Source organism: Burkholderia sp. AcTa6-5 (assembly GCF_017815075.1).
GTDB lineage: Bacteria > Pseudomonadota > Gammaproteobacteria > Burkholderiales > Burkholderiaceae > Burkholderia > Burkholderia sola.
In genome coordinates, this window is record NZ_JAGIQE010000010.1 from 1 (window position 1) to 56,928 (window position 56,928).

The following is a 56,928-nucleotide window of genomic DNA, read 5'->3' on the forward strand; positions in this document are numbered from 1 at the left end:
GCCGCAATCTTCGCGAGCGAGCCGCCGAATTTGCCGACCGCGGTCCGCGCGGCCGATACGATCACTACATCCGTCATTTCCCTTTCCTCCAGGCCCGCACGACACGGCGCATCGTTACCGGCCCTGTTAAAAAAACTGCGGTGCGCCGGACAGCGTGCGCCGCTGTCCGGTTTTCGTCAATCGCGCTGCAATACGTAGCGCCCGGGCGCCGGCTCGATCACCGGGAATTGCGCGGAACCCGGCTGGGCCGGCGGCGCGACCTTGCGGCCGCCGTACGCGTCGAGCCACTCGACCCACGTCGTCCACCAGCTTCCCGGCTGCTCGGTCGCCGCGGCAAACCAGTCGTCCGCGGATTCGGGCAGGTCGCCATCGTTGACCCAGTAGCTGCGCTTCTTCTTCGCCGGCGGATTGATCACGCCCGCGATGTGTCCCGACGCGCCGAGCACGAACTTCAGCGGCCCCGACAGGATCGACGTCGACGCGTAGGCCGTCTGCCACGGCACGATGTGATCCTCGCGCGAACCGTAGATGAAGGTCGGCACGTCGATCAGCGACAGGTCGACCGATTCGCCGCATACGGTCAGCGCGCCCGGTTCGCGCAGCTTGTTTTCGAGATAGGTATGGCGCAGGTACCACGCGTACATCGGGCCCGGCAGGCTCGTCGAGTCGCTGTTCCAATACAGCAGGTCGAACGGCGCGGGCGTGCGGCCCTTCAGGTAGTTGTCGACGACATAGTTCCACACGAGATCGTTCGGCCGCAGGAACGAGAACGTGTTCGCGAACTCGACGCCGCGCATCAGCCCCGGTTGCGCCCCGTTCTTGCCGCCGATGGTCTGCTCGCGCATCTGCACGTGCGCCTCGTCGACGAACACGTCGAGGATGCCCGTATCGGTGAAGTCGAGCATCGCGGTGAGCAGCGTCATCGACGCAGCCGGATGTTCGCCGCGCGCGGCGAGCACCGCGAGCGCGGTCGCGAGCATCGTGCCGCCGACGCAGAAGCCGAGCGTGTTGATCTGCTCGCGCCCGCTGACCTGCTGCACCGCGTCGATCGCCGCGAGCAGCCCTTCGTTCATGTAGTCGTCCCACGTCTTGTGCGCGACCGATGCGTCCGCGTTGCGCCACGACACGAGGAATACCTGATGGCCATTCGACAGCGCGTGCGCGACGAGCGAATTCTCGGGTTGCAGGTCAAGGATGTAGAACTTGTTGATACACGGCGGGACGATCAGCAGCGGCCGCTCGAACACCTTGTCCGTCTTCGGCGTGTACTGGATCAGCTGGATCAGGTCGTTCTCGTACACGACCGCGCCTTCGGTACACCCGAGGTTCTTGCCGACCACGAACTGCGATTCGTCGGTCTGCGAAATCTTGCCGCGCTGCAGGTCGCCGAGCAGGTTCATCATCCCCTGCCGCAGGCTTTCGCCCTGCGTTTCGAGGATCGATTTCTGTGCGTCGGGATTGAGCGCGAGGAAGTTGCTCGGCGCGGCGGCGGCCGTCCATTGCTGGACCGTGAAACGGATGCGCTCGCGCGTCTTCGGATCGGTCTGCAGCGCGTCGGCCAGTTCTTGCAGATAGCGCGCGTTGAGCAGATACCAGGCGGCCGCGAACGCATGCGCGGGCGACGCCTTCCACGCGTCGCCGCTGAAGCGGCGGTCTTTCAATTCCGGCGACTCGAGCTTCGCGGCGGCCGCCTGCTGCATCAGCGTCATGCAGTCGCGCGCGTAATCGGCCTGCAATGCCTGGAGCCGTTCGGGCGGAATCGCGGCCACCGGCAGCTTCAGCCCCGCGAACGGCGACGCCATCGCGCCAAGGTTGGGCATCGACGGCATCTGGAACGGAAACGACGTCGGGAACTGGAATGTCGCGAACGGATTGACGGAGGCCGATGCCGTCGCGGCGCGCGCCGGATCGGCAAAACCACGCCACGCGTTCAACCACGACTCGAACATCTGCTGCATCGGCTGGGCGGCCGGATCGAAACCGGTGCTGCCCGCGGAAGTGCCCGCATGCGCGGACGTCGACGAATTTTTCGATGCTGTCATTACCTGCCTTACCGGTGATTCGTGAGCGTCAATCGTGAAATCCTGCTCGCGCGCGGCGTGCCGGCTGCGAGCCGGGCCGTCATGCTCTGGAGAGGCGTCTCCAGATTCTGCCGCAGTGCGGTATTTTTATCATTATCGTTTTCCCCATGTGAAGCGCGAGATCAAACCACTGAACATTTCTGCACGGAGATAATCCACGCGCAACAGACGGGACAAGGGTTCCGGCGAAACATAAAACATTTTTTCCGGCTTGACCTCGGGATTTTTCATTCAGTCGCGCATGCAACGCCGCATTGCCGCCTCAATATCGAGATAACCCGATTTCGCGGCGCAACAAAACCACGCGCGCATACGCATGCCGTCAATCGGCCAGCCAGATTGCCGCGGCCATGCGGCCCGTCACGCGGTCGCGCCGGTACGAATAGAAGCGCGCGCGTTCGGCGACCGTGCACGCCGTCCCGCCGCTCACGTGCGCCACGCCCGCACGCGCGAGGCGCAGGCGCGCAAGCGCGTAGAGGTCGGCCAGAAACTTGCCGGGCGCGCCGTCGATCGCGACGAACGCACGACGGGTTTCATCATGCTCCGACTGCGGAGCCGTGTCGAGAAACGCGTCGCGCACGTCGGCGCCGACCTCGAACGCCTGCGGGCCGATCGCCGGACCGAGATACGCATGCAGCGCGTCGATCGCGCCGCCCGCGAGCGCCGCGACGCGCGCGGCCGTCTGCTCAACGATGCCCGCCGCAAGCCCGCGCCAGCCTGCATGCGCGGCGCCGACCGCGCGGCCCTGCGCGTCGCACAGCAGCACGGGCAGGCAATCGGCCACCATCACCACGCAGACGGCGCCTGGTCGGTTCGTGACGCTCGCGTCGGCCCGCACCGGCGCCGTTGCAGCGGGCGCCGCGGCGATCACCTCGTCCGCCTGCACGATCTGCGCACCGTGAACCTGCTCGAGCCACGCGGCCCTCGGCTGGCCGGCGAGGGCAAGCACGCGCGCACGATTGACGGCGACATGGTCGGGATCGTCACCGGTATGCAGGCCGAGATTCATTCCGCCCGGCAGCGCGGCACCGTCCCGCCAACGCCCGTACGGGCCTTCGCTCACACCGCCGTCGCGCGTCGTGATCAGCGCGCGCACGCGCGGCGATACCCGCCAGTCGGGCCGCACGCAGTCCTGCCACGTCAACGGCCCCAGGTTCGTCATCGACACTCACTCCTCCTCATCGTCCAGGTACGGCTCGTCGTCGTGATACTCGCCGCCGAAATCGTCATCGTCGTAGACACCGTCGTCGTCGTCGAATTCCTCGTCGCCCTGCCCGAAGCCGAGCGCCGCGACCAGTGCGTTCATGTCGTCCGGCAGCGGGCAGCGCCACTGCATCGCCTTGCCCGTGACCGGATGCACGAGGCCGAGCCGCCACGCATGCAGCGCCTGTCGCGCGAACCCGTCCGGCAGCGGCGCGACCGAGCGCTTGCCGCGCGCGCGCCCGTAGACGGGATCGCCGAGCAGCGGGTGCCCGGCGTGCGCGCAGTGCACGCGGATCTGGTGCGTGCGGCCGGTCTCGAGATCGCACTGAATCGCCGATACCGGCTGACGTTGCCACAGGCATGTGTCAACCGTTCGGAAATGCGTACGCGCGGGCTTGCCCGACGCGCCGGTGACGACAGCCATGCGCGTGCGCTCGCGCGGGTCGCGGCCGATCGGCGCGTCGATCGTGCCCTCCTCGGGCATCGTGCCCCACACCAGCGCGAAATAACGGCGCTTCACCGTGCGGGCCTGCAGTTGGCGCACGAGATCCGTCTGCGCGGCCAGCGTGCGGGCGACCACCATCAGGCCGGAGGTTTCCTTGTCGAGCCGGTGGACGATCCCCGCGCGCGGCAGGCCGGCCGCCGCGTCGCCGTAACGATGCAGCAGACCGTTGAGGATCGTGCCGCTCCAGTTGCCGGCGGCCGGATGGACGACGAGGCCGGCCGGCTTGTTGATGACGACGAGCGCGTCGTCCTCGTAGATCACGTCGAGCGGCACCGGCTCCGGCGTGAACGCGAGCTGCTCGGGCAGCAGATCGGGCACGAGCTGGATCTTCGCGCCCAGCGGCACCGGCTGGCGGATCTTCGCCGGCGCGCCGTCGACGAGCACGCGCTGCGCCTCGATCCAGCTCTGCAGGCGGCTGCGCGAGAATTCGGGGAACAGTTGGGCAAGCGCCTTGTCGAGGCGTTCGCCCGCGAGCGACAGCGGCACTTCGACGATACGCGGCGCGTCGTCGCGCGCCGCGGACGGCACCACGGGCGGCGGCAATGCGTCGCCGGCCAGATCGTCATCGAGGGAATCCCCCGACGCAGCGTCGGCGGGCCGATCGCTTGGGCTATAATCTTCGCGATTTGGTGTGCCCGGCTGGGCATTCTGCGAACTTGAACGGGTCATTTAGACTGGGTCACCGAGACTTGAAGCTAGGACATGCGAGCATGATGAATTCGACCAAACGCACGGCCAGAACCGTCGCCGCCCGGGCTGCGGCGGTAGCGGCCGCGGCCCTCATCGCCGGCTGCCACGGCTTGCCGCAGAAGCAGGACGAGACGGCTACCTGGTCGAACAACAAATTATACTCAGAGGCCCAGGACGCACTGTCCGGCGGCGACTGGGGCAAGTGCGCGAAATATTTCGAATCGCTGCAAGGCCGCGATCCGTTCGGCCATTTCGCGCAACAGGCGCAGATCAACGTTGCCTACTGCAACTGGAAGGACAACGAAGCGGCAGCCGCCGACCAGGCCGTCGATCGCTTCATCCAGCTCCACCCCGATCATCCGGACATCCCGTACGCGTACTACCTGAAGGGGATGATCCACTTCAACGACGATCTCGGCCTGTTCGGGCGCTTCTCCGGCCAGGACATGAGCGAGCGCGATCCGCAGGCGCTGCGCGAATCGTACGATGCGTTCAAGGTCGTCGTCGACCGCTTCCCGAAGAGCAAGTACGCGCCCGACGCGGCTGCACGGATGCGCTACATCGTCAACGCGCTCGCATCGCACGAAGTGCACGCGGCCGACTACTACTACCGGCGTGGCGCGTATGTCGCGGCCATCAACCGCGCGCAGCTCGCGATCAAGGACTACAAGGGCGCGCCGGCGATCGAGGATGCGCTGCACATCATGATCCTGTCGTACGGCAAGCTGAACCAGCCGGAACTCGCCGAGGACACCAAGCGCGTGCTCGCCGGCACGTTCCCCGACAGCCCGTACGTGACCGGCCATTCGCGCCCCGGTACGAAGAAGTCGTGGTGGCAGTTCTGACGCACGGCGCGATGTAACATCCGTTGCGCACGCAAATGCGCACGCAAAAAACCCGGCCATCGAGCCGGGTTTTTTATTGGCGCCGCATTCGGGCGGCGCCGGGGCGTTCACGCGGCATGCGCCGCGCGTGCGGTCACGCGCCCTTGTCGGAGCGGCGCTCGTCGAAAAAATCCTGCACGACCGCGATCTCGCGCGTGCGCTTGAACGGCGGCAGGCTTTGCCAGATCCGGCGCCCGTAAGGCTTGTCGACGAGCCGCGTGTCGCAGATCATCAGTACGCCGCGATCCGTCTCCGCACGAATCAGCCGGCCCGCGCCCTGCTTCAGCGTGATCACGGCCTGCGGCAACTGGTGCACGGCGAACGGGCTCAGCCCCTTCTTCGTCAATGCATCGAGCCGCGCGGCCAGCACCGGATCGTCCGGCGGCGCGAACGGCAGCTTGTCGATCACGACCAGCGACAACGCATCGCCGCGCACGTCGACGCCTTCCCAGAAACTCTGACTGCCGACCAGGATCGCATTGCCGTACGCGCGAAAGCGGTCGAGCAGCTCGGTGCGGCTGGCGTCGCCCTGCACGAGCAGCGGCGTGTTCCAGCCGCGCGATTCGATCACGTCGCGCAGCTTCGACGCGATCCGGTCGACCGCGCGCAGTGTCGTGCACAGCATGAACACGCCGCCGCCGGATGCCTCGATCGCCGGCAGCGCGGCATCGAAGACGGCATCGGTAAACGCCGGCGACGACGGCTGCGGCAGGTTGCGCGGCACATACAGCAGCCCCTGCGACTGGTAATCGAACGGGCTGGCGAGCGTCATCGAACGACGCGAACTGAGGCCCATCTGCGCCGCGTAGTGCGTGAAATCGCCGCGCACCGACAACGTGGCCGACGTAAACACCCATGCGCGCGGCACGCCCGCCCGCTGCTTCGCGAAAATCGGCGCGACCGACAGCGGCGTTTCGTGCAGCTGCACGGTATGCGCGAACACCTCGACCCAGCGCACCTTCTCGTTCGGATCGCCCTCGGCAGCCGCCTTGTCGCCGGCTGCCGCCGCATCGGCCTGCGCGGCTGCTTCCGTCGCGCCGGGCGCGACCCAGCCGGCCAGCAGGTCCTGCAGCTCGCGCGCGCGCCGCAGGCACGCACCGAGCGATTCCGCGCGCTCGGCCTGGCCCGCGAGCGCCGATGCGAGCGCATCGAGCGCAGCGTCGAGCGCGTCGAGCGCGCCGAACATCGGGTGATCGTCGCCGAGCTGCGCGAGCGACATGCGAACGATCTGGTCGTTCGCGAACGCGAGGCGCAAGTCGCGCGCCGCGCGCTCGAGATCGCCGCCGAGCTTCACCCATTCGACCGCGTCGCGCGCATGGCTCAGGCCTTCGGCCACCGTGTCGCGCGCAAGCTCGAGGATCTGCGTCGTCGACAGCGTCTCGCCGAAGAACAGCGTCGCCGTCTCCGGCAACTGGTGCGCTTCGTCGAAGATGATCGTGTTCGCGTTCGGCAGCAGTTCGGCCATCCCCGTGTCGCGCAGCATGATGTCCGCGAAGAACAGGTGATGGTTGACGACGACGACGTCGGCCTGCTGGGCCTCGCGCCGCGCCTGCATCACGAAGCATTCCTTGTAGTGCGGGCATTCCTGGCCAAGGCAGTTGTCGCGCGTCGACGTGACCATCGACCACACGGGCGCGTTTTCCGGCACGCTCGCGAGCTCGGCCTTGTCGCCGCTCTTCGTGATTTTCGCGAAGCGGACGATTTCCTGCAGATAAGCGGTGTCCTGCCGCGACGGCAGCCGGCCGTTGTCGGCCGTGCGCTGCAGGTAGTAGTGACACAGGTAGTTGGCGCGGCCCTTGAGCATCGCGACCGTCACCGGCACCGCGAGCGCGTTGCGCACGGTGGGGATATCGCGCTGGAACAGCTGGTCCTGCAGGTGCTTCGTGCCGGTCGACACGATCACCTTGCCGCCCCACAGCATCGCGGGCACCAGATACGCATAGGTCTTGCCGGTACCCGTGCCGGCCTCGACGATCAGCGTGTTGTCGCCGGCGTCGCTGTCGGATTCGGTTGCCGCGGCATCCTCCGCGGCCGGCCCGCCCGGCTTGTCGGCGTCGCCCAGGCGGCGCGCCGGCCGCTTGCGGGTTTCGAAGATCTCGGGCTCGGGCATCCGGCGCGCCGACGCTTCCATCGCGGACGCGACCGCGCGCGCCATCTCGATCTGCGACGTACGCGGCCGATAGCCGTCGAGCGCGCGCGCCAGCAACCCGCCAACGCCAAAGATCGTGTCGAGTTCGTCGACGCGTTTGCGGCTCAGCTCGAAGGTGCCTTCGGGCGCACGAGCGCGCCCGGCGGACGTCGTGTCACGCCGGGCATCGGGGGTGGCTTCAAGCGGTGAATTCAAGGCAAGCGTTCCTGTGTCCAGCGCCCGGGCGGCGCCGGCGCTTGCCAGGCCGCGCTCAGGCGCGCTTATCCGGTTCGAGCTGCGATTGCAGCAAAATGATTTTGTCCTTGGCCGCCAGCTTTTCCTTCTTCAGCCGGTGCAGCGTGATGTCGTCGATGTCGGAGTGTCCTTCCTTCAGCTCGATCTCCCGAGCGAGCTGCTGGTGCTGCTCCTGCAATGCAGCCAAACGGTTGTGCAATTCCTGCTGCTGTTCCGTGTGACGGTTTTGCATACTTGCCTCCTCATCGAAGCAGCGCGACGACTGGCGTGCCGACGCGCCCGAGACTGATCCCGATCAATTCAACACGTTACTGCCCCTGCTGTTGCTGCTGCTTGGCCTTCTGGGCCGCTTCCTGCTGACGCCGCTCGACATCGGCCTTGTGCTGCGCGGCTTCCTTCTGCTTCTGCTCGTAACGCGTGGCGTTGTCCGCCCGCTCCTGCGCCTTCTGCGCGGCCTGCTGGTGCGCCTGGTCGAGCTTGCGCTGGAAATCCGCCTGCTTCTGGTCGTACGCCTGCTTGCTCGCCGCGCGTTGCGGCCCTTCCGCGCCGCGCTGCGCCTGCTTCAGTGCATTCTGCTCCTGCTTGTCGCGGAATGCAGCCGCGTTGGCCGCGTCGTTCGCCGCCCGCTGCGGCGCTTCCGCCGCGTTCTGGGCCTGCTTCAGCGCCTGCTGCTGGTCGCGCTGCTGCGCCCGCACCGCGCGCTGCTCGTCGTTGAGCGCGAGCTGCTCCTGGCGGATGCTCGCGCGCTCCTCGCGCATCTGGTCACGCGCCTTGCCCAGACAGTGATTGACGAAGAATTTGTTGTAGCAATCGTGCTCCGCCACCGCATAACGATAATCGTTTTCCGCGGAGCGTTGATTGAGCACTTTTTGACGGGCGTCGAAATCCGGGGCGGCGGAGGCGGCAACGGACGCGGACGCGGCGGCGTCCGAGGCCTGCGCGAATGCGCCGGAAGGCCCGGCAGACAAAGCCGCGGCGAGCGCTGCGCCGAGCGCGACGAGAGAAATACGGGAAGTTGGCAACGTCGTAGGAAAGCTGCGGGACATGTGTCAAATTCTATCACCCCCGGCTGGACGCTCCGCCATTTATGGCAAAATGCCCCGCTTCATTCACCCGCGGCCTCTGGCCCGCCGGGCAGCCCGCCGCTTCGGGCCTGCCGGCCCGCGCCGCGATTTCAGCAGGCAGACAGACCATCCACGACATGACGGAAACCGTAGCACTCAAGATCGTACAGCGCATCGCCACCGAACTGTCCGTCCAGCCGCGCCAGGTCGCGGCGGCCGTGCAACTCCTCGACGAAGGCTCGACCGTTCCGTTCATTGCCCGGTACCGCAAGGAAGTGACCGGCAACCTGGACGACACGCAGCTGCGCAACCTCGAGGAACGCCTCCTGTACCTGCGCGAACTCGAGGATCGCCGCGCCGCGATCCTGTCGAGCATCGACGAACAGGGCAAGCTGACCGACGAACTGCGCGCCGCGATCGACGCGGCCGACAGCAAGCAGGTGCTCGAGGACCTTTATCTGCCGTACAAGCCGAAGCGCCGCACGCGTGCACAGATCGCCCGCGAGGCCGGCCTCGAGCCGCTCGCGCACGCGCTGCTCGCGAACCCGCTGCTCGACCCGCAGGCCGAGGCGGCCGCGTATGTCGACGCCGACAAGGGCGTCGCCGACGTGAAGGCCGCGCTCGACGGCGCGCGCGACATCCTGTCCGAGCAGTTCGGCGAGACGGCGGAGCTGCTCGGCAAGCTGCGCGACTACCTGCACAGCCAGGGCGTCGTGTCGTCGGCCGTCGTCGAGGGCAAGGAAAACGAGGAAGGCGAGAAATTCCGCGACTATTACGACTACGCGGAAACGATCAAGACCGTGCCGTCGCACCGCGCGCTCGCGCTGTTCCGCGGCCGCAACGCGGGCGTGCTGACGATCAAGCTCGGCCTCGGCGAGGAACTCGACGCGCAGGTGCCGCATCCGGGCGAGGCGATGATCGCGCGCCATTTCGGCATCGCGAACCAGAACCGTCCGGCCGACAAATGGCTGTCCGACGTCTGCCGCTGGTGCTGGCGCGTGAAGGTGCAGCCGCATATCGAAAACGAACTGCTCACGCAGCTGCGCGAGACGGCCGAAACCGAAGCGATCCGCGTGTTCGCACGCAACCTGAACGACCTGCTGCTGGCCGCGCCGGCCGGCCCGAAGGCCGTGATCGGCCTCGACCCGGGCCTGCGCACGGGCGTGAAGGTCGCGGTCGTCGACCGCACCGGGAAGGTGCTCGCGACCGATACGATCTACCCGCACGAGCCGCGCCGCGACTGGGACGGCTCGATCGCGAAACTCGCGCGCATCGCCGCGCAGACGCAGGCCGAACTGATCAGCATCGGCAACGGCACCGCATCGCGCGAAACCGACAAGCTCGCGAGCGAACTGATCGCGAAACACCCGGAGCTGCGGCTGCAGAAGATCGTCGTGTCAGAAGCCGGCGCGTCGGTCTACTCGGCGTCCGAGCTCGCCGCGAAGGAATTCCCGGACCTCGACGTGTCGCTGCGCGGCGCGGTGTCGATCGCCCGCCGCCTGCAGGACCCGCTCGCCGAGCTCGTGAAGATCGAACCGAAGGCGATCGGCGTCGGCCAGTACCAGCACGACGTGAACCAGCGCGAACTCGCCCGCTCGCTCGACGCGGTCGTCGAGGATTGCGTGAACGCGGTCGGCGTCGACGCGAACACCGCGTCGGCCCCGCTGCTCGCCCGCGTGTCGGGCCTGAACGCGACGCTCGCGCGCAACATCGTCGACTACCGCGATGCGAACGGCCCGTTCCCGTCGCGCGAGCATCTGCGCAAGGTGCCGCGCCTCGGCGACAAGACCTTCGAGCAGGCCGCCGGCTTCCTGCGCATCAACGGCGGCGAGAATCCGCTCGACCGCTCGTCGGTGCACCCGGAAGCGTATCCGGTCGTCGAACGGATGCTCGCGAAGATCAACAAGCGCATCGACGACGTGCTCGGCAACCGCGAAGCGCTGTCGGGCCTGTCCCCGACGGAATTTGTTGACGAACGTTTCGGCCTGCCGACCGTGCGCGACATCCTGGCCGAACTGGAGAAGCCGGGCCGCGATCCGCGCCCGGAATTCAAGACGGCCACGTTCCGCGAAGGCGTCGAGAAGGTATCGGATCTCGTGCCGGGCATGACGCTCGAAGGCGTCGTGACGAACGTCGCCGCGTTCGGCGCGTTCGTGGATATCGGCGTGCACCAGGACGGCCTCGTCCACGTGTCCGCGATGTCGACGAAGTTCGTCAAGGACCCGCACGAAGTCGTGAAGGCCGGCCAGGTCGTCAAGGTGAAGGTGATCGACGTCGACGTGAAGCGCCAGCGCATTGCGCTGACGATGCGCCTCGACGACGACGCGGCAGCGCCCGGCATGACGTCGCGCGGCGGCCAGGATCGCGGCAACGCGGGCCGCGGCGCCGCCCGCCCGCAGCGTTCGCGCGAGCCGGAACCGGCCGGCGCGATGGCCGCTGCATTCGCGAAGCTGAAGCGCTGAGCACGCGAAGCGTCGACGCACAAAAAACCCGCCGAAAGGCGGGTTTTTTATTGCTTCGGCGACACGCGCCGCCTGCTCGGCATGGTCCGCCGCATGGACGGCCCCATCGCGCCCGTCAGATCTCGATCTTGGTGCCGAGCTCGACGACGCGGTTCGCCGGAATCGAGAAGAAGTCGGTCGGCTTCGCCGCGTTCTGATGCATCCACGCGAACACGCGCTCGCGCCAGATCGACATCCCCGGCAGATGCGTCGGCACCACCGTTTCGCGCGCGAGGAAGAACGACGTGTCCATCAGTTCGAACGTCATGTCGTGCGTGCGGCCGAATTCCTCGAGCACGGCCTTCACGTCCGGCGTCTCGTTGAAGCCGTACTCGGCCTTGACGATGTACAGCCCGCCGCTCGCATCGCGCGAACTCAGGCGCTTGTCGTCGCGCACGTACGGAATGTCGCGCGTGACGAACGTCAGGAAAATGGTCCGCTCGTGCAGCACCTTGTTGTGCTTCAGGTTGTGCAGCAGGCTGACGGGCACGAGCTTGTCGTTGCCGGTCAGGTAGATCGCGGTGCCCGACACGCGGTGCGGCGGATGCGCGAGCAGCCCCTGCAGGAACGGCTCGAGCGGGATACCGTCGGCCGCCGTGCGTTCCTTGACGATGTGACGCCCTTTGTACCAGGTCATCAACAGGAAGAACAGCAAGGCGCCGATGCCGAGCGGCAGCCAGCCGCCCTGCGCGACCTTCAGCAGGTTCGCGCCGAAAAAGCCGAGGTCGATCGCGAGGAACACGGTGATGATCGCACCGACCAGCAGCCGGTTCCAGTTCCACACCTTGACCATCACGACGCACGCGAGCACGGTCGTGATCACCATCGTCGCCGTCACCGCGATGCCGTACGCGGCCGCGAGGTTGTCGGAGCTCTTGAAGCCGACGACGATACAGAGGATCACGGCCAGCAGCAGCCAGTTCACGACCGGCACGTAGATCTGGCCGATCGCGAGCTCGGACGTATGCAGTACCTTCATGCGCGGCACGTAGCCGAGCTGGATCGCCTGCGACGTCAGCGAATACGCGCCCGAGATCACCGCTTGCGACGCGATCACGGTCGCGACCGTCGACAGCACGACGAGCGGCAGCAGCCCCCATTCGGGCGCCAGCAGGAAGAACGGGTTTTCGATCGCCTTCGGATTCTGGATCAGCAGCGCGCCCTGGCCGAAGTAGTTCAGCACGAGCGACGGCATCACGAGCCCGTACGCGGCGTACCGGATCGGCTTTGCGCCGAAGTGCCCCATGTCCGCGTAGAGCGCTTCCGCGCCGGTCAGCACCAGCACGACCGAGCCGAGCACGACGTACGCCTGCAGCAGGTGGTCGGCCATGAACGACGCCGCGTAATACGGATTGATTGCCGCGATGATGCCCGGCACGCGCACGATGTGGTACACGCCGAGCGCCGCGATCACGACGAACCACAGCACCATGATCGGGCCGAACAGCTTGCCGACCAGCGCGGTGCCGTGCCGCTGGATCCAGAACAGCGCGATCAGGATCACGATCGTGATCGGCAGCACGAGATGGGACAGGTGCGGCGTCGCGATCTCCAGACCTTCGACGGCCGACATCACCGAGATCGCCGGCGTGATCACCGCGTCCCCGTAGAACATGCACGCGCCGAATATCCCGAGCGCCATCAGCGCGCCCGCGACCCGGGTTTTGGAATCGAGCGGCCGCAGCGACAGCGCCATCAGCGCGAGCACGCCACCTTCGCCGTTGTTGTCCGCCCGCATCACGAATAGCAGGTACTTGACGCCGACCACCAGCACGATCGCCCAGAACAGCAGCGAGATCACGCCGAGAATCGACCCTTCGGTCAGCGGGATGCCGTGCGCGGGGCTGAACGCCTCCTTGAGCGAATACAACGGGCTGGTGCCGATGTCGCCGAACACGACGCCGATAGCTGCTATCGCTAGCGCCCGCATCGAGTGTTGTTGCGTCGAATGCGGCGCGTGTGCGGCGTCGGTCGCGTGAGTCGTGTCGTTCATATGAAGCGTAATAATCGGGTCCGGGTCGGACAAAACGAGCGCTATTCTACTCGCGCCCCCGTGAAACACCGCCCTGCCGTGTTGCCGTGGAACCACGCGATCCACGCTGCGCATGCAATCCGGCGCGAGCTGTGGCAGGGCTGCCATCATAGCCGGGGCCGCGCCGCCTGCCTATCGGGTACGCAACGCGCACCGCGTGACGCACCGCGCGCGCCAACGAAAAAACGGCGCCGCAAGCGGCGCCGTACAAGGCTTTCCTTCGATCGGCCGGCCGCTTACGCGCCCGAACCGTCGCGCTGCGCGCGACCGCGCTTGATCCACGCCTCGAGGTTGTGCGGACGCACCGTGTCCCACTCCTCGAACGGCTGATGAATCCACGGATTCGTCGGCAGGAACTGCGTGTGATAGTCCGGCTTGACCTTCGAGCAACCCTTGTACCAGAGCACAGCCGAACGCACGGCCGTGACCGCCGGATAGCGCTCCTTCAGGTGCTCCTGCACGCGCGCGAGCGTGACGCCCGAATCGACGAGGTCGTCGACCAGCAGCACGTTGCCCGCGAGATGGCCGCGCGTCATCGTGATGTACTGCGCGATGTCGAGCTCGCCCTGCTCGGTGCCGGCCGCTTCCCGGTACGAGCTCGTCGCGAGGATCGCGAGCGGCACGTCATAGATACGCGACAGCTGGTCGCCGACGCGCAGGCCGCCGCGCGCGAGGCACAGGATCTGGTCGAACTTCCAGCCCGACGCATGCACCTGGAGCGCGAGCAGCTCGATCAGACGGTGATACTCGTCCCAGCCTACCCACAGATTCTTGTCGTCGTTGCGCGGATCGGTCATCAAGTCTGCCGCCGTCATCGTGATTTGCTGCGTCATCTGGCAATTACACCTTGAACGGATGGCGGAGCAGGATCGTTTCGTCGCGGTCCGGACCCGTCGACACCATGTCGACCGGCACGCCAGCCACTTCCTGGACGCGGGCGAGGTAGGCCTGCGCATTCGCCGGGAGCGCGTCCCACGTATTGATCCCGACGGTGCTTTCCTTCCAGCCGGGGAACGTCTCGTACACCGGCTCGCAACGCGCGACGTCAACCGCGCCGCGCGGCAGGATGTCCACGTCCTTGCCGTCGACCCGGTAGCCGACGCACAGCTTCACTTCGTCGAGGCCGTCGAGCACGTCGAGCTTCGTCATGCACAGGCCCGACACGCCGTTGATCTGGATCGAGCGACGCAGCGCAGCCGCATCGAGCCAGCCGGTGCGGCGCGGACGGCCGGTGACCGACCCGAATTCCTTGCCGACGTTCGCGAGCGTGACGCCGATCTGGTCCTGACGCTGCGGGTTGTCCGCATCGTACAGCTCGCTCGGGAACGGGCCCGAGCCGACGCGCGTGCAATACGCCTTCGTGATGCCGAGGATGTAGTTGAGCTTCTGCGGACCGACGCCCGCGCCGGCCGACGCCGCACCCGCGACGCAGTTGCTCGACGTGACGAACGGATAGGTGCCGTGGTCGATGTCGAGCAGCGTGCCTTGCGCGCCTTCGAACAGCAGGTTCTGGCCCGCGTTGTTCGCGTCGTACAGACGGCGCGACACATCGGCCACCATCGGCTTCAGGCGGTCGGCATAGCCGAGCATCGTGTCGAGCGTGGCCTGAAAATCGACGGCCGCACCGCCCAGATACTGGGTCAGCACGAAATTGTGGAAATCGAGATTTTCGCGCAGGCGATCGGCGAACGTCTTCGCGTCGAACAGGTCCTGCACGCGCAGTGCGCGGCGGCCGACCTTGTCTTCGTACGCGGGGCCGATGCCGCGGCCAGTCGTGCCGATCTTGCCCGCGCCCTTGCGCGCTTCGCGCGCCTGGTCGATCGCGATGTGGTACGGCAGGATCAGCGTCGTGGCTTCGGAGATGAACAGACGGTCGCGCACGTTCACGCCGGCTTCTTCAAGCTCGCCGATTTCCTTGAACAGTGCTTCGGGGGACAGCACGACGCCGTTGCCGATGTAGCAGGCGACGCCTTCACGCATGATGCCCGACGGAATGAGGCGCAAGATCGTTTTCTTGCCGCCGATGATGAGGGTGTGGCCGGCGTTGTGACCGCCCTGGAAACGCACGACGCCCTGAGCGTGGTCCGTCAGCCAGTCGACGATCTTGCCCTTGCCTTCATCACCCCATTGCGTTCCCACGACGACGACATTGCGCCCGGGAGTCACGTTCACTGCGCTGGCAGACATGTTGATTCGTTAGCTGGTTAAAAACGTATTCTACCTATGTTCGCGGGCGTTTCCGAATTTTTCCGTTTCGCTTCAACGATATGCACGCCGAAGCACGGCCCGCGAACACCTCTTTATCGGGGTTCGACCACCCATGCGCCGTTACGCTCGACGAGCGAGCGATCGCACGCGAACTCGTCGAGTACGTGGTCATGGCCCGGCAGCGCCTGGATCACGACCTCGCCCGCATCGCGCAGCGCCGCGACGGCCGCGCCCAGTGCGTCGTCCTGCGCCCACGGCGCGAGAATCGCGGTGCCGCGCGCCTCGACCGGCGAGATCCGCGCGAGCTCGCGCAGGTCCAGCGAGAAGCCGGTCGCCGGACGGGCACGACCATAGGCCTGCCCCACGTGGTCGTAACGGCCGCCGCGCGCGATCGCGTTCGGCACGCCGTCGACGTAGGCGCTGAACATCGCGCCGCTGTGGTACGCGTAGCCGCGCAGGTCGGCGAGATCGATCGCGACTTCGACGCCCTTCGCCTGCGACGCAAGCTGCGCGAGATCGTCGAGCGCCCGCGTGATTTCGGGCAGCACCGGCAGGCGCGTGCGCGCCTCGGCGAGCACGCTCGCGTCGCCGTACAGATTCGGCAGCGCGCGCAGCGCGGCGCGCGTATCGGCGCCGAGATCGTCGGTGAGTTCGTTCAGCAGCGGCACGTCCTTGCCCGACAGCGCGTCGTACAGCGACTCGCCGCGCTCGGCAGCCTGCGCGTCGCGCGCCAGCAGCGCCGCGAGCACGCCCGCGTGACCGAGGTCGAGACGGATGCGCGACAGGCCCGCCAGATGCAGCGCATCGAGCATCAGTTGCTGGATCTCGAGATCGGCTTCGAGCCCGGCGTGCCCGTAGATTTCGGCGCCGATCTGGATCTGCTCGCGCGTCGCGTGCAGGCCGCGCGGACGCGTATGCATCACGTGGCCCGCGTAGCAGAGGCGCGTCACGCCCTGACGGTTCAACAGGTGCGCGTCGATCCGCGCGACCTGCGGCGTGATGTCCGCGCGCAGGCCGAGCGTGCGGCCCGACAGCTGATCGACCAGCTTGAAGGTGCGCAGGCGCAGATCGGCGCCGCCGCTCGTCAGCAGCGACTCGAGATATTCGAGCAGCGGCGGCATCACCATTTCGTAGCCGTACGAACGGAAGCGGTCGAGCAGCCTGCGGCGCAGCTCCTCGATCTTGCGCGCTTCCGACGGCAGTACGTCGGCGATATTCTCGGGAAGTAACCAGGTCGACATCGGTACGGTCCTACGACGGGAAACGGTGCGCGTCACGCGCGCCGCGAGTTGAATCGGAACTTCGAAATCGGGCGGAACGAACGGTGGATGCGCCGTCCGGATCAGGGTGCCGGTCAGGTCGCGAGCAACAGCAGCACGAGCCCGAGCACCATCACGATCAGCCCGCCGATCCGGATATGATGCGGCGGTCGCTCCGCTATTCTACGAAACGTGTCGCGCCATGCGGACGGAAACACGAAGGGGAATGCACCCTCGATAATCAGCATCAGCGCTACTGCGAGCAACAACGAGCCAGCCAGGTCCATGCGAGCGACGGCGCCGCTCGACGCGGCGCCCCAAGGTCAATGTTTGCGGGGAGCAGGCGCCGCCGGTGCGGCACCGCCCGTCGGGCTGCGCATGAAGCGGAAGAACTCGCTGTCGGGATCGACGACGATGATGTCGTTGCGCTTGAACGTGTTCCGGTACGCCTGCAGGCTCGCGTAGAACTGATAGAACTGCGGATCGCGGCCGAACGCGTCGGCGGCGATCGTCGCGGCCTTCGCATCGCCCTCGCCCTTGATCGTCTGCGCGGACTTGTACGCGTTCGCGAGCACGGCCTGCTGCTCGCGTTCGGCGTCGGCCTTGATCTGCTCGACGTCGGCCGCGCCTTGCGCACGCACCTGGGCCGCCTGATCGCGCAACGCGCCGATCATCCGCTGATAGACGGCGTCCGTCTGCGCGGCCGGCAGGTCGACACGTGTCAGCTGCACATCGACCACGTCGACGCCGAAACCGGACGCTTGCGCCTTCGCCGCATCGCGCGCCGCATCGGCGATCGCGCGCTGACCGCCGAGGGCGTCGTCGAGCGCGCGCTTGCCGAATGCGTCGCCGAGCGCGCCCTTCAGCGCGCCGGACAGCCGGTCGGCCGCCGCCGCCGGATCGCCGCCCGTCGCGGTGAAATATTTCATCGGATCGCTGATCCGGTACTTCACCGCATACGCGACGAGCAGGTCGTGCTTGTCCTCGGTCGCCAGCTGCAGCGGATCGGACGACTCGAGCGACTGCACGCGCGTGTCGATCAGCGTGGCCGTCTGCAACGGCGGCGGCAGCTTGAAATGGACGCCGGGGCCCGCGAGCTCGGGCTGCGCGCCGTCGCGACCCGACAGCACGGCCGCATGGCGCGGATCGACGGTGAGGACCGTCGACGACGCCGCGAAGGCAACGATCACGATCGCGACGACGAGCGCAATGATTCGGTTCATGTTCTGCGCTCCCCGTTACTTCGTATCGTCTTCACGCGACCGGCTGCGAAACGCTTCACGCGATCGCAGCACGTCGACACCCGACGCCGTGGCGGCCGGTGCGGCGCTCGCCGGCGCGGCTGCGGCCGGCGCCGTGGCCGCCGGTGCCGGCGCCGCATCGGGCGCGGACGCGCCGGTCGACGCCGCGGCGTTTTGCCGCCCCTGCTCGACGAGCTTGTCGAGCGGCAGGTACACGACGCTGTTGCCGCCCTTGTTGCCGACGAACACCTTCGTCGCGTTCGAATAGATTTCCTGCATCGTCTCGAGGTACATCCGCTCGCGGATGACCGCGGGCGCCTTCGAGTACTGCGCATAGACCTGCTTGAAGCGGTCCGCATCGCCCTCGGCTTCCGTGACCACGCGATCGGCATACGCCTTCGCTTCGTCGACGAGCTTCGCCGCATCGCCCTGCGCCTTCGGCAGCAGGTCGCTCGCATACGCCTGCGCGGCGCGCTTCGCGGCCTCGCGCTCGTCGCGCGCCTTCGCGACTTCGGCGTACGCGGCCTGGGTCTGCTCGGGCGCCGCGACGCTCTGCATCGTGACGGCCGTCACCTCGAGCCCCGACTGGTAGCGGTCGAGATCGCGCTGGATCGCGGTGGAAAGCTGCTCGCGCAGCGCATCGCGATCCTGATTCAGCATGTCGGCCGCGCTGCGCGTGCCGACGATCGCGCGCACCGCGGCCTGCGCGGCCTGCGACACGCTGCGCTCGGGATCGACGCTGCGGAACAGGTAATCGGTGGCGGAACGGATCCGGTACTGGACGATGAAGCGCACGTCGACGATATCGGCATCGCGCGTCAGCATCGCGGCTTCCTTCACGTTCGCGAGGCGCACGACGTTGTTGCGGCCGATCTCGATCGAGCGGACCTGCGACGTGTCGACGATCTCATGCGACGCGAACGGATACGGCGCGCGCCAGTGCACGCCCTGGCCGACCGTGCCCGACAGCTTGCCGAACTGCAGCACGACGCCCGTCTGGCCGTCCTGCACGACGAACAGCCCGCTGCCCGCATACACCGCGACCAGCACGCCGATCACGATGCCGACGCCGACCCGGGCGGCCCGGCCGTTGTCGGGACGGAAGCCGTTGCCGCCCTTGCCGCCGAACAAGCCGCTCAGGCGCCGGTTGAAGTTGCGCCACATCTCGTCGAGATCGGGCGGACCGTCGCCGTCGCCGCCTTGCGGACGCTTCGATTCGTTCGCGCGGGGGCGGGATCCGTCCTTGCCATTGCCTTCGCCGCGTCCCCAGCGGGGATCGTTGATCGACAGCAAGGCGCGCATCCGCCGCCAGGTACTCCGCTCGTTGTATTCGTTCACCAGAGTTTGTTCACCAGATTGGACGCCGGCGAACCGGCCGGGACCGGTTAGCGCCCGTGTTCGGAAATCGTGTGGTCTTCGTGCGGTTCAGCGGACGTGCCATCGAGCGCGTCGGACAACGTCGCGCTGGAGAGATGTTCCGCGGAGGCGATTTCGGCGATGGCGGCACGCAACGTATCGAGACCCTGACCGGTGCGCGCGCTCAAAAAGACGCGCGAAATATTACCATACTCGTCCCGCTCGACCGCGTCGCCGCGGGCCGCCAGCTCGGGCACGGCGTCGATCTTGTTGAACACCAGCACCTGGCGGATCGTGTCCGCGCCGATCTCGTGCAGCACGCCGTTGACCTGCTCGATCTGCTCGAGCCGGACCGCGCTCGACGCATCGACCACATGCAGCAGCAGATCCGCGTGGATCGTTTCCTCGAGGGTCGCGCGGAACGCCGCGACGAGCTGGTGAGGCAGCTCACGAATGAACCCGACCGTATCGGACACGACGATCTGGCCGACCTCGTCGCCGAGGTACACGCGCCGCGACGTCGTATCGAGCGTCGCGAACAGCTGGTCGGCCGCGTACGCCTGCGCTTTCGTCAGCGCATTGAACAGCGTCGACTTGCCCGCGTTCGTATAGCCGACGAGCGACACCGACATCGTGCCGCTGCGCGCGCGCTGCCGGCGCTGCGTGCTGTGCTGGCGACGCAGCCGGTCGAGCCGCGACTTCAGCATCTTGATGCGTTCGCCGATCAGCCGGCGGTCGGTTTCGAGCTGGGTTTCGCCGGGGCCGCGCAGGCCGATACCGCCCTTTTGCCGCTCGAGGTGGGTCCACGCGCGAATGAGCCGGGTCGACAGGTATTGAAGCTGCGCGAGCTCGACCTGCAGCTTGCCTTCGTGGCTGCGGGCGCGCTGCGCGAAGATGTCGAGGATGAGGCTCGTGCGATCGACCACGCGCCTGTTAAGTGCCTGCTCCAGATTACGTTGCTGGGCGGGCGCCAACGCGTGGTTGAAGATGACGATTTCGACGTTGTGCGCGTCGCAGGCAAGCCGCAGTTCTTCGGCTTTGCCGCTGCCGATGAACATCTTGGCATCGGGACTGGCGCGACGACCGGTGAGGGTGACGGCGGGACGGGCCCCCGCACTGGAGGCGAGAAGACTGAGTTCTTCGAGACTGGCTTCGAAATCGGTCTTGCCGAAATCGATGCCGACGAGCGCTGCGTTGATCAAATTATCGGGTGTCAAGATAAGGCGGCTGGCATCGGTCGCTCGCGGCGACCGGATGCCGGCCGCTGCGATAGGTTAGGACGAGGCTTCCGCGTCCGGGTGGAAATTCACCGGGCGCGCCGGCACGACCGTCGAGATGGCGTGCTTGTAAACCATCTGGGTCACCGTATTACGGAGCAACACGACGTACTGGTCGAACGATTCAATGTTCCCTTGAAGCTTGATGCCGTTGACGAGGTAGATCGAAACGGGAACGTGCTCTTTGCGCAGTGCGTTCAAAAACGGGTCTTGTAACAATTGCCCTTTGTTGCTCATGGCGTACTCCATCTTTTTTTGCAGGTTGATCTGGATTGGCGGCGAAGAAAAAGAGATCCGGCGCCAATCGCTACACTATAGCTGATTTTGCCTGCCCCGCCCGGCCACTGGCCATGCGGCCGATGCCTTGCGCGGCGTGCTTCAGCCCTTGTCCGCGTACGGGTTGTTCGACGAACGGAACTCTATGCGCAATGGAGTCCCGGTCAGCGAGAAAGTTTCGCGGAATCGGTTTTCGAGGTAACGCTTGTAGGTTTCCGTCACCGCGTCGAGCGCGTTGCCGTGGATCACGATGATCGGCGGATTCTGGCCGCCCTGGTGCGCATAGCGCAGCTTCGGACGCACCGGGCCGCGACGGCGCGGCTGCTGGAATTCGACGGCGTCGATCAGCGCGCGCGTGAGCTTCGGCGTCGGCAGCTTCGCCATCGCCGCCGCGTACGCGTCGTCGACCGAGCGCATCAGCGTGCCGATACCCGTTTTCTTCGCGGCCGAAATGAAGTGCGATTTCGCGAAGTCGAGGAATTTCAGCTTGCGGGTCAAATCCGCTTTCGCACGGTCGCGCGCGTGATCGTCGAGGCCGTCCCACTTGTTGACGCCGATCACGAGCGCGCGGCCCTGCTCGACGACGAAGCCGGCGATGTGCGCGTCCTGGTCGGAAATGTCCTGCTGCGCATCCAGCAGAAGAATGACGACGTTCGCGTCGGAGATCGACTGCAGCGTCTTCACGACCGAGAACTTCTCGATCGCCTCGAACACCTTGCCGCGGCGTCGCAGGCCGGCCGTGTCGATCAGCGTGTATTTCTTGCCGTTACGCTCGAAGTCGACGTAGATCGAGTCGCGCGTCGTGCCCGGCATGTCGAACGCGATCACGCGGTCCTCGCCGATCAGCGCGTTGACGAGCGTCGACTTGCCGACGTTCGGGCGGCCGACAATCGCGATCTTGATGCCGCGCGACGGATCGTCCTCGTCCGCTTCCTCGGGCTGGCCCGCATACGCGACTTCCAGCGCCTCGTTGATCATGTCGGTCACGCCGTCGCCGTGCGCGGCCGAGATCGCGCGCGGGTCGCCGAGCCCGAGCTCGTAGAAATCCGTCGCGACCGCGGTGTACTTCATCCCCTCGGCCTTGTTGACGACGAGGAAGATCGGCCGGCCGGTCTTGCGCAGGTAGTCGGCGATCGACTTGTCCTGCGGCGCGAGTCCGTTACGGCCGTCGACGATGAACACGACGACGTCGGCTTCCTCGACGGCCTGCCGCGTCTGGCGCGCCATTTCGTGCAGGATGCCGTCCTTCGCGACGGGCTCGAAGCCGCCGGTATCGACGACCAGGTACGGTCGTTCGCCGACGCGCCCTTCGCCGTAATGGCGATCGCGCGTGAGGCCCGGCAAGTCGGCGACCAGCGCATCGCGCGAGCGCGTGAGCCGGTTGAACAGCGTGGATTTCCCCACATTGGGGCGCCCAACGAGGGCAATGACCGGTTTCATCTGTGTTTTCTACGGTGATGCGCAGCAGCGGGAGGCCCGCTGCTGCGGGCGGCTGCGCTGAATGAAAATATCACGAATTCGCGCCGCGCCGGATGCGCGCGCCTGGCGCGCGTTGCGCGCCGTCGTCTTTCGTCTCGAACTGCCTTTCAAATACCGAGCGGCCGGGAACGCCGGCCGCCTTCAAGTCGCGCGGCCGCGGCGCGCGGGACCTGCCCGCCGCGCCACGGCCGCACCGGTTTCCTGCGTGTCAGCGCGGGCGGAACCCGTACAGGCCGCCGTCCTTCGTCTGCACGACGAGCGTATTGCCCGCGAGGACCGGCGCCGCCGTGATCGCGCTGCCGTCGGTCTTCATCCGCGCGATGAAGCTGCCGTCTTCGCGCGACAGGAAGTGCACGAAGCCCTGGTAATCGCCCATCACGACCGCGTGCCCGAGCAGGTACGGCACGCCGACGTCACGGCTCTTCAGCTTGTCGTTGCGCCAGAGCTGGTTGCCCGTGGCCGCGTCGTACGCGGTGACGACCGACCAGTCGTCACCGCCGGCGACCACCGAATCGTCCTGCGCGAGGCCGCTGCGGCTCGAGAACGGCTTTTCCCACAGCGGCCGGCCCGAGTTCGCATCGAAGCAGCCAAGCTGACCCTGGAACGTCACCGCGCAGGCTTGCGCGCCCACGAGCGTCGGCGGACCGCTGACATCGTTGATGCGCTCGACTTCGGTCACGCCCTTCGGGAACGACACCGGGGTCTGCCAGAACGGCTCGCCCGTCTGCAGGTTGATCGCGACCAGACCGCCGCCCGGGAAGCCCGCGAGCACGGCCGCGTCGCCCGCGAACGTCATGCCGGCCGACACGCGCAGGTTCAGCGGCACCGCACGGTTGCGGTAGTTCCACTTCTGCTCGCCCGTCTGCGCGTTGAACGCGATCACCTGGCCGTCGATCGTGCGGACGACCACGAGGCCGTTGCCGACGAGCGGCGGCGAGAAGATCTCGCCCTGCACGCTGGTCTTCCACAGCTGCTTGCCGTCCGGGCCCAGCACGAACACGCCGCCCTTCAGCGCACCGACCGCGGTCAGGTTGCCGTCGCTGCCGACACCGGCCGACAGATCGGAACCGACCTTCGAACGCCACAGCGTCTGGCCCGTCTTCGCGTCGATCTTCTCGACCGAACCGTTTTCGCCCGCCGCATAGACGGCGTCGCCCACGGCCACCGGCGAGAACAGGTAGCGTCCGCCCTTGCCGACGCTCGCCTTCCAGACCTGTTGCACGTCCATGACGGGCTTGAACTCGGTGAGCGGCGTCGGCACGCGGCGCGCGTCCTTCGACGACGAGCAAGCCGCCAAAGCGAGGACAGCCGCCGCGCAGGCAACGGGCACAGCGTAACGTTTCAGCAAATTCATCGGTTAGCGAAGCAGAGTTAAGAGGTTGAGGGGACCGGGATTCAGCCGCCGAGCGCGTCCAGCTTGAACTGCACGAGCTGGCGCGCGGACTGGTCGTCCTTCGACAGGCCGCCGAGCGCGAGCTTGTAAGCCGCGCGCGCATCGTCGGTCTTGCCTTGCGCGGCAAGCAGATCGCCGCGACGATCGGCCACGAGGCCCTTGAATGCATCGACCGGCGTACCCGACAGCAGCGCGAGGCCCGCATCGTACGCCTTCTCGTCGAGCAGCAGCGACGCGAGACGCAGCTTCGCGATCTGCTTGTACTCGTCGTCCTTGGCGTGATCGACGGCCCATTGCAGCTGCGCCTTCGCGCCTGCCGCGTCGCCGGCCGCGTACAGCGTCTTCGCGGCCGCGAGCGCCGTCATCTGCGCATACGGCGTGCTGCCGAACTTGTCTTCCATGTCGGCGGCCGCGCGGGCCATCGTCGCCTTGTCGTTCGCGGCGGCGGCCTTCTGGACCTGCTCGTACAGCCCGGACGCCTCGGCAGCCTGACGGCGCTGCCAGTAGTTCCAGCCGTTGAAACCGGCCGCGACGACGAGCGCCGCGAGCACGATCCACGTGGTGAGGTTGCCCCAGCGGGCCCACCACGCCTTGAGACTTTCAATCGATTCTTGTTCGTCGTGATAACTCATCGGCGAGCGATTCCTTCTTCCTGTTCAGGCTTTTCTTGTCGAGCGGATGCCAGCGCGATCAGTCGTCGCCGTCTTCGGCGGATGCAACCATCGCATTGATTAGGAATTCGGTCAAGCTTTCGACCGGTACGGTCTGCTGAACGTTCTTTTCCCCTTCCGCACCCACGCCGCGCAACGCTTTCACGCCCACCGTGCCGTTCGCGACCTCTTCTTCGCCGAAGATCACCGCGAACGCGGCGCCGCTCGCATCGGCCCGCTTCATCTGCGACTTGAAGCTCGCCGGCGCGCCGTCGGCGCTGCAGTGGAAGATCACGTCGAGGCCCGTGTCGCGCAGGCGCTCGGCCGCGATGAACGCCTGTTCGCGCGCGGTCTCGCCCTGGTGCACGACGTACACGTCGACGCCTTCCTGCTCGGGCGCGAGATCTTCTTCCTTCAGCAGTTCGAGGATCCGCTCGATGCCCATCGCCCAGCCGCACGCGGCGGTCGGCTTGCCGCCGAGCTGCTCGATCAGCGGATCGTAGCGGCCGCCGGCCGCGACCGTGCCCTGCGCGCCGAGCTTGTCGGTCACCCACTCGAACACGGTCAGGTTGTAGTAATCGAGGCCGCGCACGAGACGCGGATTGATCTTGAACGGAATGTTGTTCGCGAGCAGCAGGCGCTGCAGCCCTTCGAAGTGCGCGCGCGATTCGTCGCCGAGGAAGTCGATCAGCTTCGGTGCGTTCTGCGCGATGTCCTGCAGCGCGGGATTCTTCGTGTCGAGCACGCGCAGCGGGTTCGTATACAGGCGGCGCTTCGCGTCCTCGTCGAGCACGTCGGCGAACTGCTCGAGGTACTTGATCAGCTCGACGCGGTGCGCGGCGCGCTCCTCGGCGAGGCCGAGCGAGTTGATCTCGAGCTTGATGCCGGTCAGGCCGAGGTCGTCCCACAGGCGCTGGCACATCATGATGATCTCGGCATCCGCATCGGGGCCCGCGAAGCCGAGCGCCTCGACGCCGACCTGGTGGAACTGGCGATAGCGGCCGCGCTGCGGACGCTCGTGACGGAACATCGGGCCGATGTACCACAGGCGCTTCGGGCCGTCGTACAGCATGTTGTGCTCGATCGACGCACGCACGACGGCCGCGGTGTTTTCCGGACGCATCGTCAGGTTCTCGCCGTTCAGCGCGTCGGTGAAGCTGTACATCTCCTTCTCGACGATGTCCGTGACTTCGCCGATGCCGCGCGTGAACAGCTGCGTGTGTTCGACGATCGGCGTGCGGATGTTCTGGTAGCCGTACGCGCGCAGCAGCGATTTCACGGTAGCTTCGAAGAATTCCCACAGGCCGGCATCCTGCGGAAGGATGTCGTTCATACCTTTGACGCCGGTGAGCTTCTCGATCTTGCGTTTCTGTTCAGTCATCGTTCGTGTGTGTGGACGAATTAGTTCAGGGCCTCGGTGCGGCCGTAATTGCGTGCGACGTAGTCGCTGACGATCTGCTGGAATTCCTCGGCGATCCGCTCGCCGCGCAGCGTCTTGACCTTCTCGCCGTCGATGAAGACGGGCGCGGCCGGGTTCTCGCCCGAACCCGGCAGGCTGATGCCGATGTTCGCGTGCTTCGATTCGCCCGGGCCGTTGACGATGCAGCCCATCACCGCGACGTTCATCTTCTCGACGCCCGGATATTCCTTGCGCCACGCCGGCATCTGTTCGCGCAGATACGTCTGGATCTGCATCGCGAGTTCCTGGAACAGCGTGCTCGTCGTGCGGCCGCAGCCCGGGCACGCGATCACCATCGGCGCGAACGAGCGCAGGCCCATCGTCTGCAGGATTTCCTGGCCGACGATCACCTCGCCCGTGCGCGACGCGCCCGGTTCCGGCGTCAGCGAGATGCGGATCGTGTCGCCGATCCCTTCCTGCAGCAGCACGCCAAGCGCCGCCGTCGACGCGACGATGCCCTTCGAGCCCATGCCGGCCTCGGTCAGCCCGAGGTGCAGCGCGAAGCCGCAGCGGCGGCCGAGTTCGCGATACACGGCGATCAGGTCCTGCACGCCGCTGACCTTGCACGACAGCACGATGCGGTCGCGGCCGAGGCCCAGCTCGACCGCGCGTTCCGCCGAGCCGATCGCCGACTGAATCAGCGCCTCGTACATCACGCTCTGCGCGTCCCACGGCTGCGCACGCGCGCCGTTCTCGTCCATCATGCGCGCGAGCAGGTCCTGGTCGAGGCTGCCCCAGTTCACGCCGATCCGCACCGGCTTGTCGTACTTCGCCGCGGCCTCGATCATCTGCGCGAACTGCGTGTCGCGCTTCGCGCCCTGGCCGACGTTACCGGGGTTGATCCGGTACTTCGACAGCGACTCCGCGCAGCCCGGGTAGTCGCGCAGCAGCAGGTGGCCGTTGTAGTGGAAATCGCCGACGAGCGGCACGGTCACGCCCATCCGGTCGAGCTGCTCGCGAATCGCCGGCACGGCGGCCGCGGCTTCGGGCGTGTTGACCGTGATGCGCACCAGTTCGGAGCCCGCGTTCGCGAGTTCCTTGATCTGGATCGCCGTGCCGATCGCATCGGCCGTATCGGTATTCGTCATCGACTGCACGCGCACCGGCGCGTCGCCGCCGATCGTCACGAGTTGCCCGCCCCAGCGGACATCCACCGCATGCGATACGCGGCGCGGCTGATGCCCGCCGAACACCGGCTCGGTTGAACAAATCTGACTGCTGCGTGGGGATTGAGCTTCGGATTGCATCGATAGATCCATTTACGCGGAATGCGCCGCGACGCGGCGCATGAATTGAAAAAGCGCCGTGCCCTCACGGCCTGCCGGTATCGACGGCAAGCCTTCGCCACGGCGCTTGACGTCAGGGCAACGTGAACCGCGCCACGTTACCCCGCGCTGCCGAATATTTTGCCGGATCGACCGGTTTTCCGTCGAACGCAACCGCGTCGAGGCCGGCCTTGTTGCCGATCGTGACCTTGAACGGCCCGTCGCCGGCCACCTGCTTCGTCTCGCCGGCGCGCACCAGCGCCGAGAACAGCTCCTTGCCATTCTTGTCGCGCACGCTGAACCAGCAATCCTGCTTGACCTTCAGTTCGATCATCGACTGGCCTGCCGCCACCACGACGCTCGCCGGCTGGGCCGGCGCGGCCGTGCTTGCCGCCGCCGTTTCCGCCACGGGCTGCGACGCAGCCGCCGTCGCGACCGGGGCCGCGGGCGCCGGAACGGCCGACGCGATCGCCTGCGCCGATGCAGCGGCCGGGGCCGGAACCTCATTCGCGACCGCCGTCGACGCGCCGTTCGTCGCCGCTTCTTCGGCGGACGACGATGCCGCCGCGCTCGCCGCCGACGCATGTTCGGCGTCGCCGCCCTTGAAGCGCGCGAGCAGGCCCGACGAATCGCTGCCAGTGTGCCACATCAGTACGGCGACCACCGCGACGATGACGATCCCCGTTCCCCACAGCCACGGATGGTGGCGCGACGAACCGCCGAGCGGAATCGACACGCGGCCGCGCGGCAGATCCGTGCCCGACGACGCCGGCATCGACAGGTCGACTTCCGGCACCCCGCGCTCGCGGCGCAGCGCCTGCGCGAACGGTTCCGGATCGACGCCGAGCATCTTCGCGTAGCTGCGCACGACACCGAGCGCGAACGTCACGCCGGGCAAATGGCTGATGTCGCCGGCCTCGAGCGCCCGGAGCTTTTGCGGTGCGACCTTGAGTCGCGCCGACACGTCGTCGACCGACCAGCCCTTCGTCTCCCGAAGCTGCGCCAGGCGGCTGCCGACCGCGGCCAGCGTTTCCAGTCCCGCCGGTGCCGGCTTCGCGGCATTCGTCTCTGCGCCGTTAGACGGCTGCGGCTCACTCATCCTTGTCCTCGCGTCGATTCTTCTTCACTGGCGGCTGCCGCCGGCTCCTGCCGGCCGGCACCCGCTACGGTTCATACCATGCGCGGCGCCGAGGCGCCGCGACCGATCGCTATTCGCGTGTTGCACCGCCAAAGGGTTCGGGCACCCCGGCCAACTGCCCCCGACTTGGCGTCCCCGACTCGGCGTCCCCGACTAGGCATCCCCGTCAAACTGCCCGAACTTCGATGATTTTTCCTGCTGCGCCCGTCCGCTCCGCGAGGCGCGTGCGATCCTTCACCGCGCCGGCCAGCTGTCCGCACGCGGCATCGATGTCGTCGCCGCGCGTCTTGCGCACGGTCGTGACGACACCCGCATCGATGAGGATCTGCGCGAAGCGCTTGATCTGCTCTGGCTTCGAGCGGATGAGGCCCGACTCCGGAAACGGATTGAACGGGATCAGGTTGAACTTGCACGGCACGTCGCGCGTGACGGCCAGCAGTTCGCGCGCATGCGCTTCGGTGTCGTTGACGCCGTCGAGCATGCAGTATTCGAATGTAATGAAGTCGCGCGGCGCCACTTTCAGATAACGCTGGCACGCGGCCATCAGCTCGCGCAGCGGATACTTCTTGTTGAGCGGCACCAGCTCGTCGCGCAGCGCATCGTTCGGCGCGTGCAGCGAAACGGCCAGCGCGACAGGCAACTCGGCGCCGAGGCGGTCCATCATCGGCACCACGCCGGACGTCGACAGCGTGACGCGACGGCGCGACAGGCCGTATGCGTTGTCGTCGAGCATCAGCCGCATCGCGGGCACGACCGCGCTGTAATTCAGCAGCGGCTCGCCCATGCCCATCATCACCACGTTGGTGACGACCCGTTCGGCCTTGCCGTTCGGTCCGGGCGCGCGGCCCAGCGACGCTCGCAATGCAAATTCGGCCATCCGGAGCTGGCCGATGATTTCGGCTGTCGACAGGTTGCGGGAGAAGCCCTGCTTGCCCGTCGAACAGAAGCGGCAGTTCACCGCGCACCCGGCCTGCGACGACACGCACAGCGTGCCGCGCGTCTCTTCCGGGATGAACACGGTTTCGACCGCATTGCCGTTTCCGACGTCGATCAGCCACTTGCGCGTGCCGTCGGCGGAAACGTGATCGCTGGCGATGTCCGGCATCACGATCGATGCGCGGCCCTTGAGTTTTTCCCTCAGGGACTTCGCGAGATCGGTCATGCCGTCGAAATCGCCGGCGTTGTATTGGTGGATCCAGCGCTGCAACTGCTTGGCGCGGAACGGCTTCTCGCCCAGGCTGCCGCAGTACGCGACAAGACCCTCGGCGTCGAAGTCGAGAAGATTGACGGAAGTTTCGCTCGTCATGATGTGCTGCCTTGCCGCGTGCGCTGAATCCTGCCTACTTGCTGTCAGCCAGGGCTTAACGCGAGTAAACGTTCATTTCCGGGAAGAAGAACGCGATTTCGACCGCTGCCGTTTCCGCAGCGTCCGAGCCGTGCACGGCGTTCGCGTCGATGCTGTCGGCGAAGTCGGCGCGGATCGTGCCCTTTTCCGCCTTCTTCGGATCCGTCGCGCCCATCAGGTCGCGGTTCTTCAGGATCGCGCCTTCGCCTTCCAGAACCTGGATCATCACCGGGCCCGAGATCATGAAATCGACGAGATCCTTGAAGAACGGACGCGCTGCGTGAACTGCGTAGAACTTCTCTGCGTCAGCACGCGACAGGTGCGCCATGCGCGATGCGACGATCTTCAGGCCGGCGCCTTCGAAACGGCTGTAGATCTGGCCGATCACGTTCTTTGCCACCGCATCCGGCTTGATGATCGACAGGGTGCGCTCGATTGCCATAAAAACTCCAAAAAATTAAGAAGTTACAGGTTCAAATGAATCCGCTATTGTAGCATGATCCCGTGTATCATTGCGATTGAACCCTTACACGCATGAAAGGTTCAGAATCCGTATGTTTTGTTCCGCCGGGCCATTGAAACCTCCGGGCACGGAACGTATCTTAGCCATAGCTGCCCCGGTTTGCTGCGCCGCACATCGCGTGCGCCGAACCGGCCCCGGACGCCCACGCGTTCAATGTTAGGAGAAACCATGAACGACTATCCGTACAATTTCGGCCGCGGCGGTTCCGTCAGCACCGCCGAGGTTCGCAACCGCGTGCTGCGGAACACGTACTGGCTGCTCGCGCTGTCGATGGTGCCGACCGTGCTGGGCGCCTGGGTCGGCGTCGCGACGGGCTTCTCGCTGTTCGCGGCCACGAGCCCGATGATGAGCCTGCTCGCGTTCTTCGCGATCGCGTTCGGCTTCATGTTCGCGATCGAGCGGACCAAGAACAGCGCGGCCGGCGTGTTCGTGCTGCTCGGCTTCACGTTCTTCATGGGCCTGATGCTGTCGCGGCTGCTGAGCTTCATCCTCGGCTTCTCGAACGGCCCGTCGCTGATCATGCTCGCGTTCGGCGGCACCGGCATCATCTTCGCCACGATGGCGACGATCGCCACCGTCAGCAAGCGCGACTTTTCCGGGCTCGGCAAGTGGCTGTTCATGGGCGTGATCGTGATCCTGCTCGCGTCGGTCGCGAACATCTTCCTGCAACTGCCGGCGCTGATGCTCACCGTGTCGGTGCTCGCGATCGCGATCTTCTCGGCCTACATGCTGTTCGACGTCCAGCGCGTCGTGAACGGCGGCGAGACGAACTACATCTCGGCCACGCTCGCGATCTACCTCGACCTGTACAACGTGTTCACGAACCTGCTCGCGCTGCTCGGCATCTTCGGCGGCAACCGCAACTGACGTTCGGCACGCACCATGAAAAACCGGCCCGCGGGCCGGTTTTTTTACGTCCGCCGCCCGGCTCAGTCGCGCTCGAACAGCGCGATCGATTCGACGTGCGACGTATTCGGGAACATGTTCACGACCCCGGCGCCCTTCAGCCGATAGCCGGCTTCGTGCACGAGCAGCCCCGCATCGCGCGCGAGCGTCGACGGGTTGCACGACACGTAGACGATGCGCTTCGGCAGCGGACCTTCACCGCTCTGCGCGATCTCGGCCAGCGCCTTCGACACCGCGAGCGCGCCTTCGCGCGGCGGGTCGATCAGGAACTTGTCGAATGCGCCGAGCGCGCGCAGATCGTCGCCCGTCACCTCGAACAGGTTCCGGCACGCGAACGTCGTGTGGCCGTCGACACCGTTCTCGCGGGCGTTCGCGAGCGCACGCGTGGTCAGCGTGTCGCTGCCCTCGATGCCCATCACTTCGCGCGACAGCCGCGCGAGCGGCAGCGTGAAGTTGCCGATCCCGCAGAACAGGTCGAGCACGCGATCGTCGCGCGACGGCGCGAGCAGACGCAGCGCACGACCCACCAGCACACGGTTGATCTGGTGATTGACCTGCGTGAAGTCGGTCGGCTTGAACGGCATGCGGATGCCGAATTCCGGCAGCGTGTAATCGAGCGATACGTCGAGCGGGTAGAACGGCGTCACCGTGTCCGGCCCCTTCGGCTGCAGCCAGAACTGCACGTTGTGCTCGTCCGCGAACGCGCGCAGCAGCGCTTCGTCGTCCGCGTTGATCGGCTCCAGCACGCGCAGCACGAGCGCGGTGACGGCCGAGCCGACCGCGAGTTCGATCTGCGGCATCCGGTCGCGAATCGACAGCCCTTCGACGAGCCGGCGCAGCGGCACGAGCATCGCCGACACGTGCGGCGGCAGCACTTCGCAGCTCGTCATGTCGGCGACGTAGCTGCTCTTCTTCTCATGGAAGCCGACGAGCACGCCGCCTTTCTTCGCGACGTTGCGCACAGTCAGGCGCGCGCGGTAGCGATAGCCCCACGACGGGCCGTGGATCGGCGCGAACATCGTTTCCGCGCGCAGCTTCGCCAGGTGCCACAGATTGTCTTCCAGCACGCGTTGCTTGACCGCCACCTGCGCACGCATGTCGAGATGCTGCATCGAGCAGCCGCCGCAGGTGCCGAAGAATGCGCACTTCGGCTGCGTGCGCATCACGCTCGGGCGCAGAATGTCGACAACCGTCGCCTGCTCGTAGCTCGGCTTGCGGCGATAGCTCGAATAGGTCACGCGCTCGCCCGGCAGCGCGCCTTCGACGAAGATCACCTTGCCCGGCTGACCGTCCTCGGTCATCGTGCGGCCGACACCGCGCGCTTCCATGTCGAGCGATTCGATCTCGAGAACCGGGGCGGGCCCGGGCGCGACGGGCGCGTTTTTCGATTTGCGCGCAGAAGTGGGGACGGCTTCGGACACCAGCTTTTCCTGACAAACGTTGAAGAAGGCGAGATTGTAGACGACGAAGGCTCCCGTCGCGCGCTTTCGTCACGCAAGCGCCGATGCACGTGGCGCGATGCGTGGCGCGTGAGCGACTGACAACCGCGCGCCCGTTGCGCGCCGACCTGCCGCGCGCAATGCGTGGCGCGGCCCCACCGCGGCACGGGTTCTGCTCGCAGCACCGAGCCAAGGAGACTCGACCATGCGATTGATCGACTGGAACATCCAATGGGGTCGGGATGCGGACGGCATCGTCGACCTCCCGCGCACGATCGCCGCCGCCCGGCAGTTGAGCGATTTCGACGTGCTGTGCGTGCAGGAAGTCACGCGCGGCTTCGACGCACTGCCCGGCCGGCCAGGGCCGGACCAGTTCGCCGAACTCGCGGCGCTGCTGCCTGGCTATACGATCGTCGACGCCATCGGCGCCGATCTGCCGGCCATCCGGCCGGGCGCACCGCGCCGCCAGTTCGGCAACGCGATCGCGACGCGGCTGCCGGTCGGGCGCGTGCTGCGCCAATCGCTGCCGTGGCCAGCCGACGCCGGCGCGCCGTCGATGCCGCGCGTCGCGCTCGATATCGAGTTGCGGGCGCCCCTCGGGTGGTTGCGCGTGGTCACCACGCATCTGGAGTATTACTCGGCGCGCCAGCGGCTGGCGCAGGTCGATGCGCTACGCGACCGGCATCGCGAAGCCTGCGCGCATGCTGACCATCCCGCTCCCGCCGAAACCGCCGACGGGCCGTTCAGCGCGACCGGACAACCGCGCGGTGCGATCGTCTGCGGCGATTTCAACAGTGCATTCGGCGCCGATGCGTACCGGCGCTTCATGGAGCCGATTGCCGACGCACCGGGTTTCGTCGACGCGTGGGTCGCACGGCATCCCGGTCGTACGCCGCCGCCGACCGCTGGCGTCTACGACACTGTGCAATGGTCGGACGGCCCGCTCGCGTGCGACTTCGTGTTCGTGACCGACACGCTGTTGCCGCGCGTCATCCGCTGCGAGATCGACGGCGACGTACGCGCGTCCGATCACCAGCCGGTGCTGCTCGAACTCGGCTGATCGCGCCGGCTACGGCGCGGCCTGCCCGCACTACGCGTCGAAGCCGGCCAGGTATTCGGCCCAGTGCGGCGCCGGCTCCAGCGCGAGCGCGTTCTTCACGAGCAGGATCTCGTCCGCGTACTCGCTCGGCGTCAGGCCGCCGCGCATCAACTGGAACCGGCAATACAGCAGGTACGTATTGACGACGTCGGTTTCGCAATAGTTGCGGATTTCGTCGATCCGGCCGTCGCGGAACGCCGGCCATACCTGGCTGCCGTCCATCCCGAGCTTGCCCGGGAAACCGCACAGCTTCGCCAGCGCGTCGAGCGGCGCGTTCGCGCGCGCCTGATACATCGCGAGCACGTCCATCAGGTCGGTATGCCGCGAGTGATAGCGCGCGATGTAGTTGTTCCACTTGAATTCGCGGTCGTCCTCGCCGAGATCCCAGTAGCGGGTGGCGGGAATGCCGTGCACGAGCGCGCGGTAATGGAGGACCGGCAGATCGAAACCGCCGCCGTTCCACGACACGAGCTGCGGCGTGTATTTCTCGATCACGCGGTAGAACGACTGGATCAACGTCGCTTCGTTGTCCTGCGGCGTCCCGAGCGAGCGCACGCGAAAACCGTTGTTGTCGCGAAACACGCACGAGATCGCCGCGATTCGCTGCAGATGATGCGGCAGGAAATCGCCGCCGGTCTTCTCGCGGCGTGCGGCAAACGCATGTTCGGCCACCGCCGCATCGTCGAGCGTCGCGGGCAGGTCTTCCAGACGGCGAATGCCGTCGACATCGGGAATCGTCTCGATGTCAAAAACAAGGATTGGGGTCATCGGTTACAGAACGGCGTCCTTGCGCACGCCGTTGGAGGCGAAGAACCGCTTGAGGCGCACCAGCGCCTCCTGCTGGATCTGCCGCACGCGCTCGCGCGTGAGCCCCATCTCGTCGGCGAGCTCCTCGAGCGTCGCCGGTTCGATGTGGTTCAGGCCAAAGCGGCGCTCGATCACATGCCGGTGCTTGTCGGACAGCCGCGACAGCCACGCGCGCGTCAGCGTTTCGAGCTCGCGGTGCTGCACTTCGGCGTCGGGCGACTGGCTCTGGTCGTCGGGCAGCAGGTCGAGCAGGCTGCTCGCGGGATCAAGATCGAGCGGCGCGTCGAGCGACGCCGTGTGTTCGTTGAGCGCGAGGATATCGGTGACTTCCTCGGCGGTCTTGCCGGTGAGATAGGCGATGTCGTCGATGCTGGCTTCGCGGCGCTCGGCCGCCTCGCCCGTCGACATCGAATTCTTTTCGAGATGGCGCTTCGCGCGCAGCACCTGGTTCAGTTCGCGGATCACGTGCACGGGCAGGCGCACCGTGCGGGCCTGGTTCATGATCGCCCGCTCGATGCTCTGCCGGATCCACCACGTCGCGTAGGTCGAGAAGCGGAAACCGCGCGTCGGGTCGAATTTCTCGATCGCGTGCATCAGGCCGAGATTGCCTTCCTCGATCAGGTCGAGCAGCGGCACGCCGCGGTTCAGGTACCCCTTCGCGATACTGACGACGAGACGCAGGTTGCGCTCGATCATCACCTGCCGCGCCTCGAATTCGCCGGCCTTCGCCAGACGAGAATAGCGCTGCTCTTCCTCGACGGTCAGTAGCGGCTTCACGCTGATGCGGTTCAGGTAATGCTGGATCGTGTCGGCCGTGAGCTCGGCCTGCAGCAGCGTGCGGAAATCGTCGACGTCGGGCGCGGCTTCCTGGCGGCCTTCGCGCTCGTCGTCGCCGCCGTCCGTGTCGGCGTCGCGCGCCTCGAGATCGCGTTCGTTTTCCGCGACGTCGTCATCGTCGTCCGTCGAAGCACCTACTCGCCCCACCGATGCTTGCGTGGCACGACTGATCTTCTCAGACTCGGCTTGCGGCTCGTGGCGCTTCGATTTCGGCATGGTCGTCTCGGTTATTGAGGCGGCAAATACTTCAGCGGATCGACAGGCTTACCCTGCCGGCGAACCTCGAAATGCAGCATCACGCGGTCGGCATCGCTGTTACCCATCTCGGCGATCTTCTGCCCCTTCGTTACCGCGTCCCCCTCTTTTACCATCAAAGCGCGATTGTGTGCATACGCCGTGAGGTAAGTTGCATCGTGTTTGATGATAATGAGGTTGCCGTAGCCACGCAGACCGTTGCCGGAGTAAACGACGCGGCCGTCCGCCGCCGCCTTCACGGCCTCGCCGGCCGTCCCGCCGATATTGACACCCTTGTTCTTCGCATCGTCGAACCCGTTCAGCACGGGGCCGCGCGCGGGCCACGCGAACGTCACGGGGCCGCTCGGAGCAGCCGCCGTATCGCTCGACGCGGCTGCCGCGGCAGGCGCCGTCGCGCTCGACGACGACGTACCGGCAGCCGGCGTCGCGGGGCCGCTGCTGAGCGGCGCGGTCGCAACGGCGGCGCCTCCGATCGGCGCGGCGACCTGCGTACCCGCGACCGCGGCACCGGCCTGCGGCGACACGCGCAGCAGTTGGTCGACTTCGATCTGATTCGGGTTCGCCAGATTGTTCCACGCCGCGATGTCGCGATAGTTCTGCCCGTTTTCGAGTGCGATCCGGTACAGCGTGTCGCCCGGCTTCACCCGGTAGTAACCCGGCGGCGCCGGCGGAAGCGGCGCCGCGGGCTGCGCGGCGGCGGTCGTACCGAGCGACCCGGAGCGGTCGACGACGGGCGCGTTGTCGAGCCGCGTCGCACAGGCGGCCAGTAGCGTAGAGAACGCAGCCACACAGATCGCGCGCTGGGCGAGCGTGAGCGGTTCCCTGGATCGGTTGTTTTGCATCGCGCGCAACATACTCATCGGTTTCAAATCACTCCGGATTTTAAAGGGACAAAGAAAACGCGATCAAGCCGGGACTCTCGCCATTGCGCGTGCGCGACGCGCTCGACGAGCGTGAGCACCTGGTGCTGTCCGCTCTGCGCGCCGACCGGCGCGACGAGCCGCCCGCCGATCGCGAGCTGCTCGAGCAGCGCCTGCGGCACGTCGAGCCCGGCCGCCGCGATCACGATCGCGTCGAACGGGGCCGCGGACGGCAGGCCGACACGCCCGTCGCCGTAATGCAGACGGATGTTCGGCACGCGCAGCGGCCGCAGGTTCAGCTTCGCGCGCTCGTAGAGCGGCTTGATGCGTTCAATCGAATACACGTCGCGTGCCACGTGGCTCAGCACGGCGGCCTGATAGCCGCAACCCGTGCCGATCTCGAGCACGCGCTCGAGCGTGCGGCCGGCCATCGCGAGCTCGATCATGCGCGCGACGACCGACGGCTTTGAAATGGTCTGCTGGTGGCCGATCGGCAACGCCGAATCCTCGTAGGCCTGCGTCGCGAGCCCGGGATCCACGAACAGGTGGCGCGGCACCGCGGCCATCGCGTCCAGCACGCGCGCATCGGTCACGCCGTTCGCGCGCAGCCGTTCGACCATCCGCTCGCGCACACGTTCCGACGTGAGCGCGAACGCGCCGGCCGGCGCGATGCTCGGCGCAGCCGGCTTCGGCAGCGCGGGTTTCAGCGCGGTCGGCTTCGGTGCGGTCGCCGGCTTCGCGGCGGCGATACCCGGCAGCGGCGCCCGCGCGGCGGCCGGCTTCACCGCAACCGGTTTCAGTACGGCTGCGGGTTTGTCGGCGGCCTTCGGCACCGCACCCGCCGCTTGGCGTTCGCCGGGCCGACCTTCCGATTTGCGTGGCGCTCGTTTGAGATCTTCGAGCGCGAGCGGGAACCGCTTCGCGCGCTCGCCGCTCATGAAGCCCGCCCTCCGGCGCGCGCCCATTCGCGCGTCGCGGGCAGCATCTGCGTATGCGTGAGATCGAGCTGCAGCGGCGTGATCGATACGAAACCGTTTGCGACGGCGTGAAAATCGGTGCCTTCGCTGGCGTCCAGCGCGTCGCCCGCGGCGCCGATCCAGTAGATCGGCTCGCCGCGCGGGTCGGTCTGGCGAATCACCGGCTGCGACGGATGACGCTTGCCGAGGCGCGTGACCTGCCAGCCCTTCAGTTGGTCGTACGGCAGGTTCGGAATATTGACGTTCAGCAACGGGTTGCCCGGCAGCGGATGCGCGAGGTAGTGCTCGACGATTTCCGCGGCGACGCGCGCGGCGTCGGCCAGATGGGCCCAGCCCTTGTCGACCAGCGAGAACGCGATGGCCGGCACGCCGAACATGATGCCTTCGGTGGCGGCCGCAACTGTCCCCGAATAGAGCGTGTCTTCGCCCATGTTCTGGCCATTGTTGATGCCGGACACGACGATGTCCGGCCGCGCGTCGGCCATCCCCGTCAGCGCGACGTGCACCGAATCGGTCGGCGTGCCGTTCACGTAGAAGAAACCCGTACCCGCTGCGCGCTGCACCGACAGCGGCCGCGACAACGTGAGGGAATTCGACGCGCCGCTGCAGTTCTGCTCGGGCGCGATCACCGTAAGCTCGGCCAGCGGCTGCAGCGCTTCGCTGAGCGCGGCGAGACCGGGGGCGAGATAGCCGTCGTCGTTGCTGAGTAGGATTCGCATCCGGCGATTGTAACCGAGGAAAGATGGCGCGAGAGCGACAGTCCGGCCGCCGTGGACGGGCGGGTATACGCATGGGCACGCGATGCGCCGCCGCACTGCGCGGCGGCGTTCCGCGCGTTGGGGAAAACACCGGGCCGCCGGGTTTTCCGCCCGCCGAAAATCTCGTCGGGGAACCCTTCGTCGAGCGGCCCGGCGCAAAGCGCTACGCCGGCTGCGCTCAGATCGCGCCCGCCTCGCGCAGCGCGGCAATCGCGTGCGCGTCGTAGCCGAGGCCGCGCAGCACCTCGTCGGTATGCTCGCCCAGCTCGGGACCGAGCCAGCGCGTTTCGCCCGGCGTGTCCGACAGCTTCGGCGTGATGTTCGGCAGCGGAATGTCCGTACCGTCGGCCAGCTTGAAACGCTGGATCATCTGGCGCGCGACGAACTGCGGATCGGTGAACATGTCGGCCGCGCTGTAGATGCGCCCGGCCGGCACGTCGGCCGCATTGAGCACGACGAGCGCCTCGTCGATCGTGCGCGGCGCGAGCCACGCGGCGATCGCGTCGTCGATTTCCTGCGTGCGCGGCACCCGCCCGTCGTTTTGCGCGAGCGCGGGATCGTCGGCGAGGTCGTCGCGCTCGATCGCCTTCATCAGCCGCTTGAAGATCGGATCGCTGTTGCCGCCGATCACGATGCTGCCGTCGCGGCACGCGTACGTATTCGACGGCACGATGCCCGGCAGCGACGCGCCGGTGCGCTCGCGCACCATCCCGTACACGCCGTACTCGGGCACCACGCTTTCCATCATGTTGAAGACGGCTTCATAGAGTGCAACGTCGACCACCTGCCCCGCGCCGCCGTTGACCTTGCGGTGATGGAGCGCCATCAGCGCGCCGATCACGCCGTGCAGCGCGGCGATCGAATCGCCGATCGAGATCCCGATGCGCGGCGGCGGCAGATCCGGATAGCCGGTGATGTGGCGCAGCCCGCCCATCGATTCGGCTATCGCGCCGAAGCCGGGGCGGTCGCGGTACGGGCCCGTCTGCCCGTAGCCGGACAGGCGCACCATCACGAGGCCCGGATTGTCGGCCGACAGCACGTCGTAGCCGAGCCCGAGCTTTTCGAGCAGGCCCGGACGGAAATTCTCGATCACGATGTCGGCCTCGCTCGCGAGCTGCCGCGCGATCGCCTTGCCGGCGTCGGCTTTCAGATTGAGCGTGACCGATTTCTTGTTGCGCGCCTGCACCGACCACCACAGCGACGTGCCGCCCTGCTCCGGATGGAGCTTGCGCCACTTGCGCAGCGGGTCGCCGCCGTTCGGATCCTCGATCTTGATCACTTCCGCGCCGAATTCGGCGAACAGCCGCGACGCGAACGGTCCCGCGATCAGCGTTCCGAATTCGAGCACTTTGACGCCCGCGAGCGGGCCCTGGCTGGTGCTCATGTGTCTCCTAGGGTCTGTTTACATATGGCACAGCATGCGTTGCCACAAGAAACGGCGCCGCCGGCAGGCGGCGCCCGGCTTACATCGTGCGGCGGTCGAGCATCGCGCGGGCGATGGTGCCCGCGTCGACGTACTCGAGCTCGCCGCCCACCGGCACGCCGCGCGCAAGGCGCGTGACGGCCAGCCCGCGCGCCTTGAGCGTCTGGCCGAGGTAGTGGGCGGTGGCTTCGCCTTCGTTCGTGAAGTTGGTCGCGAGCACGACTTCCTTGACGACGCCGTCGGATGCGCGCCGCACGAGGCGGTCGAAATGGATTTCCTTCGGGCCGATTCCGTCGAGCGGGCTCAGTCGCCCCATCAGCACGAAATACAGCCCGCGGTAGGTCATCGTCTGCTCGAGCATGATCTGGTCGGCAGGCGTCTCGACGACGCACAGCAGCGTCGGATCACGCTCCTCGTCGCTGCAGACCTCGCAGATCTGCGCTTCGGTGAACGTGTTGCACTTCTCGCAGTGCTGCAGGTGCTCGGTTGCGAACAGCAGTGACCGGCCGAGCCGCTCCGCGCCCTCGCGGTCGTGCTGCATCAGGTGAACCGCCATGCGCTGCGCGGATTTCGGCCCGACGCCGGGCAGCACGCGCAACGCTTCGACGAGAGCGGACAAGGCGGACGGCTGTTTCATACGGCGGCAAACGGTGGCAAGGACGCGGCGCTCAGAACGGCAGCTTGAAGCCCGGGGGCAGCGGCAGGCCCGACGTCATGCCGCTCATCTTTTCCTGCGACGTGGCTTCGGCCTTGCGCACCGCGTCGTTGAACGCAGCGGCGACGAGATCCTCGAGCATGTCCTTGTCGTCCGCGAGCAGGCTCGGGTCGATCGACACGCGGCGCACTTCGTTGCGGCACGTCATCGTCACCTTGACGAGGCCGGCGCCCGACTGCCCTTCGACCTCGATCAGCGCAAGCTGCTCCTGCATCTTCTTCATGTTTTCCTGCATTTGCTGCGCTTGCTTCATCAGTCCGGCGAGGTTGCCTTTCAACATGGGAATACTCCTTCTTGATCGTGTGAAAACCGGCACGCGGCGCGTGCCGGCCAATGTGTGCGGGGCGTGATTGTGCCTGTCGCGGGGCGGTCAGTTCAATGCAGCGTAGGCGGCGCGCCGTCCGGCGCCGAATCGGCAAGCGGGCGCACCGAGCCCTCGACGATGCGCGCACCGAAGTCGCGCACGAGCTGCTGGACGAACGGATCGCCGTGAATCTCCTGCTCGGCTTCGCGCTGGCGTGCCGCGCGCGCGGCCGCATCGAGCGCCGCCGCGGTGCGCCGGGCGGGCCCGACCTCGACGCTCACCTCGACCGGCTTGCCGAGCGCATCGGCCAGTGCGGCCTTCAGCTTCGCCACCTGCGCGGCGTCCGCATACTGCGGCACCGGCACCGACAATTTCAATGCGCTCGCATCGACGGCCGTCAGTTCGCTGTTGAACGCAAGCTGGTACGCGACGCCCTTCAGCGGCAGCCGCGCGGCGAGCGCCGGCCATTCGCCGTCGAAGCCGATCGCATCGAGCGCGATCGCCGGCGGCAACGGGCGCGTGTCGATCGGCGCGGCCGGACGGGCTTCCGCCTGCTTCGGCGTCACGCGCACATCGTCGGGACCGCTGTCGAACACCGGCACGAAGCCGTCGTCGGAACCGCCGAACATCTCGTCGGCGCTGAGCGGTACGTAGTCGTCCGGCGGGATGTCTTCCCACGGCGGCGACGGCTGGCGCGAATCGGCTGCTTGCGGCGCACGCGCAGCGGCACGCGGCGTCGGCACCTGAACGGCGGGACGCGGCGCGGCCGGTTTTTCGGCGGCCGGCTGGGCCGCCGCCGGCTTCGCTGCCGCGCCTGCGCGCCCGCGGTCCGACGACACGCGCATCCCTGCATTGCGCAGCACGTCGAGCGCGGCGGCGGCACCGCCCGCGCGCGCCGCCGGACGGGCGGCGGCCGGCTCGGGCGACGCGGCGCGCGGCGCCGGCTGCGGCACCGGTTCGTCGTTTCGCTGCGCGGCGGCAACGGCAGGCGGCTCGGGTTCCTTGCGGGCGGGAGGCGGCGCGTCGCCGGCGGGTGCAGCCTTCTCCTCGGGCTGCGGCGGTTCGATCGCTTGAACGTCGGCCGCGACCGGTGCCGGTGCTGCCTTTTCGGGCGCCGAAACGGGTGCTTCCGCCGGCGCCGAAACGACCGCCGGCTTGGCGACCGGCCGGGCGGCTTCGTCACTGGACTGCGCCGGCGCCGAACGCGCGACCGGCGCAACAGGCGCAGCCGGCGCCGCGGCTTGCGGCCGTGCTGCGGCAGCTACCGGCTTCGCCGCAGCAGCGCGCGGAGCCGGCACCGCACGCGGCGGCACGGACGGCTGACCGGCCGGCGCACTGCCGGCGCCAGCGGCCGGCTCGAACGCGAGCATCCGCAGCAGCGTCATCGTGAAGCCGGCGTATTCGTCCGGCGCCAGGCCGAGCTCGGCGCGCCCGACCGTCGCGATCTGATAGAACAATTGCACCTGCTCGGGGCTCAGCGTCTCCGCGAAACGGCGCAGGTCGGCCGCTTCCGGCCATTCGTCGAGCACCGAGCCCGGCGCGAACTGCGCCCACGCGATCCGGTGCAGCAGGCTCGCGAGATCCTGCAGCGCGGTCGAGAACGACAGGCTGCGCAGCGACATCTCGTCGGCAATCGCGAGGATTTCCGGGCCGTTGCCGGCCGCGAGCGCGTCGAGCAGGCGCACCATGTAAGTCTGGTCGAGCGCGCCAAGCATGCCCGACACCGCCGACTCGGTCACCTCGTTCGCCGAATAGGCGATCGCCTGGTCGGTCAGCGACAGCGCGTCGCGCATGCTGCCCTGCGCGGCGCGCGCGAGCAGGCGCAGCGCCTGCGGCTCGAACGTGATCTGCTCTTCGCCGAGGATCCGCTCGAGATGCGACACGATGTGCCCGGCCGGCATCTGCTTCAGGTTGAACTGCAGGCAGCGCGACAGCACGGTGACGGGGATTTTCTGCGGATCGGTCGTCGCGAGGATGAACTTGACGTGCGGCGGCGGCTCTTCGAGCGTCTTCAGCATCGCGTTGAACGCGTGGTTCGTCAGCATGTGCACTTCGTCGATCATGTAGACCTTGAAGCGCGCATCGACGGGCGCGTACACCGCGCGCTCGAGCAGCGCGGCCATCTCGTCGACGCCGCGGTTGCTCGCCGCGTCCATCTCGACGTAATCGACGAAACGGCCCTCGTCGATCTCGCGACAGGCGCGACACACGCCGCACGGCTGCGACGTGACGCCGGTTTCACAGTTGAGCGCCTTCGCGAAGATCCGCGACAGCGTCGTCTTGCCGACACCGCGGGTTCCGGTAAACAGATAGGCGTGATGGAGACGCCCGCCGTCGAGCGCGTGCGTGAGCGCCCTGACGACGTGCTCCTGGCCGACGAGCGAAGCGAAATCCTTCGGACGCCACTTGCGTGCGAGAACTTGATAGGTCATCGGGAAATTGTATCAGTAACGCTGCGTCGCGCCGACACGCGAAACGGTGCGGAACACGGGCAAGGCGCAGGTCGAACGGAGTGTGATGCAGAAATAAAAAACGCCCTGCGAACGGGGCGAGAAGGAAGGTGACGAGCCCAACCCTCGGCACTGGCGGAAAACGATTGTGGCTGCTTCGTTCCCGACCTGACCAGGTTCACCGCCCCACCATGCGAGGAGGCCCGTCACGGCATATTCTATCACCGCTTCCGGACGAATGCGACCGTTTGTTCGCATCAATGCGAATCTCGCCGGGCAAACCGGCGCGTCGTCCATTCGGACACGCCGCATGCGGCCCGCCCCTTGTAATTGGCGGACCGGCCTCCACCTGCATGGCACAACGGTCGAACGTCGCGTCGTACCCCTACTCGCGTAGCGGCTACTATCGCCGCCCGCAGCAGATAGCAATTTAGGCTAATATGACGCCCGAACGACCCGCGAGCCGCGGATGCAGCGCTTACGCCCCTCCTTTCCGGAAAGGCGGAGTGACCTGCCGCAGCGGCCGGCAGCCTACGGCGGCCGGTACGCCGCAACGCGCAAGCAGGCAGTCCCCGAACCGTAAGAGGTATTGACCCAATGAGCGAACAGATCAAACACATCAGCGACGCATCGTTCGAACAGGACGTCGTCAAGTCCGACAAGCCCGTGCTCGTCGATTTCTGGGCCGAATGGTGCGGCCCGTGCAAGATGATCGCCCCGATCCTCGACGAAGTCGCGAAGGACTACGGCGACAAGCTGCAGATCGCGAAAATCAACGTCGACGACAACCAGGCCACGCCCGCGAAGTTCGGCGTGCGCGGCATCCCGACGCTGATCCTGTTCAAGAACGGCGCGGCCGCCGCACAGAAGGTCGGCGCGCTGTCGAAGTCGCAGCTCACCGCGTTCCTGGACAGCCACCTGTAATACCGGCAGTTCCGCGGACGTGTTGTCAGTCGGCAACACGTCCGTTGTCAAGCCGCCGATCGCTCGCTCAAGCGCGAATCGGGCTATGCTAGAATTAAAAAACGTCGACAAGACGCATTTAAGTCTCTGAGCGCTTCCGCTCGCCCTCCTCCCTTATTTTCTTTCGTCGCATCTCCTCCCTGGCGGGTTCTCCGTATGCATTTATCCGAGCTCAAGTCTCTGCACGTCTCCGAACTGATCGAAATGGCCAATGGCCTGGAGATCGAAAACGCGAACCGCCTGCGCAAGCAGGAGCTGATGTTCGCCATTCTCAAAAAGCGCGCCAAGACGGGAGAGACGATCTTCGGCGACGGTACGCTCGAAGTGCTGCCGGACGGCTTCGGCTTCCTGCGCTCGCCGGAAATGTCGTACCTCGCGAGCACCGACGACATCTATATCAGCCCGTCGCAGATCCGCCGCTTCAACCTGCACACCGGCGACACCATCGAAGGTGAAGTCCGCACGCCGAAGGACGGCGAGCGCTACTTCGCGCTGGTGAAGGTCGACAAAGTCAACGGGCAGCCGCCCGAGGCCTCGAAACACAAGATCATGTTCGAGAACCTCACGCCGCTGCACCCGAACAAGCCGCTGTCGCTCGAACGCGAAATGCGCGGCGAGGAAAACGTCACGGGCCGCATCATCGACATGATCGCGCCGATCGGCAAGGGCCAGCGCGGCCTGCTCGTCGCGTCGCCGAAGTCGGGCAAGACCGTGATGCTCCAGCACATCGCGCACGCGATCAAGCAGAACCACCCGGACGTGATCCTGTTCGTGCTGCTGATCGACGAGCGTCCGGAAGAAGTGACCGAAATGCAGCGCTCGGTCGCCGGCGAAGTGATCGCGTCGACGTTCGACGAACCGGCCACGCGCCACGTCCAGGTCGCCGAAATGGTGATCGAGAAGGCGAAGCGCCTCGTCGAAATGAAGCACGACGTCGTGATTCTGCTCGACTCGATCACGCGTCTCGCGCGTGCGTACAACACCGTGATCCCGGCGTCGGGCAAGGTGCTGACGGGCGGTGTCGACGCGAACGCGCTGCAGCGTCCGAAGCGCTTCTTCGGCGCGGCGCGCAACATCGAGGAAGGCGGCTCGCTGACGATCATCGGCACCGCGCTGATCGAAACCGGCAGCCGCATGGACGACGTGATCTACGAAGAGTTCAAGGGCACCGGCAACATGGAAGTGCACCTCGAACGCCGTCTCGCGGAAAAGCGCGTGTACCCTTCGATCAACCTGAACAAATCGGGCACGCGTCGCGAGGAAATGCTGATCAAGCCCGAGATCCTTCAGAAGATCTGGGTGCTGCGCAAGTTCATCCACGACATGGACGAAGTCGAGGCGATGGAATTCCTGCTCGACAAGATCCGCCAGACGAAGAGCAATTCCGAGTTCTTCGACCTGATGCGCCGCGGCGGCTGATCGCCGTCCCGCTCCGCAACACGGCCGCCCGCGCATCCTGCCCGGCGGCCGTTTTTCGATCCCAACCTGAACGTGAACGTACAGGTTGATCTATAATCGCGTCATTGTCCCGCCGAATTCCCCACCTCCGATGCCGAACGACGCCGCCACCCCGCTATTGACCGTCGGCGACGCCGCGTCGCGGCTCGGCGTGACGCCACGCACGCTCAAATACTACGAAGAGCGCGGGCTCGTCACGCCATCGCGCAGCGAAGGCCGCTACCGCCTCTACGACGAAGCCGACCTCGAGCGCTTCGCGCGAATCCTGCGGCTGCGCGCGCTCGGCTTCTCGCTGCACGGCATCACCGAAATGCTCAAGCGCCCGCTGGAAGAAACCGGCGACGGCCGGCGCCGCTATTCGGATGCGTCGCTGCGCGACATCCGCGCCGGCCTCGCCGAGCAGATCGACACGCTCGACCGGCGGATCGCGGCCGTCCAGCGCGAGCTGAAGGAAGCCGTTTCGCTGCGCAAGGAACTGCAGCACGATATCGACTACGTCGAGCGGCGCCTCGCCGGCGAGAACGCCGATGCGCTGATCGCGCAGCGGCGGGCCGAGGCCGGCACGCGGCGCGCACGCAAGGATCGCGAATGAACACGGTGCCGGGCCGGCCGCTGTGGAGCCGCGCGAACCTGCGTGCGGACCTGTTTCCATGGGCGCTCGCGCTCGTCACCGGCATCGACTACTTCGACAACGCCGTCTTCTCGTTCTTCGCGAGCTACATCGCGGGCGGCATCAACGCGTCGCCCGACGAACTCGTGTGGTCGTCGAGCGCCTACTCGGTCACGGCCGTGCTCGGCATCCTGCAGCAGCAATGGTGGGTCGACCGGCTCGGCCATCGCCGCTACGTCGCGGGCTGCATGCTGATGTTCTCGTTCGGCGCGATCGCGGCGGCACTAGCCGACACGTCGCTGACGCTGGCGTTCGCGCGCGGCTTCCAGGGCTATTTCATCGGCCCGATGATGGGCGCGTGCCGGATCCTGATCCAGATCAGCTTCAAGCCGCCGGCACGGCCGCCCGCGACGCGCGCGTTCCTGATCATGATCCTGCTCGGCAGCGCGCTCGCGCCGATCGTCGGCGGGCTGCTGGTCGCGCATTCGACGTGGCGCGCACTGTTCGCGTGCACGGCGCCGGCCGGCATCGCGTTCGCGATCCTCGCGTTGCTCACGCTGCCCGATTCGGGCCGCACGCCGGACGACGAACGCGGCTCCGGCCATTTCTGGCCGTACGTCGTGTTCGCACTCGCGCAAGGCGCGCTGCAGATCGTGCTGCAGCAGGTGCATTACCAGCTCTACAGCGGCTCGCCGATGCTGATCGTGCTGACGATCGCGGGGCTCGGCGCGCTCGCATGGTTCGCGTATCACCAATGGCATCATCCGACGCCGCTCGTGCGGCTGCATGCGTTTCGCGAGCGGACGTTCCAGGTCGGGCTGCTGCTCTACATGTTCTATTACTACGAGACGACGGGCTTCAGCTACCTGACGGCGCGGTTGCTCGAGGGCGGCCTCGGCTATCCGGTCGAGAATGCCGGGCGCCTGGTCGGCACGACGTCGCTGCTTTCGGCCACCGCGCTGTTCGCCTACCTGCGCTACGCGAAATTCGTCACGCACAAGAAGTGGTTCGTCGTACCGGGGTTCGCGATCGCCGTCACGGCCGCGCTATCGATGACGCGGATGACGCCGCAGGTCGGCGAAGCGGCGCTGGTCGTCCCGCTGCTGCTGCGCGGATTGTTGCTGCTGTTCATCGTGCTGCCGGTCGCGAACCTCACGTTCCGGATCTTCGCGATCGACGAATACTCGCATGGCTATCGGGTGAAGAACATCGTGCGGCAACTGACGATCTCGTTCGCGACGTCCTCGGTGATCATCGTCGAGCAGCACCGGCTGGCCATGCATCAGACGCGGCTCGTCGAGCGCGCGAACGTGTTCGATCCGCTGTTCCAGCAGACCGCCGACGCACTGACGCGCGGCTATGCGGCTGCGGGCCACGCGCTGAACGACGCGCATGGCCTCGCGATCGCGTCGATCGCGCGGATGGTCGCGCAACAGGCGTCGTTCCTCGCATCGCTCGACGGTTTTTACTTCCTCGCGGGCGTCGCGCTCGTCGGCGGCCTCTTCGCGGCATGGCAAAAACAGATCGATTGAGTTAAAAGACAGGCTTTGGATTTTCGTCCGAAGCCTCCATGCTCTCGAAACTGACCCGCTGGTTCGACGACCGCCGCCGCGACCGCGCGCTGCGCAGCCATCCGATTCCGGACGCGCTGTGGCAAGAAACCGTCGAGCGCCTGCCGTTCCTCGCCGCCCTGCCGCCCGACGCGCTCGGCCGGCTGCGCGAACTGACGAGCCTGTTCGTCGCGAAAAAATCGTTTTCGACCGCGCACGGGCTCGAGCTGACCGACGCGATGATCGTCGCGATCGCCGCGCAGGCCTGCCTGCCCGTGCTGAATCTCGACCTGTCGCTGTACGACGGCTGGGTCGGCGTCGTCGTGTATCCGGGCGAATTCTTGATCCGCAAGACCGTGCAGGACGAGGACGGCGTCGTCCACGAAGTCGAGCAGGACGCGAGCGGCGAGGCATGGGAAGGCGGCCCGGTGATCCTGTCGTGGGAAGACGCGCAGATGACGGACGGCCGCGACGCGTACAACGTCGTGATCCACGAGTTCGCGCACAAGATCGACATGGTCAACGGCGCGGCCGACGGCTATCCCCCCCTTTTTCGCCGCTGGCATGCGCCGCACCTGGACGCACAGGCGTGGGCCGACGTGTTCGAACCCGCCTACGACCGGTTCTGCGCGCGCGTCGACGCGGTGCCGGACCGCGCGTGGGCGCGCTTCGAGCGGGATTCGCTGATCGATCCCTATGCGGCCGATCACCCGTCGGAATTCTTCGCGGTGTGCAGCGAGGCGCTGTTCGTGCGGCCGAAGGCGTTCGAGTCCGAATTTCCGGAGCTGTACCGGCTGCTCGCGCGCTACTATCGGCAGGATCCGGCCGGCACCGGCGCGCTCGATGCACCGTGAAAATTATTCGTCAACCGTCTGATTTTCTGGCATAATCGCCGTTTTTCGACCTTAGGCAAGTGGCTCGCGCCGGGCTTGGCGTCGTCTGGTGATACGCAAATGGGCGTACCCGGCACGGCAAGCGGCGGGTTGGCTACCGCTCTCACCAAGGAAAGACCATGAAAGAAGGCATCCACCCGAATTACCGCGAAGTCGTCTTCCAAGACATGTCGAACGGCTTCAAGTTCATCACGCGCTCGACGATCCAGACGCGCGAAAACATCGAACTCGACGGCAAGACCTACCCGCTCGCCAAGATCGAAGTGTCGTCGGAATCGCACTCGTTCTACACGGGTCAGCAAAAGATCATGGACACGGCAGGCCGTGTCGAGAAGTTCAAGAACAAGTTCGGCGCACGCGCCAACGGCAAGGCTGCAGCAAAGTAAGCCTTGCACCGATCCGGCGGCGGCAACGCACCGGTACCGCACGAAAGGGCAGCCCAGGCTGCCCTTTTTTGTCTCTGCTCGCCCGGAAGACACCGGCCGGCGCCCGGGAAACGACCTGACGCACAACAGCGGGCGCGACTACAATGCCGGATGCTCGAAACCGGCTCGGCCGCGCGCGATCGCGCCGGCTGCCCGCCCATAACAAATCGCTCATCTGCATGAAGCCTGTCGTCCGTCTCACCGCCTCCGCCACGCGTGCGCTGCCGCGCTGGCTGCTGCTCACGCTCTGCTTCGTCTACGCGGCGTTCGGCCTGTTCGGCCGCGACCCGTGGAAAAACGAGGACGCGGCGGGCTTCGGCGTGATGTGGACGATGGCCAAGGGCGGCTGGCACGACTGGCTGCTGCCGAACCTGGTCGGCAAGTTCATCACGACCGACGGGCCGCTCGGCTACTGGCTCGGCGCGCTGTCGATCCGCGGCCTCGGCCCGTGGGTCGACGCGAGCAACGCGTCGCGCGTCGATACCGGCGTGCTGTTCTGCGTCGCGTGCGCGTTCGTCTGGTACGCGGCCTACCTGCTCGGCCGGCGCGCCGAGGTTCAACCGTTCAAATACGCATTCGGCGGCGAACCCGAGCCGCGCGACTACGGCCGCACGCTCGCGGACGGCGCGCTGCTGGTGCTCGTCGCCTGCTTCGGTCTCGCGGAACGCGGGCACGAAACGACGCCGCAGCTCGCGCAGTTCGCGTGGATCGCGATGCTCGTGTACGGGATCGTGCGCGGCATCGACAAGCCGCTGCAGGGCGCACTGTGGTGGGGCCTCGCGATGGGCCTCGTCGCGCTGTCCGGCAATCCGGTGCTGGTCGTCGCGCTGCTCGCCGGCACGGCCGCGCTGTGGCTCGTCACGCCCGAGATGCGCAACCTGCGCCTGCCGCTGGTCGGCCTGCCGCTCGCGGCCGCGATCTCCGCGCTGTGGCCGCTCGCCGCGTACGTCGCGGCGCCCGACGACGCCGCGTGGTTCTTCAACCAGTGGATCCACGGCAGCCTGATGCGCTTTTCGGGCCCGCCGACGGCCGTGCTCGGCTATGCGGCGAAGAACCTGCCGCTGTTTACGTGGCCCGCGTGGCCGCTCGCGATCTGGGCGTGGTGGAGCTGGGCCGGCATGCGCCGCCGTGCGCACATCGCGATTCCGCTGTCGGTCGCCGTGCCGCTCGTCGCGCTCGTGATCCTGCAAAGCCAGCAGTCGAACCGTATGTACATGCTGCTGCTGCCGCCGCTCGCGGTGCTCGCGACGTTCGCGCTGCCGACCCTCAAGCGCGGCGCGATCAACGCGATCGACTGGTTCGCGGTGCTGAGCTTCACGATCCTCGGCACCTTCGTGTGGCTGGTGTGGCTCGCGTCGCTCACCGGCTTCCCGCATCCGCTCGCGCGCAACCTCGCGCGCCTCGTGCCCGGCTACGAGCCGCATTTCAAGATCCTGTCGTTCATCTGCGCAGTGATCGTCACCGTGTGCTGGTGCTTCATCGTGCGCTGGCGCGTGTCGCGACAGCCGAAGGTGCTGTGGCGCAGCGTCGTGCTGTCGGGCGCGGGCACCACGCTGATGTGGGTGCTGCTGATGACGCTGTGGCTGCCGATCGTCAACTACGGCCGGACCTATCGCGACGTCGCGCAACAGATCGCCGTGCACCTGCCGTCCGACTACGAGTGCATCTCGCCGGTGCGGCTCGGCGACGCGCAGATCGCGACCTTCGCATACTTCGGCAACATGCACTTCGATTTCTCCGGCGACTGCGACGTGATCCTGCGTCAGGACCGCGCGGACTTCGGCGAGCCGAGTTCGATGTCGCAATACGTGTGGCGTCTCGTCTGGGAAGGCCGCCGCGTCGCCGACCGCGACGAGCGCTTCCGCCTGTACGAGCGCATCGAACGGCCGAAGACGCCCGTCAAGCGACGTCCGCCGCGCCGCCAGGCGGCCGATTGACGATGTTCGGCGACATCCGCCGGATCGTCGGTCTCGCGTGGCCGGTGCTGGTCGGCCAGCTCGCGATCATCGCGTTCGGCGTGATCGACACCGCGATGGTCGGCCGCTACTCGGCCGTCGATCTCGCCGCGCTCGGGCTCGGCTCGTCGATCTACGTATCGATCTATATCGGCCTGACCGGCATCCTGTCCGCGCTGCAGCCGATCACCGGGCAACTGTACGGCGCGCGGCGCCATGCGGAGATCGGCGAGGAAGTGCGCCAGGCGCTGTGGCTTGCGCTGCTGCTCTCGATTCCCGGCTTCCTGCTGCTGCATTTTCCGGAACCGCTGCTGCGCGTCGCGCACGCACCCGCCGCGCTGCACGAGCGCACCGTCGACTACCTGCGCATCCTGTCGTACGGGCTGCCCGCCAGCCTCGTATTCCGGATCTACAACGCGCTGACCAACGCGGCCGGCAAGCCGCGGCTCGCGATGATCCTGCAGATCGGCGCGCTGCTGCTCAAGTTTCCGCTGAACGTGTGGTTCATCTTCGGCGGCTTCGGCGTACCGGCGCTCGGCGGCCCCGGCTGCGGGCTCGCGAGCACGCTGATCAACTGGGCGCTCGCGCTGATCGGCTACACGCTGCTCGCGAAGCTCGACGTATTCGCGCCGCTCGCGATCTTCTCGCGCTTCTGCTGGCCCGTGTGGGAACGGCAGAAGGCCATCCTGAAGCTCGGCGTGCCGATGGGCCTGTCGTATCTGATCGAGGTGACGTCGTACACGTGCATGGCGCTGTTCATCGCGCAGTTCGGCACGACGACGCTCGCCGGCCACCAGATCGCCGGCAACATCGGCGCGGTGCTGTACATGACGCCGCTGTCGATCGGCGTAGCGGCGTCGACGCTGGTCGCACGCGCGCTCGGCGCCGGACGCGCGGACGAAGCCCGGCTGCTCGGCCGGCACAGCGTGATGTTCGCGTGCGGGGTTGCCGCCGCGTACGGCGTGCTCGTGTTCGCGCTGCGCCCGCTGATCATCGGCGGCTATACGCCGAACCCGGCCGTCGCCGCGGCCGCGATGCCGCTCGTCGCGATCGTCGCGTGCTACCACGTGTTCGATGCACTGCAGGTCACGTCGGCGTTCGTGCTGCGCGCGTACAAGGTGGCGGTCGTGCCGACCGTGATCTACGCGGTCGCGCTGTGGGGCGTCGGCCTCAGCGGCGGCTACGTGCTCGGCTTCGACGTCGGCGGCATCGCGCCCGCGTGGCTGACGGGCGCGCGCGGCTTCTGGTTCGCGAACACGGTCAGCCTGATGCTGGCGGGCGCGGGGCTCGTGCTGTACCTGCGCCGCATCAGTCGCGCGCACGCCGCCGTGGCCGCCGCCTGACGCGCGGGTGCGCTACGCGTCCTCCAGCACGTCGGCTGCGTGATATGACGACCGCACGAGCGGGCCGGCGACGACTTCCCTGAAACCGAGCGCGAGCGCCTCGTCGCGCCACGCGGCGAACGCGTCCGGGCTCACGTAGCGCCGCACCGGCAAATGGTGCGCCGACGGCGCGAGATACTGGCCGAGCGTCAGCACGTCGACCTCGTGCGCGCGCAGGTCGCGCAACGTGTCGCGCACCTCGTCGTCGCGTTCGCCGAGCCCGAGCATCAATCCCGATTTCGTCACGAGCGTCGGCCGCGCGGCCTTCGCCTGCGCGAGCAGTTCAAGCGAGCCGCGATAGTCGGCGCCCGGCCGCGCCGCCCGGTACAGCGACGGCACCGTCTCGATGTTGTGGTTGAACACGTCGGGCCACGCCGACGACAGCGCGTCGAGCGCACGCGCCGCGCGGCCGCGGAAGTCCGGCGTCAGCACCTCGACGCCGATGCCCGGCACGCTCGCGCGCACCGCCGCGATGCAAGCGGCGAAATGCGCAGCGCCGCCGTCGCGCAGATCGTCGCGGTCGACCGACGTGATCACGACGTAGCGCAATCCGAGCGCCGCCGCCGCGTCGGCCAGCCGCGCGGGCTCGGCGGGATCGAGCGGCTCGGGACGGCCGTGCGCGACGTCGCAGAACGGACAGCGCCGCGTACACAGCCCGCCCATGATCATGAAGGTCGCGGTGCGCTGCGCGAAGCATTCGCCGATGTTCGGACACATCGCCTCCTCGCAGACGGAATGCAGCCGATGCTCGCGCAGCACGGCGGCCATGTCGGCCACCGCCGCGCTCATCATCGGCCGCGCGCGCAGCCACGGCGGCTTCGGCAACGCCGCGGCGGCCGCGGGCTCGATGCGCACCGGAATGCGCGCAAGCTTGTCGCGACTTCTCGCGCCGGGTTGGCCGAGCGCCGTGAGGCTGGGTCGTTCGAGCGCGGCGGCCATCGTCAGTCTCCGAGGAATGCGACGATCAGGCGGTTCACGTCGGCGGCCGACTCCATCTGCACCATGTGCCCGCTGCCGGCGATCACCTCGGCGCGCACGCCGCCCGGCAAGTCCTGCGCATGCTGCGCCGGAATCACCTGGTCGCGCTCGCCCCAGATCACGAGCGTGCGCGGCGCCAGCGACGCGAGCCGGTCGCGGAACACGCGCCGCTGCGCGGCGCCGTCGAACGCGGCATGCGCGATCTTCTCCAGCGCGGCCTGCACGCCTTCGAGCCGCTTGTACTTGACGAGATCGTCGACCAGTTGCCGCGTGACCAGCGCGTCGTCCGCGAACAGCGCGCCGAGGTGCGGCTTCAGCGTGTTGCGGCTGTTGCCGGCGACGAAGCCGTCGATGTACGCTCGGTTGATGTCGGCGCCGAGCCCGGCGCTCGCGATCAGCGTGAGCGACGCCACGCGCGCCGGCGCGCTGTCGGCCAACGTCATCGCCACTGCGCCGCCCATCGAATGGCCGATCAGGTGCGCGCGCTCGATGTGCTGCGCATCGAGCAGCGCGAGCACCGCGTCGGCCAGTTCGTCGAGAGTGCCGCTCTCGACCGCCTTGCCCGATTCGCCGTGGCCGGGCAGATCGAGCGCCCACACCGGCCGGTGCGCGGCGAGCTCCGCGTGATTGAACAGCCAGTTGTTCAGGTCGCCGCCGAAGCCGTGGATCAGCACGGCCGGCGTGCCCGAACCGTCACCGAGCTTCAGGAAACGGATCGTGCGTCCGCCGATCTGCGCCTTCTCCGGCTGCGGGCCGGCCGCCTCGTCGGACGCCGCGCTCGGCACGAAATCGCGCTGGAACTCGGCGATCGCCGCGTCGATGTCGGCGTCGCTCGCATCGGCCGCCGCGACGACGCCGAGCAGCGCGCCGACGGGCAGCGTCTCGCCCTCCTGCGCGACCTGCCGGCGCAGCGTGCCGTCGAACGCGCATTCGACGCCCGACGAGATCTTGTCGGTCTCGACGTCGAGCACCTCGTCGCCCTTCGCCACGCGTTCGCCGATCGCCTTCAGCCAGCCGTTGACCTGCCCCTGCTCCATCGACAGCCCCCACTTGGGCATCGTGATCATGTGAATCGACATCGTGTCAGCTCCTCGTCTTGAGTACCGCCTGCGCGATCGCATCGGCGGACGGGATATACAGGTCTTCCAATACGCCGGCGAACGGCGCGGGCGTATGCGGCGCGGTCACGAGTTCGATCGGCGCCTTCAGCGAATGGAACGCACGCTGCGCGACGAGCGCGGCGATGTCGGTCGCGATCGAGCAGCGCGGGTTCGCTTCGTCGACGACCACCAGGCGCCCGGTGCGTTCCGCGCTTTCGAGGATCGTTTCCTCGTCGAGCGGCGACGTCGTGCGCAGGTCGATCACGTCGCACTGGATGCCGTCCTTCGCGAGCGTCGCGGCCGCGTCCATCGCGAGATGCACCATCCGGCCGTACGTGACGATCGTCGCGTCGTCGCCGTCGCGCAGCACGCTCGCCTCGCCGAACGGAATCGCATAGGACTCCTCCGGTACGTCGCCCTCGCGCGTATAGAGCAGCTTGTGTTCGAGAAAGATCACAGGATCGTTGTCGCGGATCGCCTGGATCAGGAGCCCCTTCGCGTCGTACGGCGTCGACGGGCACACGACCTTCAGCCCCGGGATGTGCGTGAACAGCGACGTGAGCATCTGCGAGTGCTGCGCAGCCGCGCGCAGGCCCGCGCCGTACATCGCGCGAATCACGACCGGCGTCACGGCCTTGCCGCCGAACATGTAGCGGAATTTCGCGGCCTGGTTGAAGATCTGGTCGAAACACACGCCCATGAAATCGATGAACATCAGTTCCGCGACGGGCCGCATCCCGCACGCGGCCGCGCCGACCGCCGCACCGATGTAGCCGCCCTCCGACAGCGGCGTATCGAGCACGCGGCCCGGAAACTTGTGGAACAGCCCCTTCGTCACGCCGAGCACGCCGCCCCATGCGTCGTCCTCGCCCGGCGCACCCGCGCCGCCCGCGTTGTCCTCGCCCATCACGATCACGCTGTCGTCGCGCGCCATTTCCTGCGCGAGCGCCTCGTTGATCGCCTGCGAATAAGTGATCTTCCTTGCCATGTCTGTCTCCTGGAATGTTAGGTTGCCGTGCCGGCTGCCGGGTCAGCCCGCGCTCACGGATACGACACGTAGACGTCGGCCAGCAGGTCGGCGGCATCCGGCAGCGGCGCGGCCTTCGCCTGCGCGACCGCGTCGTCGATCAACGCCTTCACTTGCGCGTCGATCGCGCGCAGGTCGTCGGTCGTCAGCGCCTCGGCGCGCACGACGCGCGTTTCGAAATGCTTCAGGCAGTCCTTCTCGTCGCGCAGCTTCTGCACCTCGCCCGGCGCGCGGTAGGTTTGCGCATCGCCCTCGAAGTGGCCGAAATAGCGCGTGAACTTCACCTCGACGAGCGTCGGGCCGCCGCCGTTGCGCGCGCGTTCGACGGCCTCGCCGAGCGCCTCGTGCACCGCGAAGAAGTCGAAGCCGTCGACGATCACGCCCGGCATCCCGAACCCGTTCGCGCGATCGGCGATGTTGTCGGTCGCGACCGACCAGCTCGACGACGTCGCTTCCGCATAGCCGTTGTTTTCGGCGACGAAGATCGCGGGCAGCCGCCACACCGACGCGAGGTTCATCGATTCGAAGATCACGCCCTGGTTCGACGCGCCGTCGCCGAAGAAGCACACGCCGACGCCGCCCGTCTTCTTGTGCTTGGCCGCGAGCGCCGCGCCGCACACGAGCGGGCCGCCCGCGCCGACGATCCCGTTCGCGCCGAGCATCCCCATCGACAGGTCGGCGATGTGCATCGAGCCGCCCTTGCCGCGGCAGACGCCCGTCTTCTTGCCGTAGATCTCGGCCATCATCCCGTGCACGTCGACGCCCTTCGCAATGCAGTGGCCGTGGCCGCGGTGCGTGGTGGCCACGTAGTCGTCGAGGCCGAGGTGCAGGATCGTGCCGACGGCGGACGCCTCCTCGCCCGCGTACAGGTGAACGAAGCCGGGAATCTCGCCGGTCGCGAATTCGACGTGCAGGCGCTCCTCGAATTCGCGGATCGTGCGCATCAGCCGATAGGCGTCCAGCAGCTTGTCCCTGCCGAGCTGTGTCGAAGCGGTCATGTGTGTCTCCTGGTTAGGTCTGACTGCGAATGCCGCCCCGGCCGTGCCGTGGCGGCGGATTGCACGGCCTCGCGGCCGTCAGTGGAACGTGAAGCCGCCGTCGACGTTCACGGCCTGGCCCGTCACGTTGTCCATCGTCGCGAAGAACAGCGCGAGCCGGCCCATGTCTTCCGGCGTCTGCGCGCGGCCCTGCGGAATCAGCGTCAACTGGTGCCGCTGCCACGATTGCTCGACCGATTCGCCATCGGTCTTCCATTCGTCGGACAGCCGGTCCCACATGTAAGTGCGGACGATGCCGGGACAGATCGCGTTGACGGTCACGCCGTCGCGCGCGAGTTCCTTCGCCAGCGCATTGGTGAAGCCGACGACCGCGAATTTCGATGCGCTGTAATGCGCGAGATTCGGAAAGCCTTCCTTGCCCGCGATCGACGCGACGTTGATGATCCGGCCGCGGCCCTGCGCCTTCAGGTGGGCCAGTGCCGCCCGGCAGCCGAGGAACGTGCCCTTCGCGTTCACGTCCATCACGAAATCCCAGTCGCGCTCGGTC

General features: G+C 67.1%; 51 protein-coding genes and 1 other RNA gene (1 of these 52 only partly in view). 13 read left to right on the plus strand and 39 right to left on the minus strand.

What is annotated here, in order from left to right; genetic code table 11:
* A partial coding sequence (locus tag J8I33_RS15080; RefSeq protein ID WP_209937531.1) for a hypothetical protein occupies positions 1 to 198 on the plus strand: 198 nt, incomplete at its 5' end.
* Here the strand turns inward: J8I33_RS15080 and phaC are convergent.
* The 3 genes from phaC to J8I33_RS15095 all read right to left on the minus strand — a co-directional run bounded on the left by phaC (position 177) and on the right by J8I33_RS15095 (position 4,458).
* Positions 177 to 2,042, minus strand: coding sequence for a class I poly(R)-hydroxyalkanoic acid synthase (gene phaC / locus J8I33_RS15085; RefSeq protein WP_209937534.1), 1,866 nt, complete (start codon positions 2,040 to 2,042; stop codon positions 177 to 179). The genes J8I33_RS15080 and phaC overlap by 22 nt on opposite strands.
* Positions 2,043 to 2,403: 361 nt before the next feature.
* The gene (gene pgeF / locus J8I33_RS15090; protein WP_209937536.1) at positions 2,404 to 3,243 is read right to left on the minus strand and encodes a peptidoglycan editing factor PgeF; all 840 of its coding nucleotides are present in this window, start codon (positions 3,241 to 3,243) and stop codon (positions 2,404 to 2,406) included.
* A gap of 6 nt (positions 3,244 to 3,249) precedes the next feature.
* Positions 3,250 to 4,458: an RluA family pseudouridine synthase gene (locus tag J8I33_RS15095; protein ID WP_050013181.1), complete on the minus strand. Its 1,209-nt coding sequence runs from the start codon at positions 4,456 to 4,458 to the stop codon at positions 3,250 to 3,252.
* Positions 4,459 to 4,499: 41 nt separating this feature from the next.
* Between J8I33_RS15095 and J8I33_RS15100 the strand changes: the two genes are divergently transcribed.
* Entirely contained in the window at positions 4,500 to 5,324 is an 825-nt protein-coding gene (locus J8I33_RS15100; RefSeq protein WP_046545840.1) for an outer membrane protein assembly factor BamD, read from the plus strand.
* Positions 5,325 to 5,457: 133 nt separating this feature from the next.
* On the opposite strand, the gene J8I33_RS15105 is transcribed toward J8I33_RS15100, so the two are convergent.
* From J8I33_RS15105 to J8I33_RS15115, 3 genes are all read right to left on the minus strand, one after another.
* Positions 5,458 to 7,707 carry an ATP-dependent DNA helicase gene (locus J8I33_RS15105; RefSeq protein WP_089488487.1) on the minus strand — a complete coding sequence of 750 codons (2,250 nt, stop codon included), beginning with the start codon at positions 7,705 to 7,707 and terminating at the stop codon, positions 5,458 to 5,460.
* Between the two features lie 55 nt (positions 7,708 to 7,762).
* Complete coding sequence (locus J8I33_RS15110; RefSeq protein WP_006478692.1) at positions 7,763 to 7,978, minus strand: YdcH family protein; 216 nt, start codon at positions 7,976 to 7,978, stop codon at positions 7,763 to 7,765.
* Positions 7,979 to 8,054: 76 nt separating this feature from the next.
* The gene (locus tag J8I33_RS15115) at positions 8,055 to 8,792 is read right to left on the minus strand and encodes a hypothetical protein (protein WP_124637689.1); all 738 of its coding nucleotides are present in this window, start codon (positions 8,790 to 8,792) and stop codon (positions 8,055 to 8,057) included.
* 155 nt (positions 8,793 to 8,947) lie between these two features.
* Here J8I33_RS15115 and J8I33_RS15120 point away from each other — a divergent pair, with 155 nt between their 5' ends.
* Positions 8,948 to 11,272: a Tex family protein gene (locus J8I33_RS15120; protein ID WP_124637690.1), complete on the plus strand. Its 2,325-nt coding sequence runs from the start codon at positions 8,948 to 8,950 to the stop codon at positions 11,270 to 11,272.
* Between the two features lie 115 nt (positions 11,273 to 11,387).
* Here the strand turns inward: J8I33_RS15120 and J8I33_RS15125 are convergent, their stop codons facing one another.
* The 17 genes from J8I33_RS15125 to ndk all read right to left on the minus strand — a co-directional run bounded on the left by J8I33_RS15125 (position 11,388) and on the right by ndk (position 30,131).
* Positions 11,388 to 13,304 carry a potassium transporter Kup gene (locus J8I33_RS15125; protein ID WP_050013185.1) on the minus strand — a complete coding sequence of 639 codons (1,917 nt, stop codon included), beginning with the start codon at positions 13,302 to 13,304 and terminating at the stop codon, positions 11,388 to 11,390.
* Positions 13,305 to 13,579: 275 nt separating this feature from the next.
* Positions 13,580 to 14,176 (minus strand): phosphoribosyltransferase, encoded by a 597-nt coding sequence (locus J8I33_RS15130; protein WP_006478688.1) that lies wholly within the window; start codon positions 14,174 to 14,176, stop codon positions 13,580 to 13,582.
* Positions 14,177 to 14,183: 7 nt separating this feature from the next.
* Positions 14,184 to 15,530, minus strand: a complete 1,347-nt coding sequence (locus J8I33_RS15135) for an adenylosuccinate synthase (RefSeq protein WP_050013186.1) — start codon at positions 15,528 to 15,530, stop codon at positions 14,184 to 14,186.
* Positions 15,531 to 15,643: 113 nt separating this feature from the next.
* Entirely contained in the window at positions 15,644 to 16,792 is a 1,149-nt protein-coding gene (locus tag J8I33_RS15140) for an ATP phosphoribosyltransferase regulatory subunit (RefSeq protein WP_069620837.1), read from the minus strand.
* Positions 16,793 to 16,905: 113 nt separating this feature from the next.
* Positions 16,906 to 17,097, minus strand: a complete 192-nt coding sequence (locus J8I33_RS15145; protein ID WP_012328623.1) for a DUF2065 domain-containing protein — start codon at positions 17,095 to 17,097, stop codon at positions 16,906 to 16,908.
* A gap of 36 nt (positions 17,098 to 17,133) precedes the next feature.
* Positions 17,134 to 18,033 (minus strand): protease modulator HflC, encoded by a 900-nt coding sequence (gene hflC / locus J8I33_RS15150; RefSeq protein WP_050013188.1) that lies wholly within the window; start codon positions 18,031 to 18,033, stop codon positions 17,134 to 17,136.
* A 15-nt stretch (positions 18,034 to 18,048) separates the two neighbouring features.
* Positions 18,049 to 19,389, minus strand: coding sequence for an FtsH protease activity modulator HflK (gene hflK / locus J8I33_RS15155; protein WP_209937538.1), 1,341 nt, complete (start codon positions 19,387 to 19,389; stop codon positions 18,049 to 18,051).
* A gap of 47 nt (positions 19,390 to 19,436) precedes the next feature.
* Positions 19,437 to 20,609: a GTPase HflX gene (hflX, locus tag J8I33_RS15160; protein WP_175975584.1), complete on the minus strand. Its 1,173-nt coding sequence runs from the start codon at positions 20,607 to 20,609 to the stop codon at positions 19,437 to 19,439.
* A 72-nt stretch (positions 20,610 to 20,681) separates the two neighbouring features.
* Positions 20,682 to 20,921, minus strand: coding sequence for an RNA chaperone Hfq (hfq, locus tag J8I33_RS15165; protein ID WP_006399927.1), 240 nt, complete (start codon positions 20,919 to 20,921; stop codon positions 20,682 to 20,684).
* Positions 20,922 to 21,062: 141 nt separating this feature from the next.
* Complete coding sequence (der, locus tag J8I33_RS15170; RefSeq protein WP_050013191.1) at positions 21,063 to 22,400, minus strand: ribosome biogenesis GTPase Der; 1,338 nt, start codon at positions 22,398 to 22,400, stop codon at positions 21,063 to 21,065.
* 247 nt (positions 22,401 to 22,647) lie between these two features.
* The gene (bamB, locus tag J8I33_RS15175; RefSeq protein WP_050013192.1) at positions 22,648 to 23,793 is read right to left on the minus strand and encodes an outer membrane protein assembly factor BamB; all 1,146 of its coding nucleotides are present in this window, start codon (positions 23,791 to 23,793) and stop codon (positions 22,648 to 22,650) included.
* Positions 23,794 to 23,834: 41 nt separating this feature from the next.
* Positions 23,835 to 24,464, minus strand: coding sequence for a tetratricopeptide repeat protein (locus tag J8I33_RS15180; RefSeq protein WP_209926885.1), 630 nt, complete (start codon positions 24,462 to 24,464; stop codon positions 23,835 to 23,837).
* A 58-nt stretch (positions 24,465 to 24,522) separates the two neighbouring features.
* Positions 24,523 to 25,863 carry a histidine--tRNA ligase gene (gene hisS, locus J8I33_RS15185; RefSeq protein ID WP_089488490.1) on the minus strand — a complete coding sequence of 447 codons (1,341 nt, stop codon included), beginning with the start codon at positions 25,861 to 25,863 and terminating at the stop codon, positions 24,523 to 24,525.
* Positions 25,864 to 25,883: 20 nt separating this feature from the next.
* Complete coding sequence (ispG, locus tag J8I33_RS15190) at positions 25,884 to 27,188, minus strand: flavodoxin-dependent (E)-4-hydroxy-3-methylbut-2-enyl-diphosphate synthase (protein ID WP_027806072.1); 1,305 nt, start codon at positions 27,186 to 27,188, stop codon at positions 25,884 to 25,886.
* Positions 27,189 to 27,300: 112 nt separating this feature from the next.
* The gene (locus J8I33_RS15195; RefSeq protein WP_209937541.1) at positions 27,301 to 28,305 is read right to left on the minus strand and encodes a helix-turn-helix domain-containing protein; all 1,005 of its coding nucleotides are present in this window, start codon (positions 28,303 to 28,305) and stop codon (positions 27,301 to 27,303) included.
* A gap of 205 nt (positions 28,306 to 28,510) precedes the next feature.
* The gene (gene rlmN, locus J8I33_RS15200; RefSeq protein ID WP_050013195.1) at positions 28,511 to 29,650 is read right to left on the minus strand and encodes a 23S rRNA (adenine(2503)-C(2))-methyltransferase RlmN; all 1,140 of its coding nucleotides are present in this window, start codon (positions 29,648 to 29,650) and stop codon (positions 28,511 to 28,513) included.
* 55 nt (positions 29,651 to 29,705) lie between these two features.
* Positions 29,706 to 30,131 (minus strand): nucleoside-diphosphate kinase, encoded by a 426-nt coding sequence (gene ndk / locus J8I33_RS15205; protein ID WP_006478674.1) that lies wholly within the window; start codon positions 30,129 to 30,131, stop codon positions 29,706 to 29,708.
* A gap of 249 nt (positions 30,132 to 30,380) precedes the next feature.
* On the opposite strand from ndk, the gene J8I33_RS15210 reads away from it, so the two are divergent.
* Complete coding sequence (locus J8I33_RS15210) at positions 30,381 to 31,079, plus strand: Bax inhibitor-1/YccA family protein (RefSeq protein WP_006484459.1); 699 nt, start codon at positions 30,381 to 30,383, stop codon at positions 31,077 to 31,079.
* A 62-nt stretch (positions 31,080 to 31,141) separates the two neighbouring features.
* On the opposite strand, the gene rlmD is transcribed toward J8I33_RS15210, so the two are convergent.
* Positions 31,142 to 32,446 (minus strand): 23S rRNA (uracil(1939)-C(5))-methyltransferase RlmD, encoded by a 1,305-nt coding sequence (gene rlmD / locus J8I33_RS15215; protein ID WP_245170362.1) that lies wholly within the window; start codon positions 32,444 to 32,446, stop codon positions 31,142 to 31,144.
* A gap of 316 nt (positions 32,447 to 32,762) precedes the next feature.
* On the opposite strand from rlmD, the gene J8I33_RS15220 reads away from it, so the two are divergent.
* The gene (locus J8I33_RS15220) at positions 32,763 to 33,617 is read left to right on the plus strand and encodes an endonuclease/exonuclease/phosphatase family protein (RefSeq protein WP_209937543.1); all 855 of its coding nucleotides are present in this window, start codon (positions 32,763 to 32,765) and stop codon (positions 33,615 to 33,617) included.
* 30 nt (positions 33,618 to 33,647) lie between these two features.
* On the opposite strand, the gene J8I33_RS15225 is transcribed toward J8I33_RS15220, so the two are convergent.
* The 10 genes from J8I33_RS15225 to ffs form a co-directional block, all read right to left on the minus strand.
* Entirely contained in the window at positions 33,648 to 34,424 is a 777-nt protein-coding gene (locus J8I33_RS15225) for a 3'-5' exonuclease (RefSeq protein ID WP_050013198.1), read from the minus strand.
* 3 nt (positions 34,425 to 34,427) lie between these two features.
* Positions 34,428 to 35,516 (minus strand): RNA polymerase sigma factor RpoS, encoded by a 1,089-nt coding sequence (gene rpoS / locus J8I33_RS15230; protein ID WP_209937545.1) that lies wholly within the window; start codon positions 35,514 to 35,516, stop codon positions 34,428 to 34,430.
* Positions 35,517 to 35,527: 11 nt separating this feature from the next.
* On the minus strand, positions 35,528 to 36,415 hold the full coding sequence (locus J8I33_RS15235; protein ID WP_050013200.1) for a peptidoglycan DD-metalloendopeptidase family protein: 888 nt from the start codon (positions 36,413 to 36,415) through the stop codon (positions 35,528 to 35,530).
* Between the two features lie 5 nt (positions 36,416 to 36,420).
* Positions 36,421 to 37,353, minus strand: coding sequence for a protein-L-isoaspartate(D-aspartate) O-methyltransferase (locus J8I33_RS15240; protein ID WP_050013201.1), 933 nt, complete (start codon positions 37,351 to 37,353; stop codon positions 36,421 to 36,423).
* The gene (surE, locus tag J8I33_RS15245; RefSeq protein ID WP_050013202.1) at positions 37,350 to 38,111 is read right to left on the minus strand and encodes a 5'/3'-nucleotidase SurE; all 762 of its coding nucleotides are present in this window, start codon (positions 38,109 to 38,111) and stop codon (positions 37,350 to 37,352) included. Before surE ends, J8I33_RS15240 begins: the two co-directional genes overlap by 4 nt.
* Positions 38,112 to 38,328: 217 nt before the next feature.
* A complete protein-coding gene (locus J8I33_RS15250) occupies positions 38,329 to 39,534 on the minus strand; it encodes a CaiB/BaiF CoA-transferase family protein (protein ID WP_050013203.1) in 1,206 nt (401 codons plus the stop codon).
* Positions 39,535 to 39,613: 79 nt separating this feature from the next.
* Positions 39,614 to 40,210: a recombination mediator RecR gene (gene recR, locus J8I33_RS15255; RefSeq protein ID WP_006478665.1), complete on the minus strand. Its 597-nt coding sequence runs from the start codon at positions 40,208 to 40,210 to the stop codon at positions 39,614 to 39,616.
* Positions 40,211 to 40,241: 31 nt separating this feature from the next.
* Positions 40,242 to 40,568 carry a YbaB/EbfC family nucleoid-associated protein gene (locus J8I33_RS15260; RefSeq protein ID WP_006482124.1) on the minus strand — a complete coding sequence of 109 codons (327 nt, stop codon included), beginning with the start codon at positions 40,566 to 40,568 and terminating at the stop codon, positions 40,242 to 40,244.
* A 95-nt stretch (positions 40,569 to 40,663) separates the two neighbouring features.
* On the minus strand, positions 40,664 to 43,024 hold the full coding sequence (locus tag J8I33_RS15265) for a DNA polymerase III subunit gamma/tau (protein ID WP_209937547.1): 2,361 nt from the start codon (positions 43,022 to 43,024) through the stop codon (positions 40,664 to 40,666).
* Between the two features lie 127 nt (positions 43,025 to 43,151).
* An RNA gene (gene ffs, locus J8I33_RS15270) (signal recognition particle sRNA small type) lies at positions 43,152 to 43,250 on the minus strand.
* Positions 43,251 to 43,639: 389 nt separating this feature from the next.
* Between ffs and trxA the strand changes: the two genes are divergently transcribed.
* The 8 genes from trxA (at position 43,640) to J8I33_RS15310 (ending at position 52,239) form a co-directional block, all read left to right on the plus strand.
* Positions 43,640 to 43,966 carry a thioredoxin TrxA gene (gene trxA, locus J8I33_RS15275; RefSeq protein ID WP_006402348.1) on the plus strand — a complete coding sequence of 109 codons (327 nt, stop codon included), beginning with the start codon at positions 43,640 to 43,642 and terminating at the stop codon, positions 43,964 to 43,966.
* A 195-nt stretch (positions 43,967 to 44,161) separates the two neighbouring features.
* A complete protein-coding gene (rho, locus tag J8I33_RS15280; RefSeq protein WP_006478662.1) occupies positions 44,162 to 45,424 on the plus strand; it encodes a transcription termination factor Rho in 1,263 nt (420 codons plus the stop codon).
* Positions 45,425 to 45,554: 130 nt separating this feature from the next.
* Positions 45,555 to 46,055, plus strand: coding sequence for a MerR family transcriptional regulator (locus tag J8I33_RS15285; RefSeq protein WP_050013205.1), 501 nt, complete (start codon positions 45,555 to 45,557; stop codon positions 46,053 to 46,055).
* Positions 46,052 to 47,605 (plus strand): MFS transporter, encoded by a 1,554-nt coding sequence (locus J8I33_RS15290; protein ID WP_209937549.1) that lies wholly within the window; start codon positions 46,052 to 46,054, stop codon positions 47,603 to 47,605. The genes J8I33_RS15285 and J8I33_RS15290 overlap by 4 nt, the downstream gene beginning before the upstream one ends.
* A gap of 38 nt (positions 47,606 to 47,643) precedes the next feature.
* The gene (locus J8I33_RS15295; RefSeq protein WP_209926869.1) at positions 47,644 to 48,477 is read left to right on the plus strand and encodes a M90 family metallopeptidase; all 834 of its coding nucleotides are present in this window, start codon (positions 47,644 to 47,646) and stop codon (positions 48,475 to 48,477) included.
* 158 nt (positions 48,478 to 48,635) lie between these two features.
* Positions 48,636 to 48,902, plus strand: a complete 267-nt coding sequence (locus J8I33_RS15300) for a type B 50S ribosomal protein L31 (RefSeq protein ID WP_050013208.1) — start codon at positions 48,636 to 48,638, stop codon at positions 48,900 to 48,902.
* A gap of 143 nt (positions 48,903 to 49,045) precedes the next feature.
* A complete protein-coding gene (locus tag J8I33_RS15305) occupies positions 49,046 to 50,878 on the plus strand; it encodes a UDP phosphate-alpha-4-amino-4-deoxy-L-arabinose arabinosyl transferase (protein WP_089488498.1) in 1,833 nt (610 codons plus the stop codon).
* Positions 50,879 to 50,880: 2 nt separating this feature from the next.
* Positions 50,881 to 52,239, plus strand: coding sequence for an MATE family efflux transporter (locus J8I33_RS15310; protein ID WP_050013210.1), 1,359 nt, complete (start codon positions 50,881 to 50,883; stop codon positions 52,237 to 52,239).
* 12 nt (positions 52,240 to 52,251) lie between these two features.
* Here J8I33_RS15310 and lipA read toward each other — a convergent pair whose 3' ends face one another.
* From lipA to J8I33_RS15335, 5 genes are all read right to left on the minus strand, one after another.
* Positions 52,252 to 53,217 carry a lipoyl synthase gene (lipA, locus tag J8I33_RS15315; RefSeq protein ID WP_050013211.1) on the minus strand — a complete coding sequence of 322 codons (966 nt, stop codon included), beginning with the start codon at positions 53,215 to 53,217 and terminating at the stop codon, positions 52,252 to 52,254.
* 2 nt (positions 53,218 to 53,219) lie between these two features.
* Complete coding sequence (locus J8I33_RS15320) at positions 53,220 to 54,335, minus strand: acetoin dehydrogenase dihydrolipoyllysine-residue acetyltransferase subunit (protein WP_209926867.1); 1,116 nt, start codon at positions 54,333 to 54,335, stop codon at positions 53,220 to 53,222.
* A 4-nt stretch (positions 54,336 to 54,339) separates the two neighbouring features.
* Complete coding sequence (locus tag J8I33_RS15325) at positions 54,340 to 55,344, minus strand: alpha-ketoacid dehydrogenase subunit beta (protein WP_124554572.1); 1,005 nt, start codon at positions 55,342 to 55,344, stop codon at positions 54,340 to 54,342.
* Positions 55,345 to 55,397: 53 nt separating this feature from the next.
* Positions 55,398 to 56,381: a thiamine pyrophosphate-dependent dehydrogenase E1 component subunit alpha gene (locus J8I33_RS15330; RefSeq protein WP_050013214.1), complete on the minus strand. Its 984-nt coding sequence runs from the start codon at positions 56,379 to 56,381 to the stop codon at positions 55,398 to 55,400.
* Between the two features lie 78 nt (positions 56,382 to 56,459).
* Positions 56,460 to 56,928, minus strand: partial view of an SDR family NAD(P)-dependent oxidoreductase gene (locus tag J8I33_RS15335; RefSeq protein ID WP_209937552.1) — the 3' portion only. 308 nt of this gene lie beyond the right edge of the window; only the last 469 of its 777 coding nucleotides appear in the window; its start codon lies off the right edge, out of view; the stop codon is at positions 56,460 to 56,462.

Bases quoted from the DNA above. Each gene is read 5' to 3' on its own strand.
- phaC (WP_209937534.1), bottom strand. From the start codon at position 2,042: ATGACAGCATCGAAAAATTCGTCGACGTCCGCGCATGCGGGCACTTCC.
- pgeF (WP_209937536.1), bottom strand. From the start codon at position 3,243: ATGACGAACCTGGGGCCGTTGACGTGGCAGGACTGCGTGCGGCCCGAC.
- J8I33_RS15095 (WP_050013181.1), bottom strand. From the start codon at position 4,458: ATGACCCGTTCAAGTTCGCAGAATGCCCAGCCGGGCACACCAAATCGC.
- J8I33_RS15100 (WP_046545840.1), top strand. From the start codon at position 4,500: ATGATGAATTCGACCAAACGCACGGCCAGAACCGTCGCCGCCCGGGCT.
- J8I33_RS15110 (WP_006478692.1), bottom strand. From the start codon at position 7,978: ATGCAAAACCGTCACACGGAACAGCAGCAGGAATTGCACAACCGTTTG.
- J8I33_RS15115 (WP_124637689.1), bottom strand. From the start codon at position 8,792: ATGTCCCGCAGCTTTCCTACGACGTTGCCAACTTCCCGTATTTCTCTC.
- J8I33_RS15120 (WP_124637690.1), top strand. From the start codon at position 8,948: ATGACGGAAACCGTAGCACTCAAGATCGTACAGCGCATCGCCACCGAA.
- J8I33_RS15125 (WP_050013185.1), bottom strand. From the start codon at position 13,304: ATGAACGACACGACTCACGCGACCGACGCCGCACACGCGCCGCATTCG.
- J8I33_RS15130 (WP_006478688.1), bottom strand. From the start codon at position 14,176: ATGACGCAGCAAATCACGATGACGGCGGCAGACTTGATGACCGATCCG.
- J8I33_RS15135 (WP_050013186.1), bottom strand. From the start codon at position 15,530: ATGTCTGCCAGCGCAGTGAACGTGACTCCCGGGCGCAATGTCGTCGTC.
- J8I33_RS15140 (WP_069620837.1), bottom strand. From the start codon at position 16,792: ATGTCGACCTGGTTACTTCCCGAGAATATCGCCGACGTACTGCCGTCG.
- J8I33_RS15145 (WP_012328623.1), bottom strand. From the start codon at position 17,097: ATGGACCTGGCTGGCTCGTTGTTGCTCGCAGTAGCGCTGATGCTGATT.
- hflC (WP_050013188.1), bottom strand. From the start codon at position 18,033: ATGAACCGAATCATTGCGCTCGTCGTCGCGATCGTGATCGTTGCCTTC.
- hfq (WP_006399927.1), bottom strand. From the start codon at position 20,921: ATGAGCAACAAAGGGCAATTGTTACAAGACCCGTTTTTGAACGCACTG.
- der (WP_050013191.1), bottom strand. From the start codon at position 22,400: ATGAAACCGGTCATTGCCCTCGTTGGGCGCCCCAATGTGGGGAAATCC.
- bamB (WP_050013192.1), bottom strand. From the start codon at position 23,793: ATGAATTTGCTGAAACGTTACGCTGTGCCCGTTGCCTGCGCGGCGGCT.
- J8I33_RS15180 (WP_209926885.1), bottom strand. From the start codon at position 24,464: ATGAGTTATCACGACGAACAAGAATCGATTGAAAGTCTCAAGGCGTGG.
- hisS (WP_089488490.1), bottom strand. From the start codon at position 25,863: ATGACTGAACAGAAACGCAAGATCGAGAAGCTCACCGGCGTCAAAGGT.
- ispG (WP_027806072.1), bottom strand. From the start codon at position 27,188: ATGCAATCCGAAGCTCAATCCCCACGCAGCAGTCAGATTTGTTCAACC.
- J8I33_RS15195 (WP_209937541.1), bottom strand. From the start codon at position 28,305: ATGAGTGAGCCGCAGCCGTCTAACGGCGCAGAGACGAATGCCGCGAAG.
- rlmN (WP_050013195.1), bottom strand. From the start codon at position 29,650: ATGACGAGCGAAACTTCCGTCAATCTTCTCGACTTCGACGCCGAGGGT.
- ndk (WP_006478674.1), bottom strand. From the start codon at position 30,131: ATGGCAATCGAGCGCACCCTGTCGATCATCAAGCCGGATGCGGTGGCA.
- J8I33_RS15210 (WP_006484459.1), top strand. From the start codon at position 30,381: ATGAACGACTATCCGTACAATTTCGGCCGCGGCGGTTCCGTCAGCACC.
- rlmD (WP_245170362.1), bottom strand. From the start codon at position 32,446: ATGGAAGCGCGCGGTGTCGGCCGCACGATGACCGAGGACGGTCAGCCG.
- J8I33_RS15220 (WP_209937543.1), top strand. From the start codon at position 32,763: ATGCGATTGATCGACTGGAACATCCAATGGGGTCGGGATGCGGACGGC.
- J8I33_RS15225 (WP_050013198.1), bottom strand. From the start codon at position 34,424: ATGACCCCAATCCTTGTTTTTGACATCGAGACGATTCCCGATGTCGAC.
- rpoS (WP_209937545.1), bottom strand. From the start codon at position 35,516: ATGCCGAAATCGAAGCGCCACGAGCCGCAAGCCGAGTCTGAGAAGATC.
- J8I33_RS15235 (WP_050013200.1), bottom strand. From the start codon at position 36,415: ATGAGTATGTTGCGCGCGATGCAAAACAACCGATCCAGGGAACCGCTC.
- J8I33_RS15240 (WP_050013201.1), bottom strand. From the start codon at position 37,353: ATGAGCGGCGAGCGCGCGAAGCGGTTCCCGCTCGCGCTCGAAGATCTC.
- surE (WP_050013202.1), bottom strand. From the start codon at position 38,111: ATGCGAATCCTACTCAGCAACGACGACGGCTATCTCGCCCCCGGTCTC.
- J8I33_RS15250 (WP_050013203.1), bottom strand. From the start codon at position 39,534: ATGAGCACCAGCCAGGGCCCGCTCGCGGGCGTCAAAGTGCTCGAATTC.
- recR (WP_006478665.1), bottom strand. From the start codon at position 40,210: ATGAAACAGCCGTCCGCCTTGTCCGCTCTCGTCGAAGCGTTGCGCGTG.
- J8I33_RS15260 (WP_006482124.1), bottom strand. From the start codon at position 40,568: ATGTTGAAAGGCAACCTCGCCGGACTGATGAAGCAAGCGCAGCAAATG.
- J8I33_RS15265 (WP_209937547.1), bottom strand. From the start codon at position 43,024: ATGACCTATCAAGTTCTCGCACGCAAGTGGCGTCCGAAGGATTTCGCT.
- trxA (WP_006402348.1), top strand. From the start codon at position 43,640: ATGAGCGAACAGATCAAACACATCAGCGACGCATCGTTCGAACAGGAC.
- rho (WP_006478662.1), top strand. From the start codon at position 44,162: ATGCATTTATCCGAGCTCAAGTCTCTGCACGTCTCCGAACTGATCGAA.
- J8I33_RS15285 (WP_050013205.1), top strand. From the start codon at position 45,555: ATGCCGAACGACGCCGCCACCCCGCTATTGACCGTCGGCGACGCCGCG.
- J8I33_RS15290 (WP_209937549.1), top strand. From the start codon at position 46,052: ATGAACACGGTGCCGGGCCGGCCGCTGTGGAGCCGCGCGAACCTGCGT.
- J8I33_RS15295 (WP_209926869.1), top strand. From the start codon at position 47,644: ATGCTCTCGAAACTGACCCGCTGGTTCGACGACCGCCGCCGCGACCGC.
- J8I33_RS15300 (WP_050013208.1), top strand. From the start codon at position 48,636: ATGAAAGAAGGCATCCACCCGAATTACCGCGAAGTCGTCTTCCAAGAC.
- J8I33_RS15305 (WP_089488498.1), top strand. From the start codon at position 49,046: ATGCCGGATGCTCGAAACCGGCTCGGCCGCGCGCGATCGCGCCGGCTG.
- J8I33_RS15310 (WP_050013210.1), top strand. From the start codon at position 50,881: ATGTTCGGCGACATCCGCCGGATCGTCGGTCTCGCGTGGCCGGTGCTG.
- lipA (WP_050013211.1), bottom strand. From the start codon at position 53,217: ATGGCCGCCGCGCTCGAACGACCCAGCCTCACGGCGCTCGGCCAACCC.
- J8I33_RS15320 (WP_209926867.1), bottom strand. From the start codon at position 54,335: ATGTCGATTCACATGATCACGATGCCCAAGTGGGGGCTGTCGATGGAG.
- J8I33_RS15325 (WP_124554572.1), bottom strand. From the start codon at position 55,344: ATGGCAAGGAAGATCACTTATTCGCAGGCGATCAACGAGGCGCTCGCG.
- J8I33_RS15330 (WP_050013214.1), bottom strand. From the start codon at position 56,381: ATGACCGCTTCGACACAGCTCGGCAGGGACAAGCTGCTGGACGCCTAT.